Source organism: Lysobacter daejeonensis GH1-9 (assembly GCF_000768355.1).
Taxonomy (GTDB): Bacteria; Pseudomonadota; Gammaproteobacteria; order Xanthomonadales; family Xanthomonadaceae; genus Aerolutibacter; species Aerolutibacter daejeonensis.
In genome coordinates this window covers 1-56,255 of record NZ_AVPU01000010.1, presented here as the reverse complement: position 1 = coordinate 56,255, position 56,255 = coordinate 1, and the positions used below count along the sequence as shown (strand labels likewise).

Here is a 56,255-nt window from a genome sequence, read left to right as displayed (position 1 = left end):
GCTGGTCGATTCGATGGCCATGCACCTGCTGGCCAAGCCGCGCGAGTACGACGTGATCGTCACCGAGAACATGTTCGGCGACATCCTCACCGACGAGGCCTCGATGCTCGCCGGCTCGCTGGGCCTGCTGCCCTCCGCCTCGCTGGGCGAAGGTCGCGTTGGCCTGTACGAGCCGATCCACGGCTCCGCGCCGGACATCGCCGGCCGCGGCATCGCCAACCCGTACGCCACCATCCTCAGCGTCGCGATGCTGCTGCGCCACTCGCTCGGCCTGGAGGACGAGGCCAAGTGCGTGGAACTGGCCGTGTCCCGGGCACTGGACGACGGCCAGTTCACCGGCGACCTCGCCGGCGGCAGGCCCGCGATCGGCACCGATGCCGCGGCGGCGGCCGTGATCCGGCAGTTGCAGATTGAGTGCCACGCGGTGGTGATGCGCGATTGAGGGCCCGCGCGTAAGGTGCCCGGGCCTCGGTCCGGGCACCTTCGTGGTCGGCGCGACCAGTGTTGACCCGGCCGCGGTTTGCGCGTCAACCGCACCAGCGGCTACGGTGGCGCGATGAAAACTTCCTTACGCCACTTTGCCCTGCCGCTGGCGCTTGCACTGGCCGGTTGTGCCACCCCGCCGCCGCCCCACCCTCACAGCGCATCGATCGCAGCGCCATCCAGCACCCCAGCCGATGCCTTCCTGTCGAAGCTGCGGCCGTTGTGCGGAAAGGCCTTTGCCGGACGCATCGTGGCCGACACGCCCGCACCCACCGGTGCCGACCCGTTCGTCGGCAAACCGCTGGTCATGCATGTGCGCGAGTGCGGCGCGGATGAGATCCGCATCCCCTTCCACGTCGGCGAGGATCGCTCGCGCACCTGGGTGCTGACCCGCACCGCCGCCGGTCTGCGTCTGAAGCACGACCACCGCCACGCCGACGGCACTGCGGATGCCACCACGATGTACGGCGGTGACACCGCCAACGCCGGTAGCGCCGAGCGCCAGGAATTCCCGGTCGACAGCGAATCGCAGGCGCTGTTCACCCGCGAAGGCCGCGCCGTGTCCAACACCAACACCTGGGCGATGGAGGTGCACCCCGGCCACAGCTTCGTCTATGAACTGGCACGACCGGGCCGGCTGTTCCGCGTCGAGTTCGACCTGACCCGACCGATTGCGCCGCCACCCGCCCCCTGGGGCAGCGCGCACTGAGTGCGGACGAAGAAGGCGCCTCCTGGGCGCCTTCTTCATCTGGGCGGCGGCGCCGCCCTGCTAACCCACGTCCGCAATGGCCCCGCCCCCAAAGGAAGCAGTGCCGCGCCGACTCCAGCGCGAGGTTCAGGCCGCCGGCACCTTCACCCGGAACCACGCCGCGTACAGCGCCGGCAGGAACAACAACGTCAGCGCGGTGGCCACCAGCAGGCCACCCATGATCGCCACCGCCATCGGCCCGAAGAACGCGCTGCGCGACAGCGGGATCATCGCCAGGATCGCCGCCAGCGCAGTCAGCACGATCGGACGGAAGCGGCGCACCGTGGCCTCCACGATCGCCTGCCACGGCTCCGCCCCATCGGCGCGGTCGTGCTCGATCTGGTCGACCAGGATCACCGAGTTGCGCATGATCATGCCCGCCAGCGCGATCGTGCCCAGCATCGCCACGAAGCCGAACGGCACGCGGAACACCAGCAGGAACAACGTCACCCCGATCAACCCCAGCGGCGCCGTCAGCAGCACCATCACGCTGCGCGAGAAGCTGCGCAACTGCAGCATCAGCAGGGTGAACACCACGAACAGGAACAGCGGCATGCCGGCGTTGATCGAGTTCTGCCCGCGCGCCGAATCCTCCACCGTGCCGCCCACCTTAATTGAATAGCCGTACGGCAGCGTCGCGCGGATCGGGTCGAGCGTCGGCGAGATCTGCGCCGCCACCGTCGCCGGCTGCGTACCGTCGTAGATGTCCGCACGCACGGTCATCGTCGGCTCGCGGTCACGGTGCCAGATGATGCCTTCCTCGAAGCCGTACTCAAGCGTGGCAATCTGGCTCAATGGCACGGCGCGCCCATTGGCCGTCGGCACCGCCAGGCTGCCCAGCATCGACAGGCTCAGGCGCTCTTCCTCAGGACCGCGCAACAGCATCTCCACCAGCTCATTGCCTTCGCGGTAGGTGCTCACGTGCGAGCCAGACAGCGAACTCGACAGGAACTGCGACAATCCCGCCGAACTGATGCCCATCGCCCGGGCGCGCTCCTGGTCCACCTGCAGGCGCACCACCTTGCTCGGCTCGTCCCAGTCCAGGTTGACGTTGGCCACGTGCGGGTTCTCGCGCAGCTTCTCGCGCACCTGGTAGGCGATCGCGCGCACCCGCTCAACATGCTCGCCGGACACGCGGAACTGCACCGGGTAACCCACCGGCGGGCCGTTCTCCAGGCGGGTCACGCGCAGTTGCAACTCGGGGAACTGCGGAATCACCTCGTTGATCACCCAGCTACGGATCGCCTCGCGCGCCTCCACGCTCTCCGGCATCAGCACGAACTGCGCGAAGTTGGCCGCCGGCAACTGCTGGTCCAGCGGCAGGTAGAAGCGCGGCGAACCGGTGCCCACGTAGGCCACGTAGTTGGTCAAGTCCTTGCGCGTCTTCAGGATCGCCTCCAGCCGCTGCGCCTGAGCGGTGGTCGCCTTCAGCGAACTGCCCTCGGCCAGCTCCATGTCCAGCATCAGCTCCGGCCGCACCGAATCCGGGAAGAACTGCTGCGGCACGAACCGGAACAGCAGCACCGAGGCCACGAACGCGCCGGCCGTCACCGCCAGCACCGTCTTGCGGTAGCGCACGCACCACAGCACCCAGCCGCGGAAACGCTGGTAGAAACGGCTAGCGTACGGGTCGTGCGCATGCCCGTCGTGCACCGGCTTGGGCGCGATCAGGTCGTGGAACGCCGGGTGGCGGTCGGCCCACGCCAACCGCTTGCGGTGCCACCAGCCGGCGAGCGTGCCCGATGCCGGCGGCTGCGCCGCCTTCTGGAAATCCGGCAGCAGCTTGTCGCCCAGGTACGGGATAAACATCACCGCCGCCACCCACGACACCAGCAGCGCGATGGTCACCACTTCGAACAGCGAACGCGTGTACTCGCCGGTGCTCGACTGCGCGGTGGCAATCGGCAGGAAGCCCGCAGCGGTGATCAACGTGCCGGTCAGCATCGGGAACGCGGTGCTTTCCCATGCGAACGCCGCCGCCTTCAAGCGGCTGAAGCCCTGCTCCATCTTGATCGCCATCATCTCCACGGCAATGATCGCGTCGTCCACCAGCAGGCCCAGCGCCAGCACCAGCGCGCCCAGCGAGATCTTGTGCAGGCCCACGCCGAAGAAGTCCATGACCGCGAAAGTCATGGCCAGCACCAGCGGGATCGACAGCGCCACCACCAGGCCGGTGCGCAGGCCCAGCGAGAAGAAGCTGACCAGCAGCACGATGGCCACCGCTTCGCTCAACACCTTCACGAACTCGCCCACCGACTCCTTCACCGCCGCGGGCTGGTCCGCGACCTTGCGCAACTCCATGCCCGCCGGCAGCGTCTTCTGCAGCGCCGCGAATTCGGTCTCGAGGGTCTTGCCCAGTTTGAGGATGTCACCGCCTTCCTTCATCGACACGCCGATGCCGATCGCGTCCTCGCCCATGAAGCGCATGCGCGGCGCCGGCGGATCGGAGAAGCCGCGGCGCACCTCGGCCACGTCGCCAAGGCGGAACGTGCGGTCGCCCACCCGCACCGGGAAGGCACGGATCGCATCCACCGACTGGAACTTGCCGCCCACGCGCAACGCCACGCGCGTGCTGCCGGTCTCGAAGAACCCGGCCGGCACCATTGCGTTCTGCTGGTCCAGCGCGTCCTTGACCGCGCTTACCGGTACGCCCAGCGTGGCCAGCTTGGTGTTGGACAGCTCGATCCACACCTTCTCGTCCTGCACGCCGAACAGTTCGATCTTGCCCACGTCCGGCACCCGCTGCAGCGCCAGCTGCACGCGGTCGGCGTAGTCCTTCATCACCGCGTAATCGAAGCCCTTGCCGGTCAGCGCATAGATGTTGCCGAAGGTGTCGCCAAACTCGTCATTGAAGAACGGGCCCACCGCATCGGCCGGCAGCAGCGGCTTGAGGTCGCCGACCTTCTTGCGCACCTGGTACCACAGCGGACCGATCTCCTTGCTGCGCATCGAATCGCGCGCCATGAAGATCACCTGCGACTCACCGGGCCGCGAATACGAGCGGATGAACTCGTACTGCCCGGTTTCCATCAGCTTCTTCTCGATGCGTTCGGTGACCTGCTGCGCCACCTCCTCAGCGGTCGCGCCCGGCCACAGCGTGCGCACCACCATCACCTTGAAGGTGAAGGCCGGGTCCTCGCTGCGGCCCAGCTTGAGGTAGGACAGCGTGCCGGCGATCGCCATCACCAGCATCAGGTACACGACCAGGCTGCGATGGCGCAGCGCCCATTCGGACAGATTGAAGCGCATGGTCGCGTCCTCAGCGCTTCGCCGCGGCGGAGGCCGCGCCGTCGGCCGCAACCGGCGTCAGCACCGGACGGTTGTCGCGGTCCACCGGCACCACCTTCTGCCCCGCGCGCAACAGGTGGCCACCGGCGGTGACCACCCAGTCGTTGGCCGACAGGCCGCTGCGCACTGGCGCGCGCTCGTCGCCATACGGCCCGACCTGCACCGGCTGCAGCTTCAGCGTCGCGCTCTTCGCGTCCACCACGAACACCGCCGCCGCGCCGCCGGTTCGCTGCAGCGCCGACAGCGGCACGCTCAAGGTGCCGTTGCCGTTCTTGGGCAGGTACACGCGCGCACTCTGGCCCAGTTCCAGCGCGCCCTCCGGCGCCTCCACGCTCACCCGCGCGGCATAGGTGCGTGAGGCGGGGTCGGCGGCCGGTGCAATCTCGCGGAGCTTGCCCGGCCAGCGCTCACCCGGCTTGGACCACACTTCCACCAGCATCGGCAGGCCCGGCTTCACTTGCGCCACCGCGCCCTCGGGCACGGCAAACGCCACTTCGCGCACGCCATCGGCGGCCAACGAGAACACGGCCTGTCCCGCGCCGACCACCTGCCCGGCCTCGGCGTTGCGTGCGGCGATCACGCCATCACTCGGCGCACGCAGCTGCGTGTACCCGGCCTGGTTGCGCGCCACGTCGAGGTTGGCGCGCGCGGCGTTGACCTGCCCCTGGGCGGCGGTGGCGGCGGCATTGGCGGCATCCAGCGCGGAGCGGCTGACCAGTTGCTGTCCGGCCAACTGCGCGAGGCGCGCCTGGTCGGCACGCGTGCGGCCCAGTTCGGCCTGCGCGGCCGCGAGTTGCGCCTGCGCGGCGCGCGCCTGTGCCTGCAGGTCGCCCGCATCCAGCACCGCCAGCAACTGGCCGCGGCGCACGTGGTCGCCCACGTCCACGTGACGCTCGATCAGGTTGCCGCCCACCCGGAACGACAACGGGCTTTCCTCACGCGCACGCACCTCGCCGGCGAAGGCCGCCACCGCGTGGTCACTCTCGGTGGGGTGCGCCACCAGCACCGGACGGGGCGCCTCCTCGGGTGCGGCCTCCTTGCCACAGGCCGCCAGCAGGAGCGCGGCGGCCAGGGCCGGCGCTGCGGTTCGGAGGAAAGCGCCGTGGGGGGGGCGACTGCGCATCGGGGCCTCAGGCTGAATTAATGAACTTGCCGGTACTGTATAAATATCGAACTCGATAGTCTAGTATTCAGTCATGTCCCCAGAACGCATCCCCGCCACCGCCAAACCGTCGGGACCGGGCCGCCCCAAGGACCTGGGCAAACGCGCGGCCATCCTCACCGCGGCCACCCGCTTGTTCATCGAACAGGGCTTTGACGGCGTGAGCATGGACCAGATCGCCGCCGCGGCCGGCGTGTCCAAGCTGACCGTGTACAGCCACTTCGGCGACAAGGAGACCCTGTTCGTCGCCGTGGCCCGCGCCTACTGCGAGCAGCAGGTGCCGTCCTCGCTGTTCACCGCCGAGCCAGGGACTCCGGTGCGCGAGCGCCTGCTCGCCATCGCCCGGGCCTTCTACGCCATGGTCAGCAGCCCGGAGGCCGTGGCCGGGCACCGCTTCCTGTGCAGTCCGCAGATGTCGGGCAGCCCGCTGCCGCAGGTGTTCTGGGAAGGCGGGCCAATGCGCGTGCAGGGCGAATTCGCCGCGTTGCTGGACCGGCGCGTGGCCAGCGGCGAGTTGGACATCCCCGACACCCGCGTGGCCGCGTCGCAGTTCTTCACCCTTCTCAAGGGCGAGCCATACAACCAGCTGGTGTTTGGCTGTTGCAGCGTCGCGCCGGACGTGGAAGCCCACCTGCAGGCCTCGGTGGAGATGTTCCTGCGCGCCTACGCGCGCCCGCTCCCCGGCACGACCGCCTGACGCCCGGGATGACGGCCTCCCTGCGCACACGCCGCACGTTTCGGGGCCGGTCGCTGGCCACCGTCTCCACTGCAGCCCGCGTGGTGCCGACAGTCCCGGTGACTTCCGGCACTCAGTGCGCCCCCGTCCGGCCGGCGATCCTGTCATCCCCGGCCGACATGGCCGACACCCCAGCCACCTCCCGGTACAATTCGCGGTTCCACCCCCGCGAGACAGCACCATGACGATCGATTACGCCCACGCCCGTGAACTGATGGTCGAACAGCAGGTTCGGCCGTGGGACGTGCTGGATGCGCGGGTGCTGGAGGTGCTGGGGACGTTGCCGCGCGAGGACTTCATGCCGGACGCACAGCGCCAGCTGGCCTACGCCGACGTGCCGCTGCCGCTGGGCGAAGGCGAATTCGCGCTCAAGCCGGTGATCGTCGGCCGCGTGCTGCAGGCGCTGGCGCTGGATGGCAGCGAGGACGTGCTTGAGATCGGCACCGGCAACGGTTACCTGACTGCCTGCCTGGGCCGCCTGGCGCGCGACGTGGTCAGCGTCGAGCGCGATGCCGCGCGCGCCGCCAGCGCCGAGACCGCGCTCAAGGCCCAGGGCATCAACAACGCGCAGGTGGTCAATGCCGACGCGCTGGCGTGGGACACCCCGCGCAAGTTCAGCGTGGTCTGCATCACCGGCGCGGTCGACACCATCCCGCAGAAATTCATCCACTGGCTGGAGCCGGGCGGACGCATGTTCGTCGTGCGTGGCCGCTCGCCAGCCATGGAAGCCGTGTTGCTCCACAACGACGTCAACGGTCCGCGCATCCAATCGTTGTTCGAGACGGACCTCCCCTACCTTGCCGGCGCCGCGCCCGCGCCTGCCTTCGAGTTCTAAAAGGACCCCCGCATGATCCGTCGCCCGCTCGTACTCGCCATGGCTGCCGCCGTAGGCACCGCCACCCTGCTTCCGGCCACCGCCTCGGCGGAAGACCTGATGCAGACCTACGAGCTGGCACGCGCCGGCGACCCGCAGTTCGCCGCCGCCGAGTCCAACCGCCTGGCCACCCGCGAAGGCGCGGTGCAGGCGCGGGCGGCGATGCTGCCGCAGGTCAACGGCAGCGCCACGCTGCAGCGTTCGCGCAGCGAAGGACCGGCGACGCAGACCCAGTTCGACCCCGACACCGGCACCCAGATCCGCTTCAGCGGTGACAGCGAGTCGGAAACGACGTCGCGGCGGCTCGGCATCAACCTCGACCAGATGGTCTACGACCATTCGCGCTTCACCACGCTCAAGGGGCAGAAGGCGCTCAGCCGAGCCGGTGACTTCACGCTGACGGCCGAGGGCCACTCGCTGATCACCCGCACCTCGGCTGCGTACTTCAACGTGCTGGTTCAGCTGGAAACGCTGGCCGCCGCCGAGGCCGCGGAAACCGCGTTGAAGAAGCAGTTCGACTACGCGTCCAAGCGCCTGGAAGTTGGCCTGGCCCCGATCACCGACGTGCACGAGGCGCGAGCCCAGTTCGACAGCGCGCGCGCCAACACCATCCTGGCCCGCAATGCGGTCGAGGATGCGTACCAGGCCTTGTCGGAGATCACCGGCCAGCCGATCCGCACGCTGAAGGCGCTGCCCAACGACTTCCAGCCCAGCGCCCCCGAAGGCCGTGACATCAACGGCTGGGTTCAGGCCGCACTGGAGAACAACCCAGCGTTGGCAGCCACCCAAGCGCGCGTCGATGCGGCCAATGCCAGCGTTGACACGGCCCGCGCCGGCCACCTGCCCACGCTGTACGCCGGGGCCGGTTACAACGACAGCAAGAGCTGGGGCGAGAACACCTTCAGCGGCAGCTTCGGCGGCAACCAGTTCTCCTCCACCAATCCCATCGACAGCGAGAGCCGCGGCCCGTCCATCGGTCTGACCTTGTCGGTGCCGATCTTCTCCGGCGGCGCGACCCAGTCGCGCGTGCGCCAGGCGCTGGCCCAGCGCGACGCCGCGCAGGATGGTCTGGAGCAGCAGAAGCGTTCGCTGGAACGCAGCACCCGCAATGCCTACCAGACCGTCATCGCCGGCATCAGTGAAGTCGAGGCACGCCGCCTCGCGCTGGTCTCGGCACAGAGCGCGTATGACGCGTCGCAGGTCGGCCTGGAAGTGGGTACCCGTACCGTGCTGGACGTGCTCAACAACCAGCGCAACCTGTTCAATGCGCAGCTCGCCTTCGCGCAGGCCAAGTACAATTTCCTGCAGAGCCGCCTGACTCTGGAACAGGCCGCGGGCACCCTCGACGCCGAGGACCTGCAGGACATCAACCGCCTGCTCACGGTGGACGTGCAGGCGCCCGTCGCGCCCTGACCGTCACGTCGCGGCCTGCCCGCCGTCCAGACCCCTCGAACGGCCCGCCGCGTGCGGGCCGTTCGCGTTTCATGCCGCTGGCAGCGGCGGCAATGCCGGTTGCAGCAGGATCAGCGTCTGCGCCAGTGCGCCGCGGCCGCGCTCCACGAGGTGGCGCCCGGCGTCGGCCATGCGTTGACGCTCGGCACTGTCGGCCAGCAGGGCCGCAAGCGCCGCGCCCACCCCATCGGCATCCTGGCCCACGCGCAAGGCGCCGGCTTCGTCCAGCCGCCGCGAGATCTCGACGAAGTTGTGCAGATGCGGGCCGGTGACGATCGCCACGCCCGCCGCCGCCGGTTCCAGCAGGTTGTGCCCGCCAATCGCCTGCAGGCTACCGCCCACGAAGGCCACATCGGCACAGGCGTAGAAATGCTGCAATTCACCGAGCGTGTCGATCACGAACACGTCATCCTGCGCCCCGGGCCAGTGCGAGCGCGAGCGCGTCGCCACCTGCCAACCCAGCGCCCGCGCATTTTCCACCACCCCGCGGAACCGCTCGGGGTGTCGTGGCGCCCATAGCAGCAGCAGGTCTGGATGTCGCGCGCGAAGCTGCCGATGGATCGCCAGCACGGCGGCCTCCTCGTCGGAATGCGTGCTGGCGGCGATCCACACCGGGCGAACGCCGGCGGACCCACGGCATTCGCGCGCGAATGCGTCGAGCGTGTCCGGAATCGCCACGTCGAACTTCAGGTTGCCAACTTCGGTCACCTGCCCGCTGCGCGCGCCCAGCCGCACGAAACGGATCGCATCCGCCGCCGACTGTGCGGCCACGCGCGATACCGTGCGCAGTGCACGCCCCACCAGCGGCGCCAGCACGCGATAGCCCTTCAGCGAGCGCTCCGACAGGCGGGCGTTGAGGATGAAGGTGGGCACGCCATGGTCGCGGCAGCCGAACAGCAGGTTCGGCCACAGCTCGGTTTCCATGATCAGCGCCGCGCACGGGCGGTAATGCCGCAGGAAGCGACCCACCGCACCGGGCAGGTCGTAGGGCAGATAGACGTGCTCCACGTCGGCGCCCCACAACGCCTGCACCCGCTCGGACCCGGTGGGGGTGATGGTGGTGACCAGCAGGCGCAGGTCGGGGCGTCCGCGGCGCAGCGCATTCACCAGCGGCACCGCGGCGTTGACCTCGCCCACCGACACCGCATGCACCCACAGCGTGCGCGCGAACGGCGTCGCGCCCCGATAGAGGGCGTAGCGCTCCGGCCAGCGATGGAAATACGCCGGTTGCCGGAAGCCGCGCCACACCAGGTGATAGAGGGTGATCGGCACCAACACGTAGAGCGCGGCCGAATACAGGCCGCGCAGCAGGCGCTCGAGGGGGTCTGTCCGCATCGCGAAAGGATAGCGAAGCCGGCCCCGCCGTGGTGCGACACCGGCATCACCCGCATCGCGACGGTAGAATCGTCCGATGCCCACGCCGCCCGCGATGCCCTCGCCGCCCCTTGCGCCCCGCCACTGGCCGACCTGGCTGGGCATCGGCACGCTGGCCGCACTGGCGCGCATTCCGTGGCCGCTGCAGCGCGCCATCGGTCGTGGGATGGGCCACATGCTGCGCCTGGCCCTGCCTTCGCGACGCCGCATCGCCGAGCGCAACATCGCGCTGTGCTTCCCCGAACTCGACCAGGGCGCGCGCGATGCGCTGCTGCGTCGCCACTTCGCCGCGCTCGGCATCGGCGTGTTCGAGTTCGCGCGCGCGTGGTGGGGGTCGGTGGCGCCGTTGCGCCGCGGGCTGGTGGTGGAGGGCCTGGAGCACATCCAGCAGGCGCATGCCGCCGGCCGAGGCGTGATCGTCGTGTCGGGACACTTCACCACGCTGGAAGTGTGCGGCCGGCTGATGTGCGACTTCGTGCCACTCGCGGGCATGTACCGGCCGCATGCCGAGCCGGCAATGGAGTGGGCGGTCAAGCGTGGCCGCCTGCGCTATGCCGCGGCGATGTTCACCAAGTCGGAATTGCGGCCGGTGGTGAAGCACCTCAAGCAGGGTGGGTTGCTGTGGTACGCGCCCGACCAGGACCCCAGTCGCGGCGACGCGGTGTACGTGCCGTTCTTTGGCCGCCCCGCGCACAGCCTGACCTCTACGCACCAGCTGGCGCGCCTGTCCGGCGCGGCGGTGATCGCCTACGGCCACGAGCGCCGCGCCGATGGCGGCTACACCCTGCGGCTGTCGCCGGTGTTCGATGGGTTCCCGTCGAGCGATGCCACCGCCGACACCGCACGGGTGATGGCGGCGATCGAAGCGATGGCGCGGCGCGCGCCCGAGCAGTATCTGTGGATCCATCGCCGCTTCAAGCGCCAGCCGGACGGCCGCTCGCCTTACCAGTGAGACACGGGGATGGAAGAGCGCGACAACGTTCTGGTGATCAAGCTCGGGGCGCTGGGTGACATCGTGTTCGCCGACGGCGCGCTGCAGGACATCCGCGCGTGGCATCCGGGCGCGCACATCACGCTTCTGACCCGCCGAGGATCGGCCGCGCTGATGCAACGCTGCCCGTGGGTCGACGCGGTGATCGCGGACGACAATGCGCCGCGGTGGCGGCTGGATCGCATGCTTGAGCTTCGCCGGCGTCTGGCCGCGGGCAGCTTCAAGCATGTCTACGACCTGCAGAACTCACGACGCACGCGGTTCTACCGCCGCTGGATGTCGCCACCGGGCGCAACATGGTCCCAGGAGCCACCCGACACGCCAAAGGCACGGGCCGTGGCGACCCGCCACGCCGCGCAACTTGCCGCGGCCGGCGTCACCGCGGCCCATGCCGAGCGCCCCTCGCCGGGCTGGATCGCCGACGACGTCGGCCCCCTCCTGTGCGAAGTGGACATCCACGCGCCGTTCGTCGTGCTGCTGCCCGGCTCATCGGCAAGGAATCCCCACAAGCGCTGGCCGGACTACGCGCGCTGCTCCCAGTTGCTGTCCGCGCACGGGCTCAACGTGATCACCATTCCCGGCATTGATGAACCCGACCTGGGCGAAGGGTTTGCGGGCACGGTGTTGCGGACCCAAGGCAGGGTCCTGAACCTGCATGAACTTGCCGGCGTGCTTGAAGCCGCCTCCGTGGTGATCGGCAACGACAGCGGCCCCACGCATCTGGCGGCATGCCTGGGCACCCGCTGCGTGGTGTTGTTCGATAGTGGCAGCCCCGCGCGCCTCACCACCGGCGTCGAGACGCGCGATGCAATTTGCCTTACCGCCAGTCCACTAGCCTCGCTCCCGGCCGAAGCCGTCGTCGAAGCAGCGTTGCGTCAGTTGTCGCTGGCGACGACGGGAGCGTCCGCCGAGTTGGCCAGCAAACTACCGGCGTAAAGCGCCGCCAACAGCAACGTGAAACCGCCCCAGAAGGTGGAGTAGAACGCCAGGTGGGTGTTCAACGGGAATACCGTCACCCCCAACGCCAGCATTGCGGGGCGCGCCCGCTCGCGCGCGGCCGCGGGTGAGAATCGCCACGCCCGCCACGCCATTGCCGCGCCTGCCAACCACATCAGCAGGCCAAAAGCCCCCGTCTCGCTGAGAATCTCCAACACGATCTGGTGGGCGTGGAACGCGGGGCCCGTGCCCCATGCAGCCAGCTTGCCGCGGTCCGCATCGCACCCCGGGAATGCGTCACGGAATCCGCGCGCGCCAACCCCGTTGAACGGATGCTCGCGCGCCATGCACGCCGCCGCGGACCATATCCGGGCCCGGCCCGACAAGGCCTGGTCCACCCCGGCCTCATCCGCGCTCCACGCATGCGCGGTGCGCGCCATCCGCTCGCGCACGTGCGGCGAAGCGATGCCGAGTGCGACCAGCGCGACTGCACCAAATGCCAGGGTCAGTGCCAGCTTCTTCCAGCCCAGCAACCGCCAACCCGAGCACACCAGCACCAGCGCAAAGGTCAGCCAGGCGGCACGCGCGCCCGCAAGCATCACCACCAGGCCAACCAGCACGACCGAAACGACCCAGCCCGCCACGCCCAAGCGGCTGGCCGCTGCATACAGCAGGAAGGGCGACAGGCTGGCCACCACAACACCCAGCTTGAGGTTGCACGGGCCGAGCACGCCACTGAGGCGGTCCAACGCTGCCACCTCGGCGGCACTGCACATGCCATGCCCGCTGATCGCGTGCTTGATTGCATCGATGCCGAAGAACAAGGGACTGGTGCCCGTCATCGCCTGCAGCAGTGCGTCCATCACCCAGACGGCAAGGATGACCCCCAGTCCACCGAAGGTCACCCGTCGTCCGCGCTCGTTGGCCACGGCCGACGCCGCCAGCCACAGGAATGGGAGGTAGCGCAGGTCTTCAGCCGTCTGGGTAAAGGCGTGTGCGCGATCGACTGCATCAAACGCCGACACCAGCTCCGGCAGCCAGTAGGCGAAGAACAGTACGCTGGTCAGCGCCCACGCCTGATGGCTCAACAACTGGTCGCCGCCGCGGAAGCGTGACAGCAGCAGCTTGGCCATCGCCACCAGCGCACCCAGGGCCAGCACCGCCTCGGCATAGCCGGGGGCAGGCCACAGCGCCACATGCGCGAGGATCCAGGCCGGGGCCCAGCGCCAACCCTGCACCGGTTGCGGGGGCACGCTGGCGACCGGTACCCGGCCCGGGTCAGTGGACAAGTTCGGCGTAGACGGCAAGCGTGGCCTCCTGCATCGCAAGCAAGGTGTGCGGCATCGTAACGGGTGGCGAAGGCGGATGGGTGAGCAGGCGCTGCGCGGTGGCCCGCAGCGCATCGCGCTCGAACGGAGGCACTGCGCCTTCGGGCTGCAGCGTGCGCAGCAGCTCGCCCACGCCGCCGTGGGCCCAGCCCAGCACGGGCCGCCCCACGCCCAACGCCTCGACCACCGTGCGGCCAAACGCCTCCGGCTTGCGCGAAAGCTGTAGCACCAGCGCGCTGGCCGCATAGGCGCGGGCGATGGCATCGGTGGGCGGGGTGAAGGCCACGCGGTCGGCCACGCCCAAACCCGCCGCCTCGGCTTCCAGCTCGGCGATGTAGGCCTCACGGCCCGCTTCGCGCGCGCCGGGCAGCCACAGGCACGCCTCGCATCCGGCCGCCTTCAAGTCAGCCAGCAAGGTCAGTGCATCGCCGTGGCCCTTGAGACGGGTACCGCGTCCCGGCAGCAGCAGCACCGGAGCCTCTCCGCGCAGCGCAGGGTGCTGGGCACCCGCCCAGGCGCGGGCCTGGGCGTCCACTCCCGGCACGCGTGCAAACGCCCTCGGATCAATGCCGCGCGGAATCACCCGCAGGTGCCCGCGAGGAGTGTCGGGATAATGGCGCAGCACGTATTCGCGCACCGTGTCGGACACGCAGATCACGCGTTCGCCGCTCGCCATCACGGCGCTGTAGCGCGATGGCGAGTTGAGGCCATGCACGGTGGTGACCCAATGCGGTCGCGACTGGGCCGGCAGACCGCGCAACGCCAGCCAACCGATCCAAGCCGGCAAGCGCGATCGCGCATGCACGATGTCCACGCGTTCGCGCTGCAGCAGGGCGCGCAGGGTACGCACGTGGCGCAGGGTCAACAGGGATTTGCGGCCGATATCCAACGCCACATGCTCGGCACCACTGTCCCGCAGGCGCGGCACCAGCCGTCCACCCGCGGACACGACGATGGCGCGGTGGCCTGCCGCAACCAGCGCTTGGGCGATCTCAAGCGTGGAACGCTCCACCCCGCCGGACTCCAGCGCGGGCAGCAACTGCACGACGGTCAGGCGCGCGGACACGCGTCGTCGCGGCGTGCGGGCCGGGGCTCAGTCTTCCAGCACGTAGTGCGCGCCGCAGTACGGGCACTGGCACTCGCGCTCGGCTTCGATCGGCAGGTACACACGCGGGTGCGAGTTCCACAGTGCCATCGAGGGCAGCGGGCAGCTCAACGGCAGGTCGCTGCGGTGCACGACATAGCGCTGCTCGGCATTGGCCTGGGTGGGATGGGCGTTGGCTGCGGTCATGGCGGTAGGTGGAAGCAGTGCGGCTTGGAATCGCAGTTTACCAGTGGCCGACGCCGGGCGACCGCTGGAAAGGGCTCAGTGCGGCAGATCGAACAGCAACACGTCGGCGCGGCCGGTTCCGCGGCCGGTCAGTTGCAGGCGGCCGGCTTCGTCGGCAAAGCCCAGCGCGTCCCCGGCGGTCAGTGGGCGGCCATTGGCCTCGATCTCTCCGCTGACGACGTGCAGCCAGTACAGGCGGCCAGCATCGAGCGCGTAGTCCACGACTTCGTCCGCGGCCAACAGCGTGCCCAGCACGCGCGCGTCCTGACGGATCGGCAGGCCGCCCGCGCGTCCGTCCGCGGAGGCCAGCGTGGCCCAGGCGCCATGACGGTCGGCCGGCTCGAAGGCCTGCTGCGCATAGGTGGGCGCGGCATTCACCCGGTCGGGCTGGATCCAGATCTGCAGGAAATGCACCGGCGCGTCCTGCGACGCATTGAACTCACTGTGCTCCACGCCGTGGCCGGCGCTCATCCACTGCAGCTCGCCCGGCCTGATCACGCCACCGCCGCCGCTGCTGTCCTGGTGCGACAGACCGCCCTCGAGCACGTAGCTGAGGATTTCCATGTTGGCGTGACGGTGCGGCGGGAAGCCCGCGCCGGGGGCGACGCGGTCTTCGTTGATCACCCGCAGCGGGCCGAAGCCCATCCAGGCCTTGTCGTAGTAGTGGCCGAACGAGAACGTGTGCCGGCTCTCGAGCCAGCCCGTGCGCACGTGGCCGCGGGCCGAGGATGGGCGTTCGATGATCATCCGTGCAGTTTAGATGATCATTCGCGCGGCGGATTACTTGCGCTTGGCCTTGCCCTTGGCAGCCGGCGCGGCGGCTTCGACCTTCGGGCCCAGCGCCTCGGTGGTGATGCGGATGGTCACCGCGTCGCTGACGTTGGGGGCATACAGGCCGACGCCGAAATCGGTGCGCTTGATGGTGGTGGTGGCATCGAAGCCGGCGGCCAGCTTCTTCGCCATCGGCTGCTCGCCGATCTTGTTGATGGTCACGTCCAGCACCACCGGCTTGGTGGATTCCTTGATGGTCAGGTCGCCGAACACACGCAGCTTGCCGTCGCCGGCGGCCTCGACCTTGGTGCTCTTGAAGGTGATGGCCGGGTACTTGGCGGCGTCGAAGAAATCGGCGCTGCGCAGGTGCTCGTCGAACGCGCCGACGTGCGAGTTCAGGCCGGCCATCGGGATGGTGACGTTGACCGAGGACTGCCCGACGTTGTCGGCGTCATACACGATGGTGCCGTCGACCTGGCCGAAATGCGCGATCGGGTTGGAGAAGCCGAAGTGGCTCCAGCTGGCGGTCACGTCGGTGTGGTTGGGGTCCATCTTGTAGCTGACGGGCGCGGCGAAAGCGGCGGCGCTGGCGGCGAAGAGGGCGGTGGCAAGGACAAGGCGCTTGAACATGGGGGTGGGGCTCCGGGCGGGTGGTGGGATCGGGGGTGGGGGGATGATTCGACGGCTGGGGGCCTTGGTTCGCCATCCCCGGACCAAGTCAGGGGCAGCGGCACGGGCCAGCCGGGGCGGGGGCGATGGCGCGGTCGCGACGGGCAAAGCGCCACCGAGGGGGGTCAGAGGATCTGCGCGGCCTCGTCGAACGGCAGGCGCGGCGAACGCGGGAACAGCTTGGTCGCATCGCCATACCCGAGGTTGACCAGGAAGTTGGACTTGATCCGGGTGCCGGCGAAGAACGCCGCGTCGACCTTGGCGTTGTCGAAACCGGACATCGGGCCGCAGTCCAACCCCAGCGCGCGTGCGGCGAGGATCAGGTAGGCGCCCTGCAGGCTGCCATTGCGCAGGCAGATGGTCTCCAGCACCTCGTCGGGCTTGGTGTCGAACCAGCCCTTGGCGTCGGTGTGCGGGAACAGGTACGGCAGCTTCTCGAAGAAGGCCAGGTCGTAGCCGACGATCACAGTGACCGGCGCGGCTATGGTCTTGGCGTAGTTACCTTCATCCAGGGCCGGGCCGAGCTTGGCCTTGGCCTCGGCGGACTTCAGGAAGACGAAGCGCGCCGGCGAGGAGTTGGCGCTGGTCGGGCCCCACTTGGCCAGTTCGTACAGCTGGCGCAGGGTGTCGTCGCTCACTTCGCCGCCCAGCTCGTTGTGGGTGCGGGCGGTGGTGAACAGTTGCTCGAGCGACGCGGTGGGCAGGGTCCGGGACATCAGTAACTCCGTGGGTGCCGCGCCGGGTGACGCGACCGATGGCGGAAAGTGTAGAGTCTCGCGTGCAGCGATACAGTGACGCTTCTCGGAACGGATTGATGACAAACGTGCAACAACCAGGCCGTTTCGAGAGTCCCGGACGTGCGCGTGCCGCCATCTGGACACTGACTGATGGTGCCGCGGGCAATGTGCGTCAGGCCGAGGCCTTGGCCGCTGCGATGGGTGCCGGCACGGCCACGTGGACGCTGCAGGCCCGCACGCCTTGGCGCTGGATGGCCCCGTACCGACTGCCCGGCGCGCGCATGGCGTTCGGACCGGCCTTTGCCGCCGCGTTGGAACAACCGCCACCGTTGGTGATCGGCTGTGGCCGGCAGGCCGCGCTGGCGACCCGGTTGGCACGCGCGCACGGGGCACGGGCGGTGCAGATCCTCGATCCGCGCCTGCACCCGGCGCACTGGGACCTGGTAATCGCGCCCAGCCATGACCGCCTGCGCGGCGACAACGTGATCCCGGTGATCGGCAGCCTGCACCCGGTCGACGACCTGTGGCTCGCCGCCGCGCGCCGCGACTTCGCGCACCTGGGCACGCTGCCGGGCCCGCGCACCGCGGTACTGGTGGGCGGGGCGACCCACGGCGGCGGCTTCGACGTAGGCGATTTCGACCGTTGGCTGACCGCACTGGTGGCCTACGTCCGGGGCGAGGGCGGCAGCGTGCTGGCCAGCACCTCGCGGCGCACGCCAGCGGCGGCGGTCGCGCGCTTGCAGGCCCGGCTCGAAGGGGTGCCCGGCGTTCTGTGGACGGGGCCTCCCGCCGATGAACCACCCAACCCCTACCCCGGCCTGCTGGGCTGGGCCGACCGGATCGTGTGCACGGCGGACTCGGTGAACATGCTGTCGGAAGCCGCGGCGACCAACGTGCCGGTGTACGTCGCCGGCCGGGCGCAGGGACGGCCGCTGCGGTTCGTCGAACAGTTGCAGGCGCTGGGCCGGGTGCGACCGTTGACCACGCAACCCGAACCCTTCGCGGCCACCGCGCTGCGCGAGACCGCCCGGGTTGCCACCGAAGTGCGACAACGACTGGGTTGGCTCGCGTTGGACTGAGCGATGTCGACGCCGGGCCTCAGCCAGCGTCGAAGGCGAGCCCCTTGGCATGCACCGCGTCGCGCACCACCGTACGCGCGGCCTCCACGGCCTCGCCAAACGGCACCCGCCGCGGACGACGGTCCAACGTGCAATCCAGTCCCAGCCCCAGCAGGCTGGCATGCGCCGCCTGCAGGCGCGCGGCTTCGTTGGCGTCCAGCCGGCCACAGGCCTGCGCCGCGTCGATCAGTCCCGGCGTGTCCCGGGGCGCCAGCAACGGCGCACAGGCGCCGGCATGGGCCAGCACCGTGGCCTGCAACAGGAACTCCAGATCGACCAACGCCCCATCACCCTGCTTGAGGTCGAACAGCGCGGCATCGGTGCGGTCCAGCTCGGTACGCATGCGGCGGCGCATCGCGCCCACCTCCTCGGCCACCTTGGCGGGGTCGCGCGGGCGTGCCAGGGTCTCGGCGCGCACCGCTTCGAAGCGCGCCAGCAGTTCGGCCTCACCTGCCACGCCACGGGCGCGCACCAGCGCCTGATGCTCCCAGGTCCACGCGCGCTCGCGCTGGTAGTCGGTGTAGCTGGCCAAACTTGAGACCAGCAGGCCCTTGGCGCCGTCGGGGCGCAGGCGCACGTCGACATCGAACAGGCGGCCGGCAGCTGTCACGGCGCCGAGCAGCGCCACCACCTTCTGCGCGAGCCGCGCGAACCAACGCGCGGCGTCGAGCGGGCGCGCGCCGTCGGACTGCGCGTCGGCGGCAGCGTCATAGAGGAACACCAGGTCGAGGTCGGAACCGAAACCCAGTTCCTCGCCACCGAGGCTGCCGTAGCCGATCACCGCGAACTGCGCGCCGGGCACCACGCCGTGCGCGCCGCGCACCTCCTGCCGCGCCAGGTGCAGCACGCGCGCGACCACGCCATCGGCCAGCCAGGCCAGCTGGCGCGCACTCTGCACCGCGCCCTGGCGGCCATCGCGCTGCGCCAGCGCGATGCGGAAACTGAGCGCCTGGCGCACCTCGTTGAGCGCCTGCAGCGTCGCCTCGGTGTCGTCCTCGCCATCGACCGCGGCACAGGCCTCAAGCAGGGCCTCGCGGCCGGGCAACGGACCCGCCACCCGCGCGTCCAGCAATTCGTCCAGCAGCAGCGGGTGCGTGGCCAGGCGCTCGGCCAGCAGCGCGCTGCGCCCCACCACTTCGACCAGGCGCGCGAGGGCGGCGGGCTGTTCGTCCAGCAACGCGAGGTAGGCGCTGCGGCGCAACACGTTGTGCAGCAGGTCAAGCAGGCGACGCAGCGCCAGCATCGGCTGGGTGGCGGTGACGGCACCCTGCAGCAACGCGGGTAGCACGCGGTCCAGGCGCTGGCGCGGACCCGTCGACAGGGCGCGCACGCCCGGGCTGCGGGCGAAGTCGCGCAGCATGGCATCGGCGTTGCCCGCCTCGATGAAGCCGGCGTCGACCAGCGTCGCGGCATCGCCGCCATCGGGCAGCTGTTGCCAGTACGTCGCCAATGCGTCGGGGGCGGCGCTACGCCCGCGTGGCGACAGCAGCGCCGCGAACTCCTCGCTCACGCGCTGGCGATGGCCATCCAGTTCGCTCCGCAGTGCGTCCCAGTCGGCGTAGCCAAGGCCCGCAGCGACACGGGCACGATCCTCGGCATTGGTTGGCAGGGCGTGGGTCTGCGCATCGCGCAGCATCTGCAGCCGGTTCTCCAACCGGCGCAGGAACCGGTGCGCCTGCACCAGGGCCCGTCCTGCCTCCGGCGTCACGTGGTGCGCGGCCACCAGGGCGCGCAGCGCCGGATGCAACTGGCGGCCACGCAGCTCCGGCTCGCGCCCCGCGCGGATCAACTGCAGCGCCTGCACCAGGAATTCGATCTCGCGGATGCCGCCCGGCCCGCGCTTGATGTCGTCGGCCATCTCCTTGCGCGCAACCTCTGCGGCAATCGCGGCTTTCATCGAACGCAGGCCGTCGAGTGCACCGTAATCGAGATAGCGGCGATAGACGAAAGGCCGCAGCGTTTCGAGGAAGCGCTCACCGGCTTCCAAGTCACCGGCCACGGGGCGGGCCTTCTGCCACGCATACCGCTCCCAGTCGCGGCCTTCGCGCTGAAAGTACTGCTCCATCGCGCCAAACGACCAAGCCACGCGTCCGGCATTGCCGTAGGGCCGCAGGCGCAGGTCAACGCGGTGGCAGAAACCGTCCACGGTGACCTCGTCCAGCAGCTTGGCCAGCTGCTGGCCCAGCCGCGCGAAGTATTGCTCGGCCGGCAGCGGACGCGCGCCATCGGACTCGCCATCGCCCTCGTAGGCATACACGAGGTCGACGTCGGAACTGAAATTCAGCTCGCTGCCGCCCAGCTTGCCCAAGCCAAACACCACCAGCCGCTGCACGCGCCCCTCCGCATCGCGCACCACGCCGTGGCGGCTGGCGAACTCGGCCTCGAGTGCCGCAAGCGCCGCCTGCAGGCAGTCGTCGGCCAGCTGCGTGGTGCCGCGCAGGGTATCGGCGACGTCATCCAGGCCCAGCACGTCGCGCCATACCAGCCGGGCCGAGACCGCGGTGCGGTGGCGGCGCAGCAGCGCGGGCCAGTCGCCGCGTTGTTCCAACGGCAGCATCGGGACCGGCCAGTGCGCGCCGTCGTCGGCCAGCAGACGCTGCAGCAGCACGGGCTGCCGCGCCAGCGTATCGGTGAAGAAATCGCTGGCGTGCACCGCCTTGGCGACCGCCGCAGCGACCGTCGGCTCGTCGAGCCCCGCGGTCTCGCCGGGCGCAATAGCGCGCAGCCGTGCAAACGCGCGCTCCACGTGCGGCGCAGTGGAAGCAAGATCGGAGGTGTTTTCCCGGGGGGAGGAATCCATGGACAGATTCTGGCACGCCGCCTGCGGCACCCGATCAGCCGGCGAGGCAGGCCGTGGCGACTAACCGGCGGCGGCTCAGCGACGTCGCCTGCAGCCCCGGTTCGATGGAGCGGGCTGGCTGCCGCCCTCCTTGGCGGATCCTGACACCGTTCCGCGCGCAGAGACAGGCAATAAAAAAGCCCGCCCCGGTCGAACCGGTTGCGGGCCTGCTCCCTCCCCCACGTCGGGATGCGGGTCAATCGTGAAGGATTTGTTAGAGGGAATGCACGCTGCAGTGCAAAAGAGTACTGATGGGTACAGGAAGGCGTTTTCAAGCCCTACGTTGGGCGTACAGCCCCGCCCGAAACCCAAAGGCGATAATGGGTTTCCCCCGCCCATTCACGATCATGTCCGACGAACGCATTCGCGACGCGCGCCTGCTCGACCGCATCATGTCCGCCGACGCTGCAGCGGCCTTCATCGAACCCGGCACCACGGTGGCCATGAGCGGGTTCACCGGCTCGGGCTACCCGAAGGCCGTGCCGCTGGCGCTGGCGCAGCGCATCGAGCAACGGCATGCGCAAGGGGAGCCGTTCCAGATCCGTCTGCTCACCGGCGCGTCCACCGCACCGGAGCTGGATGGAGCGCTGGCCAAGGTCGACGGCCTGGCGCTGCGGCTGCCATTCCAGTCAGACCCGGACGCGCGCAAGCGTATCAACGACGGCACGCTGGAATATATCGACGCGCACCTGAGCCACGTGGCGCAGCATGCGTGGTTTGGTTTCTATGGCGAGATCGACACGGCGGTGATCGAAGTCTCGGCGATCCGCGAAGACGGCGCGTTGGTGCCTTCCACGTCGGTGGGCAACAACAAGACGTGGCTCGACCTGGCGAAGAAGGTGATCCTCGAGGTCAACGACTGGCAACCCGCCGGCGTCGAAGGCATGCACGATATCTACTACGGCACGGCGTTGCCGCCGCACCGCCGGCCGATCCCGTTGGTCCACCCCGACGACCGCATCGGCGAAACGGCGTTGCGCTGTGATCCGGCGAAGGTCGTGGCCGTGGTGCGCACCCACGGGCCGGACCGCAACAGCCCCTTCAATCCCGCCGACGAATGCAGCCGGCAGATCGCCGCACACCTGATCGAGTTCCTGCAGCACGAGGTCAAGGCCGGGCGACTGCCGCCAAACCTGCTGCCGCTGCAATCGGGCGTGGGCAACATCCCGAACGCGGTGTTGGCGGGCTTGGCCGCAAGCGGCTTCCGCGACCTAACCGCCTTCACCGAGGTAATCCAGGACGGCATGCTGGACCTGCTGCACGAGGGCATCCTCACCAGTGCCTCGTGCACCGGCTTCGCGCTCAGCCCCGAGGCCAACGAGCGGTTCAAACGCGACATCGACTTCTACCGCCAGCGCATCGTCATGCGCACGCAGGAGATCTCCAACCACCCCGAACTGGTGCGCCGCCTGGGCTGCATCGGCATGAACGGCATGGTTGAGGCCGACCTGTACGGCAACGTCAACTCCACGCACATCATGGGCACGCGCATCCAGAACGGTATTGGCGGCTCGGGCGACTTCGCGCGCAACGGCTTCCTGTCGATCTTCCTCAGCCCCAGCACGGCCAAGGGCGGCAGCATCTCCTCGATCGTGCCGATGGTCAGCCACGTGGACCACACCGAGCACGACGTTTCGATCATCGTCACCGAACAGGGCCTGGCCGACCTGCGCGGCCTGTCGCCCAAGCAGCGTGCGCGACAAATCATCGCCCACTGCGCGCATCCGGACTTCCGCGATGCCCTGCAGGACTACTTCGCCCGCGCCTGCCGCGACAGCTACGGCAAGCACACGCCGCACCTGCTGCCGGAGGCGTTGTCGTGGCACCAGCGTTGGCTGGACACGGGGACGATGCGGCCTTAGGTCCACGAGGCGACGGAGGCCAGCCAAACACAAAGAGCCCCGCGATCCAGCGGGGCTCCTGCGTTCGCACGGCCGGGTTTATCGGTCAGTCCACCACGGCGCGTGCCGCATTGACGCGACCCGCCCCGTAAGCGTCGTCGTTGCCTGGCTTGCCCAAATCATCGACCGAGGCGCGCAGGATGCGCTCCACGTCCGCGGGCGCCATTTCGCCGCCATGCTTGCCGATCACCAGCGCAGCCACTCCCGAGACGTGCGGCGCCGCCATGCTGGTGCCCGCCGCCCACGAGTACGAGGCGAAGACCTGTCCCCCGCTGATGGCGTAGCCACCCGCGGCGAACACCATGTCGAACACCCAGCACGGACGCAGCAGACCGGCTGCGATGCAGTTTTCGTTACCCGGGTAGGCGCTGTCGCCGCCGGGTGCGGCGAAGGCCACCACCGACTGTCCCCGGTTGGAATACGTCGCCAGGCCGTCCAGATCGGTGGCCAGTGGCGCGTTCGCCCAGCCGGAGGGCGCGGTGGCGGCCACCGCGAGCGCGCCGGGCACCTGTGCCGGGAAGGCGCGCAGGTTGGCGCGATAACAGCCGTCCACGTCGCAGACCTCGACACCGCTGTCGTGGTCCAGGTCGCGCCCATCGTTGCCCGCCGACACGACCGTCAGCGCGTTCTGCTTGCGCGCGTACTGCACGGCCCGCTTGGTGGCATTGATCAGTTCGGCCACGTCGTTGGCACCCGGCCCGTTGACCGGCAGCCCCCCGCGCACGCCCAGGCTCATGTTGATCACGTCCGCGCCCTGATCGGCCGCGTACACGATGCCCTGCACAATCCCGCCGAAACTGCCGCTGCCCGTGACCTCCGAGAGCACCTTGACGGCGATCACCTTGGCCTGTGGCGCGACGCCGATTGTCCCGATGCCATTGTCGGGCGATGCGATCGTGCCCGCGACGTGAGTGCCGTGGTTGAAGCCGTTGACGAACGCGCGGCACACCCCTTCGTTGGGAACGAACGAACGCGACTGCGCCAGCAGCAGGTTTGCGGCGATGTCCGGATGGCTGCAGGCGACGCCAGAATCCAAGACCGCGACCGTGGCACCGGCGCCTCGGTACCCAGCGTTCCAGGCCCCGGCCACGTCAATCGCGGCGCTGCCCCACTGCAGGTCGAAACGGGTGTCGTCGTCGCCGGATGCGGGCGGGTTGGCGATGTCGGGACCGACCACGTCGCTGGACTCGGGCACATCGAACTGGAGCGCGATGTCGGCCACCGCCGAGCGGATCCCCGGCACTCGCGAGGCGCGCACCGCAAAACCGGCATCGGCCGACTCCACGATGGCCACGCCAATCTGGGGCAGACGCGCGGTCACGCGCCCACCGGCCGCCTCCACCTTGTTGGCAAGCGACTTGTCGAACGACTGGGCATTGGCGGTAACGACGTACGTGGCTGCCTGGGCCGACGCGGCACCCAGGCAACCCAGCGCGAGCACGATGGCCCGGTTGAGCATGGTCATGTTGGTCCCCTATGGAAGACGTGATCCCTTGATGAAGCCGCTCGCGCCCCTCGCCTCACGACCGGACGAGGCACGGCGGCGTCAAAGAACCCCACGGGGAAACCGGCGGTACCCGGCCACGGGCGGGCCAGACACCGCACGCCACCCGCCCCACCAAAAAAACAGGCCCGCCGAAGCGGGCCTGTTCATTTCTCGCGGTGCGGCGGGACTTAGAAGTCCATGCCACCCATGCCGCCCATGCCACCGGCGCCCGGCATCGCCGGCTCGTCCTTCTTCGGCAGCTCGGCGACCATCGCTTCGGTCGTGATCATCAGACCGGCGATCGACGCGGCGTTCTGCAGCGCGGTGCGGGTGACCTTGGTCGGATCCAGGATGCCGGCTTCCAGCATGTCGACGTACTCGCCGTTTGCGGCGTTGTAGCCGAACGCACCGGTGCCCTCGATCACGCGGTTCAGCACCACCGACGGCTCTTCACCGGCGTTGGTGACGATCTCGCGCAGCGGGGCTTCCATCGCGCGCAAGGCGATCTGGATGCCGTGGTTCTGGTCTTCGTTGGCACCCTTCAGGCCGGTGATCGCGGCCTTGGCGCGCAGCAGCGCGACGCCGCCGCCCGGGACGATGCCTTCTTCCACGGCAGCGCGGGTGGCGTGCAGCGCGTCTTCAACGCGTGCCTTCTTTTCCTTCATCTCGATCTCGGTCGAAGCACCGACCTTGATCACGGCCACGCCGCCGGCCAGCTTGGCCACGCGCTCCTGCAGCTTCTCGCGGTCGTAGTCCGAGGAGGTCTCCTCGATCTGCGCCTTGATCTGCTTGATGCGCGACTCGATGCCGGCGGTGTCGCCCGCGCCGTCGATGATGGTGGTGTTCTCCTTCGAGACCTGCACCTTCTTGGCGCGGCCCAGGTCCTTGATCGTGGCCTTGTCCAGCTGCAGCCCCACTTCCTCGGAGATCACGGTGCCACCGGTCAGGATGGCCATGTCTTCCAGCATCGCCTTGCGACGGTCGCCGAAGCCCGGGGCCTTGACGGCGCAGACCTTGACGATGCCACGGATGGTGTTGACCACCAGGGTCGCCAGGGCTTCGCCCTCGACTTCCTCGGCGATGATCAGCAGCGGCTTGCCGGCCTTCGCGACGCCTTCCAGCACCGGCAGCAGGTCACGCACGTTGGAGATCTTCTTGTCGTGCAGCAGGATGAACGGATCGTCCAGCTCGGCCTGCATCGACTGCTGGTTGTTGATGAAGTACGGCGACAGGTAGCCGCGGTCGAACTGCATGCCCTCGACCACGTCCAGCTCGTTCTCCAGGCCCGAACCGTCTTCAACGGTGATCACGCCTTCCTTGCCGACCTTGTCCATCGCCTGGGCGATCAGGTCGCCGATGTTGGCGTCGGAGTTGGCCGAGATGGTGCCGACCTGGGCGATTTCCTTCGAGGTCGACGACGGCTTGCTGATCTTCTTCAGCTCGCCGACGGCGGCGACGACGGCCTGGTCGATGCCGCGCTTGAGGTCCATCGGGTTCATGCCGGCGGCGACCGCCTTCATGCCCTCGCGGATGAACGCCTGCGCCAGCACGGTGGCGGTGGTGGTGCCGTCACCGGCGTTGTCGGAGGTCTTGGAAGCGACTTCCTTGACCATCTGCGCGCCCATGTTCTCGAACTTGTCGGCCAGTTCGATTTCCTTGGCGACGCTCACGCCGTCCTTGGTGATGGTCGGCGCGCCGAAGCTCTTCTCGAGCACGACGTTGCGGCCCTTCGGGCCCAGGGTGGCCTTGACGGCATTGGCGAGCACGTTGACGCCGCGCACCATCTTGGCGCGTGCGTCCTCACCGAAACGAATTTCCTTGGCAGCCATTGCGGATTACCTCAGTAGATGTAAATGAGTTGAAGAAGGGGAAGTCGACGGGCGCGGCGCGGGATTGCCCGCGGATGCGGCGGCCGGTCGCGGACGCGAGGTCGCGCCCGGCACGGTCCGCGCCGCAGCGCGATCAGCCGAGGATCGCGAAGATGTCGTCTTCCTTGACCACCAGGTACTCGGTGCCGTCGAGCTTGACCTCGGTGCCGCTGTACTTGCCGAACAGCACCTTGTCGCCAACCTTGACCTTCGGCGCGCGCACGGTGCCGTTGTCCAGGACCTTGCCCTCGCCCACGGCGACGACTTCGCCCTTGATCGGCTTCTCGGTGGCGGAGTCCGGAATCACGATGCCGCCGGCGGACAGCTTTTCTTCTTCCATGCGCTTGAGGACCACGCGGTCATAGAGCGGCTTGATATTCGACATGACAACCTCGTAAGTGGTTGAAGTGGTGGGGAAAGATTGGGAATGTTAGCAGTCGTGCCGGCTGAGTGCCAAAATCCGGGACGACAGCGCCCGGCAGCACCGGGACCGCGCAGAGATGGGGCGGCGGCCGCGGGGTTTCAAGGCCCCTTGACCGAGGAAACCCTGGCACGGGAGCCGCCCACAAAAAGAAAGGGCGTGACCCCGAAGGTCCACGCCCTTTCCGGTACGGAGATGGCCATCCTCGGCTTGGCGCCGTCCCGCGCCCCCTCCCCAGACCAGACCCCATGTCGAACCGGCTTCCTGCCGGCATGCGTCAGTATTGATCACTTTGCGTCACGTCAACACCCCCCGCTTGGCCTGCCGAGGGCCACTCCGGGTGTCCATACTGCGACAGATGTCACTGCAAAGCGTGACCTGCTGGCACCCAATGGGCGTGCTGTATACCAAAAGCGCACGCCTTGCGTGTCTATTGATCACCGGGTTACTTTTGGTGACATTCAGCTGTCCACTCCTCCTTTTGGAGCCCGGTATGACTTCCCAGCAGCGCATCCGCCTTGCCCGGCGCCATGCCGGCCTGTCCCAATCCGCCCTGGGTGCGGCCGTGGGTGTGCAGCGCAGCGCGGTCAGCCACTGGGAAGCCAGCGACGGCAAGCACCCCAGCGTCAACCACCTGCGCGCCGTCGCGCTGGCCACCGGCGTGCAGTTCGAATGGCTCGCCACCGGTCGCGGCCTGATGCGCCAGTCGGCCGATGCGGAGCTGGACGCGATTGCCGCCGCCGACGCTCTGCTGCTGGACGACCCGATCGAGATCCGCCTGATCCGCGCCTTCCGCGAGACGCCCATGCGCGCCCGGCCACCGCTGGTGGAATTGGCCGAGCAGCTGGCCGGCATGCGCACCGGGCGCTACCGCCGGGGCGAGCGCCGCGAGGACGAACGCCTGCCCGGCGCCCTCGAATGACCGCGGCCGCCTCAGCGGGCCCAACCGGCAGCACCTGTTCACGCGGACCGCTAGAATCGCCCCATGCCCACATTGCTCGTGTTTTGCGCCTGCCCCGATGCCGTCACCGCCGACCGGCTGGCACGCGCAGTGGTCGAAGCACGCCTGGCGGCCTGCGTGAACGTGCTGCCGGGCATACGCTCCACCTACCGCTGGCACGAACGCGTGGAGCAGGCCGACGAGGTGCTGCTGTTGATCAAGACCGGCGCCGCGCGGCTGGATGCCCTGACCCGGCGTCTGCGCGAATTGCATCCCTATGAACTCCCCGAGGTGCTGGCGGTCGAAGCCAGCGCCGGCCTGCCCGAGTACCTGGACTGGGTGGCCCAACAGACCCGAGACCATGACTGAACCCGCAACCCTCCCGCGTCCCACGCGCCGCCTGCGGCCAGCCCTTGCCCTGTTCGCTGCCCTGCTGGCGGGACCCGCCACCGCGGTGACGCCGGACCAGCTGCCGCCGGTGGACGAGGTCTTCGTCCTCAGCGCGCAGGCCGCCGATGCCGGACAGATCAGCGTGCAGTGGAAGATCGCCGACGGCTATTACCTGTACCGGCACCGCACCGCCGTACAGGCCGACGGCGGCTTCACCGCCGGCGCGCTGCAGCTGCCCAAGGGCAAGGCGTACCGCGACGAGTTCTTCGGCGACGTCGAAACCTACCGCGGCCGGCTGGTGGCCATCCTGCCGGGCACGGCGAACGCCGACCGGACCACGCTGACAATCAAATACCAGGGCTGCGCCGACGCAGGCATTTGTTATCCACCACAGACGCGCCGCATCAGCGTGGCGCTGCCGGCCACCACGGCGGCCCCCGTGGTGGCCTTCGGCAATGCCGGCACGGGCGGAGCCACGCCAGGTGCCGGGCTGCTGGGCAAGACCGGGGGCGCCGACGCGCTGCCGCTGCCGCCAGAGCAGGCATACGGCTTCGAGGCGATTGCCGGCGACGGCAACACCCTGCTGCTGCGCTTCACCCCGGCGCGCGGCTACTACCTGTACCGCGACAAGACCCGACTGACCCTGGACGCGGCGGCCACCCGGGCTGGCCTGCGCCTGGGCGCACCACGTTGGCCGCAGGGCACCGCGCACGAAGACGAGTACTTCGGCCGCACCACGGTGTTCTTCAACCAGATCGACGTGCCGGTGCCGGTGCTCCGCACTCGCGCCGAGGCGACGGACCTGCGGCTGACCGCGACGTTCCAGGGCTGCCAGGACAACGGCATCTGCTACCCGCCGATGACCCGCACGGTGGTGGTGTCGTTGCCGCGCGGTACGGTGACGCCCGCGACGGCCGCCCAAGCCGTCGGCGCCGATGCGGCCGCCATCCCTGCGGGAAGCACTGCGTCCGGGCTCGCCGCGGCGACGGCCGCAGGCGCCATCGAATCGGCCGCCGCGACCGTGGACGCCACCAACACCGGGGCGACGGTCGCGACCGATCCCTCCACCAGTGCCACGCCGGCGGTTCCGGCAGCACCGGCTTCCGGCGCCCCCGTCGGCGCCGCCCCGCGCGGCGCGGACCTCACCCTGTGGTCCGCACTGGTGCTGGCCCTGCTCGGTGGCCTGATCCTCAACCTGATGCCCTGCGTGCTGCCGGTGCTGTCGCTGAAGGCGCTGTCGCTGGCCGGCAATGGTCAGGACCCGGCGCGCGCGCGCCGCCACGCGCTCTGGTACACGGCAGGCGTGATGCTCAGTTTCGCCGCGCTGGGCGCGATCGCGCTGGCGCTGCGCCATGCCGGCCTGGCCCTGGGCTGGGGCTTCCAGTTGCAGCAGCCGCTGGTGATCGCGGTGCTGGCCCTGGTGATGTTCGCGCTGGGCCTGAGCATGTCCGGGGTCTGGCACGTCGGCGGCCGCTGGACCGGCGCCGGCCATGCGCTGACCATGCAGAGCGGCCCATTGGGCGACTTCTTCACCGGCGTGCTGGCGGTGGTCGTGGCCACGCCCTGCACTGCACCGTTCATGGGCGCGGCGCTGGCGTGGGCCTTTACCGCGCCTTCGGGCACGGCCATCGCCGTGTTCCTGGCGCTGGGCCTGGGTCTGGCGCTGCCGTTCCTGCTGATCGGCTTCATTCCCGGACTGGCCCAACGCCTGCCGCGGCCGGGCGAGTGGATGGAGACCTTCAAGCAGGCCCTCGCCTTCCCGCTGTACCTCACCGCCGCGTGGCTGGCGTGGGTGCTGGCGCGCCAGCGCGGCGCGGACGCCGTGGGTTGGTGGCTGCTGGCGGCGGTGCTGCTGGCGTTCGCCGCCTGGGCGTGGACACGCTCGCGCCGCACCGGCCACCGCTGGGCGACTGCGGCTGCGCTGCTGGGCTTGCTGGCGCTGGCGTGGCCGCTGCACACCATCCAAGGCCTGCCCCGCCCCGCGACCCAGGCGGCTGCGCCAACCGGCCCGGCGGAAGGTGTCACCGCGGTGCCCTACGGTGAGCAGCGCCTGGCCGACCTGCGCGCGGCCAACCGCGTGGTATTCGTCAACGTCACCGCCGACTGGTGCGTGACCTGCAAGGTCAACGAGAAGACCGTGTTCAAGGGCGGTGGCTTCCGCCGTGCGATGGAGGCCGCCAACGCGGTCTACATGGTCGGCGACTGGACCGACGTCGACCCGACCCTGACCGCCTTCCTGCAGCGGTACAAGGCGGTGGGCGTGCCGCTGTACGTGGTGTTCCCGCGCGGCGGGGGCGAAGGCCGGGTGTTGCCGACCGTGCTGACCGAGGCCACGGTCGAAGCGGCGCTGCGCGAGGCCGCAGGCGGCCCACCGTGAAGTCGACGACAAAGATCGTGCTGGTGGCATTGGCCGCCGGCATCGCGGGGGTCACGGCCGGTGTGTGGATGAATGGCCCGGGACCGCTGTTGCGCTCGGAGGTGGGCCAGCGCGCCCTGCAAGCGGTGGTGGCGGCCAACGCCCCGGCCACGCCCGAGAACCTGCCCGTGGCCCGGCGCGGCGAGGCCATTCCCGCGATTTCATTGAAGACGTTGGCGGGCAACGTCGTCGAACTGCCGTCGGCCTACGCCGGCCACCCGATCCTGATCAACTTCTGGGCCAGCTGGTGCGGGCCGTGCATCCAGGAGATGCCCGAGCTGGACCGGTATGCCAAAGCGCAGGGTGCCAACGGCACGCAAGTGGTGGGCATCGCGCTGGACGACGCCGAGGCGGTACAGGCCTTCCTGCAGCGCACCCCGGTCGGCTATCCGATCCTGCTGGACACCGCCGGCCCGCGCGACAGCGGCGTGCAACTGGGCAATCCCAAGGGCGTCCTGCCTTATTCCGTGCTGGTCTCGGCCGACGGACGCCTGCTGAAGCAGCGCATCGGCCCCTTCGCCCACGGCGAAATCGAAGGCTGGTCAGCGCTTTAGAGCCCAAACTCAAACAACTGATTAAATCGCGACATCTTCTGCGAAATGGTGGCGAACTTCTGGACAGCCGCCAAGCCATCACGCACACTGCGGCCTTCCCGATGCCCGTATGGACGGCCATGGCGAAGCTGCTGGTACTCAACGGTCCCAACCTCAACCTGCTCGGCGACCGCGAGCCGGGCATCTACGGCCGCACCACGCTGGCGCAGATCGACGGCGCCCTGCGCGCCGGCACCGAGCGCGCCGGGCACCAGTACGACAGCCTGCAGTCCAACGCCGAGCACGTGCTGGTCGACCGGGTGCAGGCTGCCCGCCACGACGGCACGGCGCTGATCCTGATCAACCCGGCCGCCTTCACCCACACCAGCGTCGCCCTGCGCGACGCGCTGGCCGCGGTGGACATTCCGTTCATCGAGGTCCACCTGTCCAACCCGCATGCCCGCGAGCCATTCCGCCGCCACAGCTACTTCAGCGACCTCGCCCTGGGCGTGATCGCCGGGTTCGGCGAGAACAGCTACCGCTTCGCGCTCGACGCGGCACTGGCGTGGCTCGACAGCCACGCGGTCTCCAAGACCAAGCCTTCCTGACGCGGTCGCCGGCCGGCCCTCGGGCACCGGCGCCCCGACTTTTTCCTTTCGCATCCACGCCCCGCCTGCCGGGGCCCGACCTAGAGGCCCAACATGGACCTGCGCAAAATCAAGAAGCTGATCGACCTGCTGGAAGAATCCAACCTCGCTGAAATCGAGATCAAGGAAGGCGAGGAGTCGGTCCGCCTGGCCCGCACCCCGAAGGGCAGCATCGTCGCGGCCGCGCCGATGATGCACGCCGCCCCGGCACCCGCACCGGTCATGCCGATGCAGGGCCCGACCGAAGCCGCCAGCGGCGGCGCGCCCAAGCCGGCCACCGACCTGCCGGCCGGCCACGTCGTACGTGCGCCGATGGTGGGCACCTTCTACGCCAGCCCGTCGCCGGACAAGCCGGCGTTCGTCACCGTCGGCCAGACGGTCAAGGCCGGCGACACGCTGGCCATCATCGAAGCGATGAAGATGTTCAACCCGATCGAGGCCGACGTGTCCGGCACCGTGCTGAAGGTGATGGCCGAGAACGGCCAGCCGATCGAGTTCGACCAGCCGCTGTTCGTGATCGGCTGAGGCGCGACGCATGCTGGATAAAGTCGTCATCGCCAACCGCGGCGAGATCGCGCTGCGCATCCTGCGCGCGTGCCACGCCCTGGGCATCCGCACGGTCGCGGTGCATTCCACCGTGGACCGCAACCTCAAGCACGTCGCCATGGCCGACGAATCGGTGTGCATCGGCCCCGCCGCGTCCACCGACAGCTACCTCAACATGGCCTCGCTGATCGCCGCGGCCGAAGTCACCGACGCGCAGGCCATCCACCCCGGCTACGGCTTCCTGTCGGAGAACGCCGACTTCGCCGAGCGCGTGGAGGAGTCGGGCTTCATCTTCATCGGGCCGAAGGCCGACACCATCCGCCTGATGGGCGACAAGGTCGAGGCGATCAAGGCGATGAAGGCCGCCGGCGTGCCGTGCGTGCCCGGCAGCGGTGGCCCGCTGGGCGATGATGCCGCGACCAACATCAAGATCGCCCGCGAAATCGGTTACCCGGTCATCGTCAAGGCCGCCGGCGGCGGCGGCGGTCGCGGTATGCGCGTAGTGCACACCGAGGCCGCGCTGGCCAACGCCATCCAGACCACCAAGTCCGAGGCCAAGGCCGCTTTCGGCAATGACATGGTCTACATGGAGAAGTTCCTGGAGAACCCGCGCCACGTGGAGATCCAGGTACTGGCCGACGGCCAGGGCCACGCCATCCACCTGGGCGAACGCGACTGCTCGATGCAGCGCCGTCACCAGAAGGTGGTGGAAGAGGCGCCGGCCCCCGGCATCACCCCCGAACAACGTGCCGAGATCGGCCGCGTGTGTGTTGAGGCGTGCATCCGCATCGGCTATCGCGGCGCCGGCACGTTCGAGTTCCTGTACGAGGACGGCCGCTTCTACTTCATCGAGATGAACACCCGCATCCAGGTGGAGCACCCGGTCACCGAGATGGTCACCGGCATCGACCTGGTGCGCGAGCAGCTCAACATCGCCGCCGGACACAAGCTCAGCCTGAAGCAGGAAGACATCGTGCTCGAAGGCCACGCCATCGAGTGCCGCATCAACGCCGAGGACCCGGACACGTTCATGCCGTGCCCCGGCCTGATCCAGCACTTCCATGCACCCGGCGGCCCCGGCGTGCGCGTGGACAGCCACATCTACGAAGGCTACCGCGTGCCGCCGAACTACGACTCGATGATCGGCAAGCTGATCGTCCACGGGCCCGACCGCGAGACGGCAATCGCACGCATGCGCGTGGCGCTGAGCGAGATGGTGGTGGACGGCATCAAGACCAACATCCCGCTGCAGCAGCGCATCCTCGCCGACGTCGGCTTCCAGCAGGGTGGACAGAACATCCACTACCTGGAAAAGCGACTGAAGGAACAGAAGGAAAAGGCGATCTCGCTGGTTTGATCGCGCCGCGCGACACAGAAAGGCCGCTCACTGGTGGGCGGCCTTTTTGCGTTCAAGGCCGTGGGCCTGCATTGATGCGTCGCTCAAGCACTTCCGCACGTACGAGGGACGCCTGCGCACTTGAGGCCGCGCGCCATTCGACGGCCACCCCGAGGCGCGGGGGTAGAATTGGCGGGATTCCCCACGGCCCGCGCCCCATGCCTTTCCTCGAACTCAGCCTGCCCTGCACCGAAGCCCAGCAACCGCGCTACGAGCGCGCCCTGGAGGACGTCGGCGCGCTGGCGGTGACCCTCGCCGACGCGCATGCCGACGCGCCCGACGAGCAGGCCATCTTCGAGCCCGGCGTGGGCGAGCAGCCGCTATGGAACGAACTGGTGCTGACGGCGCTGTTCGAGGGCGACACCAACTCAACGCTGTTGCTGTATGCACTGTCCGCCGCCGATGAAGGCCTGGACTGGTCGCGCGCGACATTCCGCGAGGTGGAAGACCAGGACTGGGAACGCGCCTGGATGGACCAGTACGAGCCGCTGCACTTTGGCGAGCGTACGTGGATCGTGCCGTGGGACGCGGAGCTGCCGGAGGAAGCGCAGCAGCAGCTCGACGCCGCCGGTAACGACGCGGCACGCACCCCCGCCATCGTCCGCCTGGACCCGGGCCTGGCCTTCGGTTCGGGCACGCACCCCACCACCGCGCTGTGCCTGCAGTGGCTGGACGGACTGGCCAACGAGGGTGCGCTGCGCGATGCGCGCGTGCTCGACTTCGGTTGCGGCAGCGGCATCCTCGCGCTGGCCGCGCTCAAGCTGGGCGCGGCGCAGGCGGTGGGTGTGGACAACGATCCGCAGGCGCTCACGGCCACCCACGACAATGCCGAACGCAACGGGGTCGGCCCGCGCATGGCGGTGTACCTGCCGCAGGACGAGCCGGTGGCCACGTACCCCGTGGTGGTGGCCAACATCCTCGCCGTCGCGCTGATCGCACTGGTGGACACCCTGGCCGCGCGCGTCGCGCCGGGCGGCAGCATCGCCTTGTCGGGCATCCTCGCTGGGCAGGAGGACGAGGTGCTTGCCGCCTACGCGGCGCACTTCGACAACCTGAAGGTCGAACGCCTCGAAGACTGGATTCGCATCAGCGGCGTGCGCCGCGCTTGATCCCGCATGGGCCGGCGTTCGCGTCCGCCCATCCACGGACGCCATCCAATCTGCGACCCAGTCCCGGTTTCGCGATCGCCCGCACGCAGGGCGACTCCCGGCGGCCACGGTCGGTTGCGTAAACTCAGGCCATGTTCTTGCGTTGCCCCCACTGCGGCTTCCTCGTTGCCCTGATCACCGCGCGTGACGGGGCGGACCCGCGTTGCCCGCAGTGCCAGGGCTCACTGCGGATGGAGGCGGCCGGTCCATCGCCGGCAGGCGCCGTGCCCGCCGATGACGCGCTCGTGGACGCGCACGCTGGCGATGGCGCCCACCCGTCGATGACCGCCACGGACTCGGGCGGTGATGCCGATGCCGATGCCGATGCCGATGCCGATGCCAATGCCAATGCCAATGCCAATGGCGATGGCGATGGCGATGGCGATGGCGATGGCGATGGCGATGGCGATGGCGATGGCGACTGTGTCGTGGATGCGGATGCGCCTGCAGACACGCAGGTGGACGCGGGCGCGGAACGGATTGAAGACATCGCCGCGCCCGTCGGGCAGCAGGTGTCCGCAGCGCCCGAGGCCGTGCCCGCTGCCGCCGCCCGCACCGCCGCCCAGCCCCCTCGCCTGGTTACCGCCCCCCGATTCGCCCGCCGCACACTGTCGATGGTCGACACCGGTCCGCGTTGGCCAGGCGTTGCCGTCATCCTCGCGCTGATCCTGCTGCTGTCGTTGCAGTTGCTGCTGTCGCAGCGCGCCCAGTTGGCCGAGCAGCCCCGCTGGCGGCCCGCCCTGGAGCGCGTGTGCGGCCTCCTGGGCTGCTCGCTGCCCGCCTGGCGCGAGCCGGAGGCGTTCGCAATGGTCACGCGCAGCGTGCGCCCCAGCCCGGTGCACCCGGGGGTACTGGAGATCACCGCCACGTTCCGGAACGATGCCGCGCGCGAACAGGCCTGGCCGGTACTGCTGCTCAGCCTGTCGGACATCCACGGCCAGACCGTGGGGGCCCGCGCCTTCGCCCCGGCGGAATACCGCGACCAGCGGACCACCGGCGACACCCTGGCCCCGGGCCAGACCGTGACCGTCTTGCTGGATGTGGTGGAACCGGCGCCCGACACGGTCGCCTTCAGCTTCGATTTCCGCTGACGGTCGCAGGTCGCGGTGACGTCTGCGACGTGGCCGCGCTAGACTCCCACCTCCCGCCAGTCCCACATTGGCCGACAGCGGCGGGACGAGACTGTTCCACAGGGGATCCGCTTGAACGCTGCCGCCGACCGCTCAGAGGCCCGCATGGGCTCGCGCGTGCCATTGCGCGACCATGTCGCCACGTCCATCCGCCGCTACCTCGGCGACCTGGACGGCTGCGAGGACAGCGCCAACCTCTACGACATCGCGCTGCGCGAGCTGGAAATCCCGCTCTTCATCGAAGTGCTGCGCCACTGCGAAGGCAACCAGAGCCGCGCCGCCACCATGCTCGGCATCCACCGCGCGACGCTGCGCAAGAAGCTGCGCGACTACGGGCTGGCCTGAGCGACAGTCCCATCCACCACCGCGCGCCCGCTCAGGTCCACCAGTAGCGGATGAGGTGGAAGAACACCGGCGCCGCGAAGCACACCGAGTCCAGCCGGTCGAGCACGCCGCCGTGGCCCTCGATCATGTGTCCCCAGTCCTTGATGCCGCGATCGCGCTTGATCGCCGACATCACCAATCCGCCATAGAAGCCCATCAGGTTGGCCACCAGCGCCAGGCCCGCGGCCTGCCAGGGGCTGAAGGGCGTGATCCACCACAGCGCCGCGCCCAAGGCGGTGGCGGACGCGACCCCACCCACGAAGCCCTCCACGGTCTTCGACGGCGACAGCCGCGGCGCGATCAAGCGGCGGCCGGCGAGCTTGCCCCACACGTACTGCAGCACGTCGGACGACTGCACCACGATCACCAGGAACGCGATCAGCAGCAGGTTGCGCCCCTCGTAGCCCGCGATGCGCAGGTTCAGCAGCGCCGGCACGTGGGCGATGCAGAACACGCAGACCATCAGCCCCCATTGCACCTTCGCCGCACGCTCCAGGTAGCGCGTGGTGTCGCCGCCGACGGTCGCCAGGATCGGCAGCAGCAGGAACGCGTACACCGGGATCAGCAGCGCGTACAGGCCGTACCAGTCGATGTACACCAGCCAGTACTGCAACGGCAGCACCACGTAAAACGCCACCAGCAACGCGTAATAGTCGCTGCGGCGCGTCGGGGTCAGCGTGATGAATTCGCGCAGGGCGAACAGCGAGACCAGCGCGAAGAGGAGGATCACGCCTTCGCGCCCGATCCAGAACGAGGCGCCGACCAGGGCCGCCATGACCCACCAGGCACGGATGCGCGCGATGAGGTTGGCGATCACCGGGTTGGGACGGCCGCGGGTGCGCCAGCGCAGCAACTCGGCAATGACGGTGGCCAGCAGCAGCACGGCGAAGATGCCGCCAAAAAGCAGGGCCGGCTCGGACAGCGAGCGCAGCGTCGTGATCATGGCTTGTCTCCACTCGGCTCGATGGCCGCCGCGTCCGCCGACAGGGCAATCAGCGCATCGCGTGCTCGCGCGAGGAAGGCGGTCTTGTCCTCCTCAGGCTGCAATCGCAGCGGTGCGCCAAACGTGGCCGTGCACAGGAGTGGCAACGGCAACAGCTTGCCCTTGGGCATGACCCGCGCCAGGTTGTCGATCCACACGGGCACGAACTCCAGTTCGGGACGCTGGCGGGCCAGATGGAACAGCCCGCTCTTGAATGGCAGCACTCCGTCGCCCTGGTTGCGCGTCCCCTCGGGGAACAGGATCAGCGACGCGCCGGTGTCCACTACCGCGCTCAGGACATCCACCGGGTTCTCGCTGCGCTGCGCAGGGTCGCGTTCGATCAGCACGCCGTTGAACACCGCGCCGATCAGGTATCGGCGCAGCGCGTCGCGATTCCAGTAATCCGCCCCCGCCACCGGGCGCACCGTGGCCCGCAACGCGGGTGGCAGCGCCGACCAGATCAGCACGAAATCGCCGTGGCTGGCGTGGTTGCCGTAGTACACGCGGCCGTGGGCGGCCGGCGTGCAATGCCAGATCGCGCGGGCCCCGGTCAGCACGCGAATTGCGGCGCTCAGCACGCGCGCGACCGCTTGCGCACACAGGCTGGCCATCAGACTCCCCCGTGCGGACGTGCCGCAAGGCATGCCACGGCCAACAACGAGGCCTGCAGCACCAGCCACGCCGCCTGATATGCGACCAGCCGACGCATGCCTTGCCAGCGCTGGTGCCAGTCGCGCCCAGCGCGTGCGGGGGACATCAGGCCCAGCCCGATAAGGCTGGCATCGAGTCTGCGCGCGGCGGACAAAACATCGCCGTCATCCAACCGCTGCAGCAGTGACACATCGAAATCCACCCGCGCGGCGCAAAAACCCTGTGCCAATCCCGCGACGCCACTGGCCAGCAACAGCCATGGTGACAGTCCCGGCGTGGCGCCCACGCCGGCAGCAGCCAGCACCAGCCACAGGGCCGTCAACGCCATCATCGCGCCGGACAGTCCCTGCAGTCGCCGAGCCTGCCGCAACAGCAAGGCCATGACCTGCAGGTCGAAGGCAGTGACGTCGCCACGCGCGCTCATGCCACCGCCCCCTGCGGCTGCGCGCCGACACCATTGGCCAGCGACTCCAACGACGCGCGATGCGCACCGCTCAGCACCACGGCGGGCCGCACACGACGCACGACGCCGATCGCCTCGTCCACCGTCCGGACGCGCCGGCTGTGCAGCAGCCAGGCGGCCATGGAGGCGGCACTGCGCGAGTACCCGAGTGCACAGCAGACCAGCACCGCGCCCCGCCCACGTACGGCTTCGATGGCGCCGGCCACCTGCACCAGCTCCGGCGACGTCGGTGCGACCAGGTCCAACATCGGCCGGACCACATCGCCCGCGTGCGCATCCGGCAGCGACAGCTCGGCGCTCACGTCGACGACGTGCGCGAACGCTTGCCGCTCGCCCTTGGCGGGGACGCGTCCCAGCCACACGCCCGCCGCCACCTCAACCGGCTGCGGCGCACGCCGCGTCCACCAGCGCGAGTTCAACCAGGCCGCCAGCAGGTATGGCGCATACAGCCAGCGCGCCGCCACGCTCAGCCGGCCATCGGCCCGCTTCTGGAAGCCGTTGGCGCCCAGTAGCGCGTAATTCAACGCAACCAGCGCCAGCGACACTGCGGGCCACAGCAGCCACAGACCGAAGCCGCCCAGCGCGCGCGCCGCCAGCACGCACACCCCCGCGCCCAGCGCATACACCAGCGCCAATCGCCAGCGCACCGGGTCGGCGGTCCAGCGCGCCGTACGCCATGGCGCCGTGGCGCGTTCCGGCCACAGCCACACGCACAGCCACCCGGCCAGCAGCCCGGTGGGGATATCGATGAAGTGGTGCTGGAACGTGGTCAGCACCGACACGCCGATCAACGCGAACCACCCGTGCAGCAACCAGCGCCAGCGCTGGCTCACGTGGTGGGAAAAGCGCACCCAGAGGATCACCAGCAGCACGATGTGCAGCGACGGCGCCTGGTTGAACGGCTTGTCGAAGCCCAGCAGCACCTCGAACAGCCAGCCAAACACGCCGTCCGTCTGCGGCCGCTCGAAGGTGTAACGCAGCGGCCACAGCAGGAAGCACGCCACCGACAGCACCTGCGCGCCCAGCAACCGCAGCGCATGGGTGTCCAGCTCGCGGCGGTCGCGGCAAACCAGCAACGACAGGCCGTAGAACAGATCGATCGACCAGTAGGGCACGATCGTCCACGCGACGAACGGAATCGACATCTCCCAGCCGAACACGATGCTGGGCACGTCGGCGACCCGCGCCGCGACGGTGTTGGCAAACCCGTAGCTGAGGAAGAACAGCGGCCCCAGCAGCGCCAACCAAACCAGGCCCCGGCGCCAGGGGCGTGCCGCCATCACTGCACTCACGCGGCAACCCGCTGCGCCAGCGACACGGTGAAGATGCCCCACGGGTCGATCCGCTGTTCCAACTTGCGGAAGCCGGCGGCATGCACCAGCTCATCCAGTTCCTGCTGGGTCCGCCGGCGCATCACCCACGCCGCGCCGCCGCGATGGCTGGTCAACGCCCGCGCGATGAACTCGAGCTGCGGGTGCCACGGTTGCCCGGTGTAGACCAGGAAGCCGCCCACCGGCACCAGGGCCGCCAGTCCGTCCAGCGAACGCCGCACCGGCGCGTTGTCCGGAAACAGCTCGTACAAACCGGACACTACGGCAAGCGTCGCGGCCGGCGTGGTCGCCGCCAGTGTCGCCCCGTCGAACGCATCGCCCTGGTCGAAGCGGGCGATGGCCTCCGCGCCCAGCTCGCTGATGAGCGCACGGCCGCAGTCGACATTGAGCTGGCTGTAGTCGCGAAGACGGATGGAGTCGGCCTGCTCCGGCCCGCGCGCGAGCGCATCCAGCACATAACGGCCGTGACCCGCCGCGATGTCGATCGCATCGACCGGCAACGAGGCGGCGCGCAGGCGGCCCATCGCCTCGCGCAACACCGACTGCAGGTGCTCGCGGCGCACGCGGATGCCACGCCAGCCGATCGCATCCAGGTACTGGCGGTCGACGAAGCGCCCCACCGGCCCCAGCCCCTGCGCCTTATCGCGATACACATAGTCCAGGCTGCTGCCCGAATCGAAACCGGTTTCCACCCCAGTGCGGATGCCGGCCGAGAGTCGGCCGCCGACACGCAGCCCGGCGCGGGTGAAGCGCCAGCGCAGGTCATCCAGTGTGCCGGGCTCGGTCGGCCACGCCAGGCGCTCGGCCTCCTCGAACGTGGGACCGCGCTCGTGCGCGTCCAGCAGCGAGGGTCGGGTATAGGCGGATTCGAAGCGTTCGCGCACGAAGGAGCGGATGGCCTCCATTGCTGGCGCGCGGTCCTTCTCGCCCAAGGTGTCGTGGTAGAACCCGGGCAGCAACCGCCGGCGCTTCACGGTGGCGCCCAGACGCTCGTAGAAGCGGTCCTGCGGTGCGCGGTGCACCACGAAGTCCTTGCCCGAGACCAGCAGCAGGGTCGGTGCGGTGATGGCCTGCGCATCGGCGACAACGCGATCCGCCGCCTCGTACAGCCCCAGCAGCACGCGTACCGAAATCGGGCGGGTGATCAGCGGGTCGGCGGCGTAACTGGCGACGCGCGCGGCGTCATGCGTCAGCCACTGCGGGCGGACGTAGCTGTTGACGAAGAAGTTGCCGCGCACACGGCTCGCCAGCCGCAGCAGCTGGCGGGCGAATGGCACGTACAGCTTCACCTTGAAGGCCGGCGAGGCCAGCACCAGCGCGCGCAACCGTGGTGCGTAATCGTGCGCCCACGTGGCGGCCACCACCGCACCCACGCTCTGGGCCACGACCACCACGTCCTCGACGCCAATGCCGTGCACCTGAGCGATGTGCGCCATGAACCGATCCAGGTCGCGCACCAGCGACTCGAAACCCGGCGCATCACCGCGCGCGCCCGGCGAGCGCCCGTTGCCGCGTGCGTCCCAGGCAAAGAAGTCGAAGTCGTCCAGCCCCAACTCGTCCACCAGGTGCGCTATGCGACCGGAGTGCTCATGCCCCCTATGCAGCAGCACCACCGCCCGCCGCGGGCCTTGGGTCTCGGCAGGCTGCCAATGCCGATAGAACAACTCCGTGCCGTCAAAACTCGCAAACGCGCCTTCGTGTAGTTCCCTCACCACCACTCCTTAGTGTGCCCAACGGGTGTGTCCCGCGCTTACTCCAACCGACGTGCCCAACCTGCCCGCTGGCGCTGCAGCCCAGCGGCGGATGCCTCATCCCCTCGCGGCGCTGGCCGTGCTCAGGCCGGCACTCACCCGCCGCCACACCGTCAGCACGCACAGCGCGCTGCCAGCATGCAGCGCCCAGCCCACCGCGGGCGCGTGAGCCCAGCCGAAGGCCAGCAACACGCCCAGCACGCCGATCAGGAACGCGCGGTCGCTCTTGCCCATCGGCCCGTCGTAACGGCGCGCCACGCCCACCATCACGCCCAGCACGCCGGCGTATTCGGTCAGCACTGCCAGGCCGGCGAACAGCAGCACCGGGGCGGCGGCCATCCCCGGCACCGCCAGCAGGGCCAGGTACAGCGCCACGTCGGAGACGACGTCACACAATTCGTTGAGGTACGCGCCCAGGTGCGACTGCTGCCCGTGCTCGCGCGCCAGCATCCCGTCGATGGCATTGAGCGCCATGCGCACCAGCATCCACGCCGGCAGCAGCAGGAACAGCATCGGGCGTTCCGGCGCGCCCCACATCACCACGGCCATCGCCGCCAGCGAAAGGAGCGCGGCGGCCAAGGTCACCTGGTTGGCGGTGGCGCCGGCGGCGTGCAACCGGTGCACCAGCGGCCGCAGCAGGGTCTGGAACTGCGCTTTCAGCGCATAGATGGATGCCACGTCCTGTGCCCCTGGTCCTGTGGAGGGTGGCCGGTTCCCACGCCCGGCGTTGGCCCAAGCTTAACGGGATTGGCGGCAGCGTAGCAGGCGTACGCAAACGGGCGCAGAGGCCGGACAGTTGCGCTGGGAACCAGTGCGGGCAAGGGCTGCCCGTATAATGGCGGGCTTCCCACGCCACCCACCCCACCCCCATGACCACCGACCGTCTGCCCGTCCGCCGGGCACTGTTGTCCGTTTCCGACAAGACCGGCCTGATCGAGCTGGCCCAGGCGCTTGCCGCACGCGGCGTTGAACTGCTCTCCACCGGCGGCACCGCCAAGGCGATCCGCGACGCCGGCCTGCCGGTCAAGGACGTCAGCGACGTCACCGGCTTCCCGGAAATGATGGACGGCCGGGTCAAGACCCTGCACCCGATCGTGCACGGCGGCCTGCTGGGCCGCGCCGGCACCGACGACGCGGTGATGGCACAGCACGGCATCGAGAAGATCGACCTGCTGGTGCTGAACCTGTACCCGTTCGTGCGCGTGTCGATGGACCCCAACAGCACCTTCGACGACATCATCGAGAACATCGACATCGGTGGCCCGGCGATGCTGCGCAGCGCGGCGAAGAACTTCGCACGCGTGGCGGTGGCGACCGACCCGGCGCAGTACGCCGGCCTGGTCGAAGAGCTCAATGCCAACGACGGCACGCTGTCGGCCAAGACCCGCTTCGCGCTGTCGGTGGCCGCGTTCAACAACGTCGCCTTCTACGACGCGTGCATCAGCAACTACCTGTCCTCGCTCGACGAGAACGGCAAGCCGCAGCTGTTCCCGGCGCAGAACAACAGCAACTTCGTCAAGGTGATGGACCTGCGCTACGGCGAGAACCCGCACCAGCAGGGCGCGTTCTACCGCGACCTGTGGCCGGTGCCGGGCACGCTGGCCACCTTCACCCAGCTGCAGGGCAAGGAGCTGAGCTACAACAACCTCGCCGACGCCGACGCGGCGTGGGAGTGCGTGCGCCAGTTCGACCAGCCGGCCTGCGTGATCGTCAAGCACGCCAACCCGTGCGGCGTGGCCGAAGGTGCCAGCTGCGCCGACACGTACGAAGCCGCGTACGCCACCGACCCGACCAGCGCGTTCGGCGGCATCATCGCCTTCAACCGCACGCTGGACGCGGCCACCACCAAGGTCATCCTGGACCGCCAGTTCGTCGAGGTGCTGATCGCCCCGGATTACGAGCAGGGTGCGCTGGACTACTGCACCAAGAAGGCCAACGTGCGCGTGCTGAAGATCCCGCACGGCGACGGCAAGAACAACATCGACGTCAAGCGCGTCGGCTCGGGCCTGCTGATGCAGACCGCCGACATCCGCGAGGTGACGCGTGACGAGCTGAAGGTGGTGACCAAGGTCGCGCCGACCGAGGAGCAGCTGGGCGACCTGCTGTTCGCGTGGCGCGTGGCCAAGTTCGTGAAGTCCAACGCCATTGTCTACGCGAAGAACAAGCAGACCGTCGGCGTGGGCGCTGGGCAGATGAGCCGCGTGTACTCGGCGCGCATCGCCGGCATCAAGGCCACCGATGCGGGGCTGGTGGTGCCGGGGTCGGTGATGGCATCCGATGCATTCTTCCCGTTCCGCGACGGCATCGATGCGGCGGCGGAGGCGGGCATCAAGGCGGTGATCCAGCCGGGCGGGTCGATGCGCGATGCCGAGGTGATCGCCGCGGCGGACGAGCATGGCATCGCGATGGTGTTCACTGGGGTGCGGCACTTCAGGCACTGATGTTTGGCGGGCAATGGCTCCGGGTGGGGGCATTGCGGAAAAGCGCGCCATGGATGGCGCGCGGCGCGACTCCGCGCAGGACTGCGCGGACGGAGCGCTGCAGCAATACCCCCACCGCCAGCCTCCGTGCACAACCAACCCCCCGCCTGTCCGTCCGCTCCCGTAAAATTGCGTTGGATTCAACGTGGGCCCCAGACCGCCAGCCACCCCCGCTCCTGCGGGCAGCTGCGCATGCCCGCCCCCTCCCTCGCAGTTGAGAACCCCACCATGAAAGTCCTCGTCATCGGTTCCGGCGGCCGCGAGCACGCCCTGGCCTGGAAGCTGGCGCAGTCGCCGCGCGTGAGCGAAGTGCTGGTCGCGCCCGGCAACGCCGGCACCGCGCGCGAGCCCAAGTGCCGCAACGTAGCCGTCAACGCCACCGACATCGACGGGCTGCTGGCGCTGGTGGAGCGCGAAGGCGTGGCCGTCACCGTGGTCGGCCCCGAGGGCCCGCTGGTGGCCGGCGTGGTCGACCGCTTCCGCGCCGCCGGCCACCGCATCTTCGGACCGACGGCCGCCGCCGCACAGCTGGAGGGCAGCAAGGCCTTCGCCAAGGATTTCCTGGCGCGCCACGGCATCCCCACTGCGCACTACGCCGTGCACACGCACGTGGACGAGGCGCTGGAGTACGTGCGCGAAAAGGGCGCGCCCATCGTGATCAAGGCCGACGGCCTGGCCGCCGGCAAGGGCGTGATCGTGGCAATGACGCTGGAGGAGGCCGAGGCCGCCATCACCGACATGCTGGCCGACTACGCCTTCGGCGCCGCCGGCGCCCGCGTGGTGATCGAGGAGTTCCTCGACGGCGAGGAAGCCAGCTTCATCTCCATGGTGGACGGCACCACCGCGCTGCCCATGGCCACCAGCCAGGACCACAAGCGCGTGGGCGACGGCGACACCGGCCCCAACACCGGCGGGATGGGCGCGTACTCGCCCGCGCCGGTGGTCACGCCCGAGGTGCACGCCCGCGTGATGCGCGAGGTGGTCAACCCCACCGTGCAGGGCATGATCCAGGACGGCGTGCCGTTCACCGGCTTCCTGTACGCGGGGTTGATGATCGACAGCACCGGCGCGCCGAAGGTAATCGAGTACAACGTGCGCTTCGGCGACCCGGAAACCCAGCCGGTGATGATGCGCCTGCAGTCGGACCTGCTGGACCTGGTGGAGGCCGCCATCGACGGCCGCCTGGACGGCGTGCAGGCGCAGTGGGACCCGCGCCCCGCGCTGGGCGTGGTGATGGCGGCCGAGCACTACCCCGGCACGCCGCGCCTGGGCGACACCATCAGCACCTGGGACGTGCCCGAGGTGGAAGACACCAAGGTGTTCCACGCCGGCACCAAGCTGGACGGCGAAGACGTTGTGACGGCGGGCGGCCGCGTGCTGTGCGTGGTCGGCCTGGGCGACACCGTGGCCGAGGCGCAGCACAAGGCATACGAAGGGGTATCGGGCATTTCGTGGCACGGCGAGTTCCATCGCCATGACATCGGCTGGCGCGCCATCGCCCGCGAAGAACAGCCTGAGACGTGCTGATGCGGCTGTTCTGTTCGCTGCCCAGCCCCTTCGCCCGCAAGGTGCGGGCGCTCGCCGCCGAGAAGGGCATCGCGCTGGAACTGGTGGTGGTCGACGTGCTCGATCCCGCCAGCCCGGTCGCCGCGCTCAACCCGCTGCGCAAGGTGCCGTGCCTGGTCACCGATGACGGCGAGGCGTGGTACGACTCGCCGGTGATCTGCGAGTGGCTGGATGCGCTGCCGGGCCCGCGCCTGATTCCTGGCGAATTCGCCACGCGCATGGCGGTGAAGCGCATCGAGGCGCTGGCCGATGGCGTCATGGACGCCGGCGTGGCGATCCGCCTGGAGAGCATCTACGCCGGCCGCGCCGAGCACGAGCGCAGCGCGGGCTGGATGGACTGGCAGTGGCTGAAGGTGGAAGGCGGCGTGCGCGAGCTGGAGCGCCAGCTGGGCGAGCGCGCATGGTTCGTGGGCGATGGCCTGACCCTGGCAGATATCAGCGTGGCCTGCGCACTGGAATGGCTGGATTTCCGCCTGCCCGACCGCGCGTGGCGACCGTTGGCGCCGCGCCTGTCGGCATGGCTGGACACCGCGGCGTCGCGCCCGGCCTTGGCCTCAACCGGGCCCGCGCAGGCGGCCTGAGCGTCCACGGACGCCCCATCGCGCCCGCCTCGCGCCGCCCCCGGGTGCCGCGCCCCTCAGTCCTTGGGGAACGCGGCCATGTCCATCCACATCGCTTCCCACACGTGGCCGTCCGGGTCGGCGAGGTTGCGGTTGTACATGAAGCCCAGGTCCTGCTTCGGGTTGATGTCGGCCGCGCCACCGTGGGTGGCCGCCGCCTCGTTCATCGCATCCACCGCGTCGCGGCTGTCCAGCGAGATCGCCAGCAGCACCTCGCTGGAGGTCTTGGGCGGGATCGGGCGGCTGGTGAACGTGCGCCACTTGTCGTGGGTCAGCAGCATCACGTTGATCGTCTCACTCCAGACCATGCACGCGGCGGTGTCGTCGGTGAACTGGGGGTTGTTGGTGAAGCCCAGCGCCTCGTAGAACGCCATCGAAGCGGCGAGGTCGGCGACGGGGAGGTTGACGAAGATCATGCGGGTCATCACGGGGTCCTTGATTGGGGTTCTGCCTGTACGACGAACCACCGATGCGGAAATCGACACGGGCCGATGAAGGGGTTGGCCACTGACCGGGCGGCGCGAAACGGACCGGCCGCCCCGTGCGCTACGGCAGCAACTGGATGCCGAACGGCCGCAACGCCAGCGCGAACAGGCCGAAGCACGCCACGGTGATGGCCACGCTGGCCACCATCGTGGGCCAGAAGCCGATGCGCCCCAGCAGGAACGGGAACGCGAGGAACATCGGCAGCGTGGGCACCACGTACCAGAACGTGTACCAGGCATGGTTGGCGATCTTGGTCTGTGGCTGCTTCTCGACATAAAGCCAGATCAGCGCGAGCACGGTGACCAGCGGCAGCGCGGCGACGAAGCCGCCGAGCTTGTCGCTGCGCTTGGCGGCTTCGGAGACGGCGACCACGATGGCGGCGGTGAGGAGGTATTTGGTGATTAGCCAGGCCATGGGTGACTTCCTTGGGGCGGCGGCTTTCCCGCAATGATGGCGTAGCCAATGTGATCGCACATTGACGTTGGCGCGGCCCCTCACTTGCCCGGAAGCATGCCGGCCAACGTCTGCATCCAACCCAACCGAAGCAGCAGGACCAGGGCCGCGACGTTGAGCAGCACGGTCAGCCAGAACGTCGATTGGAACGGCACCTTGACGGTCTTGTGTCGGAATTGCTGTTGCGCGATCAGCGCCCCCGGCCAGCCCCCCAACAGGTCGAGCAGGTGCAGCGTGCTCTCGGGTACCCGACTCTCGCTCGCCCCAGCGGCGTCCTTGTCCCGCCAGTACACCAAGTAAGTCACGAAGCTTACGGTCCAATAGGCCAACGCCACGCTGACGGGCAGCCGGCCCACGACGGCGGCCGCGGTGATGCACAGCAGAACCAGCATGCCCAGCGCCAGTCGTGGAATGCGGCGCAACGGTGACGACGCCGACCGCCTGCGCGGCGCGGCGGTCGCGATTCGCTGCCCCGCAAAGCGGACACGGGAGGCATTGATCCTGCCCGCCGCGTCCTTCGATACCTCGAACGAGATCAAATCACCGTCCACCGGTCGGCGCGATCCGAACTGGAACGCCTTCACGTGGACGAAGGCGCGCGGGCCGCCGTCGTGGGGCGTGACAAAGCCGTAGCCCTTGCCATCGTTCCAGTCGGTGATGCGACCTGCCTGCCGAACTTCCATGGAGTCCCCGTGCGCCGTTGCCTTCGCAAATGATGCCGCCACGGACGGCACGCAGGGGAATCCAGCCGGCCCGAAAAATTCTCCCTCGGTTGCCTGCCATCGACGTGGCTGGGTGGTCACGTAGCGGGACCGTTGGTGCCAACGCCGACCGAGCGCTTGCCGGCCCGGGCTGCGGCGTTACACGACCGGTCCGGCCATCGCCCCTCCCACCCCACCCCCATCTGCTAGGCTCCCGCCAAACCCCGGGGGCCGCATGACGCAGGACGAGTCGAAGCACCAGTCGCACACCGCGCCGACGGAACGGCGCCACAATCAGTTCGAGCTGCTCCGCCAGCGCCGCTTCCTGCCGTTCTTCCTGGTGCAGGCGCTGGGCGCCTTCAACGACAACGTCTACCGCCAGGCCATCATCGGCCTGCTGTTCTGGCTGGGCGTGTCGCCGGAGCAGCGCACGCTGTACACCAACCTGGCGCCGGCGCTGTTCATCCTGCCGTACTTCCTGTTCTCGGCCACCGCCGGGCAGATCGCCGAGAAGCTGGAGAAGTCGCGCCTGATCCGCATCACCACGGCGATGGAGATCGGGATCATGTCGCTGGCTGCGGTCGGCTTCCTGACCCAGAACATGACGGTGCTGCTGGTGGCGCTGTTCGCCACCGGCGTGCAGTCCACGCTGTTCGGGCCGGTGAAGTACTCGCTGATGCCGTCGGTGCTCAAGCCCGAGGAACTCACCGGCGGCAACGGTCTGGTGGAGATGGGCACGTCCATCTCCATCCTCACCGGCATGATCGCCGGTGGCCTGATCTTCAAGCTGGCCGGCGACCACGGCCCCGTCGTCGCCGCCACCGCGATCATCGCGCTGGCCATCACCGGCAACCTCATCAGTCGCCTGATCCCACGCGCGGAAGCCGGCGCACCGGACCTGAAGATCCACCTCAACCCCATCCCCGAATCCCTCGCGGTGCTGCGCCTGGCCAAGAAGCAGCTGGCGGTGCGCAACGCGGTGCTGGGCGTGTCGTGGTTCTGGTTCGTCGGCACCATGCTGACCGCGCAGCTGCCCACCTACGCCGAGGTCAACCTCGGCGGCGCGGAGACGCTGTACCTGTTCGTGCTGGCGCTGTTCTCCGTCGGCACCGGCCTGGGCTCGCTGCTGTGCGAGAAGTTGTCGGCGCGCACCGTCGAAATCGGCCTGGTGCCGCTGGGTGCGTTCGGCATGAGCGCGTTCCTGTTCGACCTGTACTTCGCGCGCACCGGGGCGCCGCCGGCCACCGGTTTGAGCGTCGCGGCCTTCCTGCAGCAGCCGGGCAGCTGGCGCATCGTGCTCGACCTGACCGGCGTGGGTCTGTTCACCGGCTTCTTCGTGGTGCCGCTGTTCGCGCTGATCCAGAGCCGCACCCCGCGCGGCGAGATCGCCCGCGTGATCGCCGGCCTCAACATCCAGAACTCCGGCTTCGTGGTGCTGGCCGCCGTGCTGGGGGTGGTGCTGCAGATGGCGGCGCTGAACGTGTTTGGCCTGCGCATCCCACTGCCCGACTGGAGCATCCCGCAGTTGTTCCTGGCCTTGGCCGTGGCCAACACGCTGGTGGCGCTGTGGATCTTCACCATCGTGCCCGAGTTCCTGATGCGGTTCCTGAGCTGGGTGCTGGTGCGCACGCTGTACCGCCTGCGCGTGCGCGGCATCGAGGCCCACGTGCCCGACGAAGGCCCGGCGCTGATCGTGTGCAACCACGTCAGCTACATGGACGCACTGATCCTGGCGGCCAGCATCCCGCGGCCGGTGCGCTTCGTCATGTACTACAAGATCTTCAACATCCCGGTGATGCGCTGGATCTTCCGCACCGCGAAGGCCATCCCCATCGCCGGCGCGCGCGAGAACCCGGAGATCATGCAGCGCGCCTTCGACGAGATCGACGCGGCATTGGCCGACGGGCAGATCGTCGGCATCTTCCCCGAGGGCGCGCTGACCAAGGACGGCGAGATAGCGGCGTTCAAGTCCGGCGTGGAGCGGATCCTCGAGCGCCGCCCGGTGCCGGTGGTGCCGATGGCCCTGCGCGGTATGTGGACCAGCATGTGGAGCCGCCGCGACACGCGCCTGGGCCGCATGCGCGTGCCACGCCGCTTCCGCGCACACGTGGACGTGATCGCCGATCCGCCGTTCGATCCCGCCTCCGCTTCGGCCGAAGTGCTCGAGGCCAAGGTGCGCGAGTTGCGCGGCTCAGCCGCCTGACTCTAACGACACTGCCTTCGGGTGGGGACGTTGCCCTCGGTGGGCATTGCTACTCGGCTCCGTCGGCGCATCCTGCGCCGAGTCGCCGCCGCGCGCCATCCATGGCCCGCTCTCCGCAATACCCACCGAGGACAACGTCCTTTGACGGCGTTCGAGTATTCGGCTCGACAACACGCGCCCGACTGGCGCTGAGCCGCATGGTCTTGGCTGGTGCTCTTTAAACCCGCCCACCACGATGGTTGAGGAGGCGGGGCGTGGGGGCTATTGCGGAAAAGCGCGCCATGGATGGCGCGCGGCGCGACTCGCGGCAGGATGCCGCGACGGAGCGCTGGAGCAATGGCCCCCACGCCCCGCCTCCGTCCCTTAGCGCCAAGATATGCGCCAAAACACCCGAGAAAAAACGGGGCTAGCTAACCCACCCCGCGATAACAAACAGAGCGAGCACCGCCAACCACACCAACAGGCACCGCCACACCAGGCTCATCGCATCGCGCAATTCCGGCAGATCCGTTGCCACCGCCATGTAACGCGCCGGCACCACGCCGTTCTCGTCGGCGTAGTCACTGGCCTCCTCGACCAGTTCAGAGCGCACGCTCGCCCGCGCCACCGCGCTGAGGAAGCGGTTGTCCAGCGACGCCGACGCCCCGCCTGCCTCACGCCACGCCGCCAGCACCGTGTCGAAGTTACCCACCAGCGCCAGCGCCAGCGTCATCAGCTGCGCCACCGGCCAATCCAGCACGGCCAGCAATCGACGCGCACCTTCGCTGGTCGTCGACGGCAGTTGCGTGGCCGCCTCGCCTTCCACCGCCAGCACCGCCAGGCGGTACAGCAGCGCGCCCACCGGGCCCAGCAGCAGGAACCACAACAGCACGCCAAACCAGCGCCGCAGCGCATTGCGGAACACCGCCTCGACCAGTGAGCCGCCGTCCATCAACGGTTCCTGTCCGGCCGGCCACAAGCGCGCCGCGGCTTCGCGCCGCGCCACCGGGTCGGACGCCGCGGTGATCGCATCCACATCCACGTCGAGATCGCGCGGGCCCCACGCGTACACCAGCACCGCCACCGCGAACAGCAGGCCCACCAGGCCCAGCAGCGGCAGGTCCAAGGCCAGCTGGAACAGTCCCACCACCAGCAGCGGCGGCACCATCGCGATGGCGATGCCGAAGCGGCCGCGCCACGCGCTGCCTTCGCCAAACCGCACCGACAGCCAGCGCAGCCAGTCGGTGAACCAGTCGTACTGCCGCAGCGCCGCCACGAACGGTTGCGCCAGGTGCCCCAGCAGCAGGGCAATGATCACGGCGATCAGGGTGACGGACATGGCGTCTCCTTTTGGTCCGAGGGACCTTGTACCGATTCTAGCCCCTGATCACGACTACAACCGTGCTGCGGGCACGGGTGGCGCTGCGCCAGCCGGACATCGGGCACGGCCGCGCATGCCGTCGCCCCAGCGCTTCAACCCGCGAGTCGCGAATCAACCCACGCGTCGATCAGCCAACGCGCGATCGAGATGCGCGGCGACAACAGCAAACCCTGGCCCGGGTCGTCATGCCGGCGCTGCTGCGCCGCACGCACTTCGTCCAGGGTGAACCAGCGCGCGTCTTCCAGTTCGTCGTTCACGCGCGGCTCGTCCGGCTCCGCGTGCGCGGTGAAGCCCAGCATCAGTGCCGACGGGAACGGCCACGGCTGCGACGCGGCATAGCGGCAGGCGTGCACGCGCACGCCGGTTTCCTCGGCCACTTCGCGCACCACGGTCTGCTCCAGCGATTCGCCCGGCTCGACGAAGCCGGCGATGACCGAATAGCGACGCGCTGGCCAGCCGGCCTGCCGGCCCAGCAGCAGGCGCTCACCATCGCTGACGGCGACGATCACCGCAGGGTCGGTGCGCGGGTAGTGCTCAGTGTTGCATTGCGTGCAGCGGCCCAGCCAGCCCGCGCGCGAGCGGCTGACTTCGCCGCCACACACGCCGCAATACCGGTGCCGCGAACGCCAGTGCTGCAGCGCGCGCGCCTCGGCAAACACCGCGGCCTCGCGCAGCGACCACATCGCGGCGGCACCGCGCAGGTCGATGCGCGAAGGCGCTTCCCACGCGGTCAGCGCGGCATCCAGCGAGAACCACGCCACGCCATCGGCATCCAGCCCGAGGAACGCCGCCGCGCCCACACCACCGGGGCCGCCGGTGATCTCGGCACCGGTGGGCAGCAAGGGGCCATGATCGGCATCGGCAAGGGCATTGCCTTGCTCGTCCAGCACGATCACGCGGGCAGCCGGCCACAGCGCGGCCAGCGCTTCGGCGTCATCCCGCAGATGGTCGGCGCGGTCCAATGGCGCCGGTGGCACGTGGCCGCCCGGATCCCCGGCACCGATGAAGGCGAAAGGCGTGCCCGCTACGCTCACGTCGAGAACGACGAACCGCAGCCGCAGGTGGTCTTGGCGTTGGGGTTGCGGATCACGAACTGCGCGCCGTGCAGGCTCTCGGTGTAATCCACTTCGGCGCCCATCAGGTACTGCAGGCTCAGCGGGTCCACCAGCAGGGTCATGCCGTCGGTCAGCACCGCCAGGTCGTCCTCGGCCTGCGTCTCGTCGAACTCGAAGCCGTACTGGAAGCCCGAGCAGCCGCCGCCCTGGATGTACACGCGCAGCTTCAGATCGGGATTGCCCTCTTCGGCCACCAACTCGCGCACCTTGGCGGCGGCGGCGGTGGTGAACTGCAGCGGACGCTCCAGCGACTGGTAATCCGGCGCGTGGAGGGACTCGGGGGAGATGATGTCCATGCGCTCATGGTGGGGGGCCGGCACGGCGCATTCAAGCCGTGCGTGCGGAATGCGGCGTTGCAGGTGCGCTGAATCGCCCCGCATGCACCGCAAAAATCAGGGGCTCGCCGTCGCGCCCCCGCTGTCCCGCGTGGCATCGGCCCAGGTGAACGACTCGGTGACCGAGCCGCCCGAGCGTGGTTGCAGCCGCACTTCCACCCGCACGGGAGTGAAACCGGCGGGCAGGAACACGTCGCCTTCCACCTGCTCGAAATACTTGAACGAATACGCCACACCGGGCGCCTGCGGTTGCCGGCGCAGGTCCGCCCACGCCAGCTTGCGCAGTTTGCCGGCCTGCGTGCCTTCCACCGCCAGGGTCAGCTGCCCGGCGCTGACCCCGCCGCGGTTGAGGTTCTGGGTCAAGGTGGTGGCGAAGTGCCACGCATCGGCGCCCTGCGCCTGCAGGCGCAGGGCGTGCACGCTCAGACCGCGGCGTTGCCCGGTGGCGCCCACCAGCCGCTCATAGAAGGCCACGTCGGCACGCAGGCCGGCGATCTCTTCCTCGCGCTCGGCGAGGGCGCCCTGCAGGTCGCGGTTGGCGTCACGGCTGATCTGGTCGGAGCGCTTGAGCGTGGCGACCTGCTGCTCCTGCTCCTCGATGTAGGCCTTGGCCACGGCCAGTTGGCGCTCGGTGGCGGCCAGGCGGCCGCGGGTGTCGCCGCTGGAGGGCGCGAACACGCGCCATGCGCCCCAAGCGCCAAACAGCAGGGCGACGGCGACCAGCGCCGCCAGCAGGTAGGGCCCGCGGCGACCGCGCGCGGCGGGCATCGAACCGCCAGGCAGGCTGGCGGGCGGTGGGGTGGCTTCCATGACCGCTCCCGGAAAACCGGAGGAGCGATCAGCCTACTACGGCGGCGGCCTCCTGCCGCGCCTCGTCGAGGGTGGCCTCGGCGTGGATCAAGCGGCCAGTCAGCAATGCACCGGCGGCCATCTCGACCACCTTGTAGTGCACGTTGCCCTTCACCCGGGCCTTGGCGGCCAGCTCCACGCGTTCCTCGGCGTGGACGTCGCCCTCCAGGGTGCCGTTGAGCACGACGACCGGGGCACGGATCTCGCCGACAATGCTGCCGTTCTCAGCCAGGGTCAGCATGGCCGGCTTGCCTTCCTCGGCAATCACCTTGCCAACGATGCGGCCTTCCACGTACAGCCCGCCGCTGAACTGCAGGTCGCCGCGGATGGTCATCTGCGGGCCGATCAGGGTGTCGACCTGGCCCTCCGGCACGGAGGCCGACTTGCTCTTGAACTTCATTCAGGTGGTTCCGGTAGTGGAGATGTCGTTCCAGCCAAAGCTCTGGTCCAGCGCCACGCCGCCGCCACGCACGTCCACGCGCACGCGTTGCGGGGTGAAGCCGGGCGGCAGGCTCACGCTGCCCTTGAGCCGCTGGAAATAGCGGAAGGAAAAGGCCTGGGGCGGGCGCCCCGGCGACAGGTCCGACCAGGCCAGGGTGGCCGGCCGCCCGCCGCGCATGCCTTCGATGCGCAGTTGCAGTTGCCCCTGGGTGACGCCGCCGCGGTTGAGGCTCTGGGTCAGCACCACTTCGTACTGCCAGCTGCCCGGGGCCTCGGGGTCGAAGGCCACGGAATGCACGTTGAGCGGCTGCGGCTTGGCGCCGGGGCCGATCATGCGCTCGTAGAAGGCCAGGTCGGCGCGCAACTGGGCGATCTGCTCATCGCGCTGGGCCAGCGCGTCCTGCACTTCCTTGTTGGCGGCGCGGCTGATCTGGTCGGAACGGGAGAGGGTGGCTTCGCGCTGGCGCAGTTCGTCCAGTTCGCTCTGTACATGGCCCAAGCGGCCGCGGGCTTCCTCAAGGGCGGCGCTGATCACCGGCAGGCGCGGGGCCGCGGTGGACGAGGCCCACCACCAGACACCGGCCAACGAGGCCAACCAGACGACAGCCAGCCCCGCCCACACCCAGCCGCGGCGACGGGTGCGCTGCTGGGTGACCACGAAACGCGGCGGTGGTGGCTTGTTGACCATGGAATCCCCGTGAGCGCCAACAGGACACAGGCGCTCCTATACTGCGGCGGACAGTCTAGCGGGAACCCGACATGACCGATGCGCACCTGTTCGCAATTGGCGTAGTGCTGGCCTGGCTGGCGGGCATTCGCGTGTACCTGACCGTGTTCGGGGTCGGGTTGGCCGGCTTCTTCGGCTGGCTGGACCTGCCGCAGGCATTGGCCGTGGCCGCCTCGCCGTGGGTGATCGGGGTCTCGGGGGCGCTGGCGGTGGCCGAGTTCTTCGCCGACAAGATCCCCGGCGTGGATTCGGGCTGGGACCTGCTGCATACCCTGCTGCGGGTGCCCGCGGGGGCGTTCCTGGCCGCGGCCACGCTGGGCGGCGACACCGGTGAGCTGGGCGCGGGTGCGTTGGCCACCGGCGCCGGGGTGGCCTTGACCAGCCACCTGCTGAAGGCGAGCTCGCGCGCGCTGCTCAACACCTCGCCCGAGCCGGTGAGCAACTGGACCGCCTCGGTGACCGAGGACGTCGCGGTGGTCGGCGGGTTGGGCTTGGTGTTTGCCTACCCGTGGGTGGCGCTGTCGATCGTGGTAGCCATCACCGTCACCTTTGCGCTGGTGCTGTGGTGGGTGTGGCGCAAGCTGTTCCGGCGGGAGCCGCGTGTGCCGGCGGGCTGAGCACAAACAAGAACGCCACCTCGCGGTGGCGTTCTGCATGGCGCGGCGGGCGGCTGCGGTCAGCTTTCCATCTTCATCGACAGGTAGTTCTGGTCGCCCACGCGGTCCATCAGCGACAGCTGGGTCTCGATCCAGTCGATGTGCTCTTCCTCGGAGTCGAGGATGTCGGCGAACAGCTTGCGGCTGACGTAGTCGCTGACCGTCTCGCAGTACTTGATGGCTTCGCGCAGCAGCGGCACGGCCTCCAGCTCAAGCGCGAGGTCGCAGCTGAGCACTTCGCGCGGGCTCTCGCCGATCTTCAGCTTGCCCAGCGCCTGGAAGTTGGGCAGGCCATCCAGGAACAGGATGCGGTCCGACAGCTTGTCGGCGTGCTTCATCTCGTCGATGGACTCGTGGTACTCGTGGTCGGCGAGTTCCTTCAGGCCCCAGTTCTTCAGCATCTTGGCGTGCAGGAAGTACTGGTTGATGGCGGTCAGCTCGTTGAAGAGCGCCTTGTTGAGGTATTCGATGACCTTGGCGTCACCCTTCATCGGTGTGCTCCGTTTGCGTGGCAAGGCGCACTTTAGCCCGTTGCGCGCCACGAAGGACGGAACGCGAATCGCGTGCAGGCGCGGACGCGAATCAGTGGCGTTTGAGACGGGTGGGTGGCGGCAAGTCACCACCACGACGGCTGGCGGGGGCCGCCTTTAGCCCTGCCAATGGCGGGCCGTGTCGAGCCGTCAGGCGGCTTCGCGGAGCATCGGCAAGGGCAGTTCCAGCCGGACGTGGGCCTCTTCGAGGATGGCGGTAGCCATCTCGATGCAGCTGCCGCAGGTGGCGCCGGCGCCCGTACGCATGGTCAGTTCGGACATCGTGCGGCAGCCCGCTTCGGCGGCCTGGCGGATGGCGTGGTCGGTGACCCCATTGCAGATGCAGACGTACACGGCGGCGTTCGGGTGGCAGGCAACCGGATTGGCTGCATGCGCAGGGGAACACGAATGAGAATGATTGTCAATTATTGGAAGCTGAACCGGTGCTCCCGCCCCGGCCCGGCGTGCCGCCAGACTGCGGCCGCGGACGCGGGCGCGAGCGGACGGGGGGGC

52 protein-coding genes and 2 pseudogenes (1 of these 54 running past the window's edge) are annotated in these 56,255 nt (G+C 69.2%); 24 read left to right on the top strand and 30 right to left on the bottom strand.

From position 1 onward, the window contains the following. Positions 1–442, top strand: partial view of a 3-isopropylmalate dehydrogenase gene (gene leuB / locus N800_RS07520; RefSeq protein ID WP_036136626.1) — the end only. Its footprint begins 647 nt before the window's first position; only the last 442 of its 1,089 coding nucleotides appear in the window; the start codon falls outside the window, past its left edge; its stop codon occupies positions 440–442. A 114-nt stretch (positions 443–556) separates the two neighbouring features. Then, positions 557–1,192, top strand: a complete 636-nt coding sequence (locus N800_RS07515) for a hypothetical protein (protein ID WP_052108032.1) — start codon at positions 557–559, stop codon at positions 1,190–1,192. 126 nt (positions 1,193–1,318) lie between these two features. Here the strand turns inward: N800_RS07515 and N800_RS07510 are convergent, their stop codons facing one another. Together N800_RS07510 and N800_RS07505 are read right to left on the bottom strand one after the other, a co-directional pair. Further along, positions 1,319–4,480: an efflux RND transporter permease subunit gene (locus tag N800_RS07510; protein WP_036136624.1), complete on the bottom strand. Its 3,162-nt coding sequence runs from the start codon at positions 4,478–4,480 to the stop codon at positions 1,319–1,321. 10 nt (positions 4,481–4,490) lie between these two features. Next, entirely contained in the window at positions 4,491–5,642 is a 1,152-nt protein-coding gene (locus tag N800_RS07505; RefSeq protein ID WP_052108012.1) for an efflux RND transporter periplasmic adaptor subunit, read from the bottom strand. A 73-nt stretch (positions 5,643–5,715) separates the two neighbouring features. On the opposite strand from N800_RS07505, the gene N800_RS07500 reads away from it, so the two are divergent. From N800_RS07500 to N800_RS07490, 3 genes are all read left to right on the top strand, one after another. Beyond that, positions 5,716–6,378 (top strand): TetR/AcrR family transcriptional regulator, encoded by a 663-nt coding sequence (locus N800_RS07500; RefSeq protein ID WP_036136623.1) that lies wholly within the window; start codon positions 5,716–5,718, stop codon positions 6,376–6,378. A 220-nt stretch (positions 6,379–6,598) separates the two neighbouring features. Then, positions 6,599–7,252: a protein-L-isoaspartate O-methyltransferase family protein gene (locus N800_RS07495; protein WP_036136622.1), complete on the top strand. Its 654-nt coding sequence runs from the start codon at positions 6,599–6,601 to the stop codon at positions 7,250–7,252. A gap of 12 nt (positions 7,253–7,264) precedes the next feature. Then, complete coding sequence (locus tag N800_RS07490; RefSeq protein ID WP_036136620.1) at positions 7,265–8,704, top strand: TolC family outer membrane protein; 1,440 nt, start codon at positions 7,265–7,267, stop codon at positions 8,702–8,704. A 69-nt stretch (positions 8,705–8,773) separates the two neighbouring features. Here the strand turns inward: N800_RS07490 and waaA are convergent, their stop codons facing one another. Then, the gene (waaA, locus tag N800_RS07485; RefSeq protein ID WP_036136617.1) at positions 8,774–10,078 is read right to left on the bottom strand and encodes a lipid IV(A) 3-deoxy-D-manno-octulosonic acid transferase; all 1,305 of its coding nucleotides are present in this window, start codon (positions 10,076–10,078) and stop codon (positions 8,774–8,776) included. Positions 10,079–10,154: 76 nt separating this feature from the next. On the opposite strand from waaA, the gene lpxL reads away from it, so the two are divergent. Continuing rightward, positions 10,155–11,069, top strand: coding sequence for an LpxL/LpxP family Kdo(2)-lipid IV(A) lauroyl/palmitoleoyl acyltransferase (gene lpxL, locus N800_RS07480; protein ID WP_052108011.1), 915 nt, complete (start codon positions 10,155–10,157; stop codon positions 11,067–11,069). A 9-nt stretch (positions 11,070–11,078) separates the two neighbouring features. Further along, positions 11,079–12,044, top strand: coding sequence for a glycosyltransferase family 9 protein (locus N800_RS07475; protein WP_052108010.1), 966 nt, complete (start codon positions 11,079–11,081; stop codon positions 12,042–12,044). Here N800_RS07475 and N800_RS07470 read toward each other — a convergent pair. The 6 genes from N800_RS07470 to N800_RS07445 form a co-directional block, all read right to left on the bottom strand. Beyond that, the gene (locus N800_RS07470) at positions 11,984–13,297 is read right to left on the bottom strand and encodes an O-antigen ligase family protein (protein WP_036136691.1); all 1,314 of its coding nucleotides are present in this window, start codon (positions 13,295–13,297) and stop codon (positions 11,984–11,986) included. The two genes, N800_RS07475 and N800_RS07470, sit on opposite strands and share 61 nt — an antisense overlap. 25 nt (positions 13,298–13,322) lie before the next feature. Beyond that, complete coding sequence (locus N800_RS07465) at positions 13,323–14,438, bottom strand: glycosyltransferase (RefSeq protein ID WP_036136615.1); 1,116 nt, start codon at positions 14,436–14,438, stop codon at positions 13,323–13,325. A 27-nt stretch (positions 14,439–14,465) separates the two neighbouring features. Continuing rightward, a complete protein-coding gene (locus N800_RS07460; protein WP_036136612.1) occupies positions 14,466–14,663 on the bottom strand; it encodes a zinc-finger domain-containing protein in 198 nt (65 codons plus the stop codon). A gap of 75 nt (positions 14,664–14,738) precedes the next feature. Continuing rightward, entirely contained in the window at positions 14,739–15,449 is a 711-nt protein-coding gene (locus tag N800_RS07455) for a pirin family protein (RefSeq protein ID WP_036136609.1), read from the bottom strand. A 33-nt stretch (positions 15,450–15,482) separates the two neighbouring features. Beyond that, positions 15,483–16,103 (bottom strand): YceI family protein, encoded by a 621-nt coding sequence (locus tag N800_RS07450; RefSeq protein WP_036136607.1) that lies wholly within the window; start codon positions 16,101–16,103, stop codon positions 15,483–15,485. Positions 16,104–16,267: 164 nt separating this feature from the next. Further along, a complete protein-coding gene (locus N800_RS07445; protein WP_036136605.1) occupies positions 16,268–16,858 on the bottom strand; it encodes a malonic semialdehyde reductase in 591 nt (196 codons plus the stop codon). 98 nt (positions 16,859–16,956) lie between these two features. Between N800_RS07445 and N800_RS07440 the strand changes: the two genes are divergently transcribed. After that, complete coding sequence (locus tag N800_RS07440; RefSeq protein WP_052108009.1) at positions 16,957–17,958, top strand: mitochondrial fission ELM1 family protein; 1,002 nt, start codon at positions 16,957–16,959, stop codon at positions 17,956–17,958. Positions 17,959–17,977: 19 nt separating this feature from the next. On the opposite strand, the gene glnE is transcribed toward N800_RS07440, so the two are convergent. Continuing rightward, complete coding sequence (gene glnE / locus N800_RS07435) at positions 17,978–20,797, bottom strand: bifunctional [glutamate--ammonia ligase]-adenylyl-L-tyrosine phosphorylase/[glutamate--ammonia-ligase] adenylyltransferase (protein ID WP_036136603.1); 2,820 nt, start codon at positions 20,795–20,797, stop codon at positions 17,978–17,980. Positions 20,798–21,183: 386 nt separating this feature from the next. Here glnE and scpC point away from each other — a divergent pair, with 386 nt between their 5' ends. Continuing rightward, positions 21,184–22,698 (top strand): succinyl-CoA:acetate CoA-transferase ScpC, encoded by a 1,515-nt coding sequence (scpC, locus tag N800_RS07430; protein ID WP_036136600.1) that lies wholly within the window; start codon positions 21,184–21,186, stop codon positions 22,696–22,698. A gap of 85 nt (positions 22,699–22,783) precedes the next feature. On the opposite strand, the gene N800_RS07425 is transcribed toward scpC, so the two are convergent. The 3 genes from N800_RS07425 to groES form a co-directional block, all read right to left on the bottom strand. Further along, positions 22,784–24,202, bottom strand: coding sequence for a S8 family serine peptidase (locus N800_RS07425; RefSeq protein WP_052108008.1), 1,419 nt, complete (start codon positions 24,200–24,202; stop codon positions 22,784–22,786). 209 nt (positions 24,203–24,411) lie between these two features. After that, complete coding sequence (gene groL / locus N800_RS07420; protein WP_036136596.1) at positions 24,412–26,052, bottom strand: chaperonin GroEL; 1,641 nt, start codon at positions 26,050–26,052, stop codon at positions 24,412–24,414. A 133-nt stretch (positions 26,053–26,185) separates the two neighbouring features. Then, on the bottom strand, positions 26,186–26,476 hold the full coding sequence (gene groES / locus N800_RS07415) for a co-chaperone GroES (RefSeq protein WP_036136594.1): 291 nt from the start codon (positions 26,474–26,476) through the stop codon (positions 26,186–26,188). Positions 26,477–27,005: 529 nt separating this feature from the next. Between groES and N800_RS15295 the strand changes: the two genes are divergently transcribed. The 10 genes from N800_RS15295 to fis all read left to right on the top strand — a co-directional run bounded on the left by N800_RS15295 (position 27,006) and on the right by fis (position 36,003). After that, positions 27,006–27,434 carry a helix-turn-helix transcriptional regulator gene (locus tag N800_RS15295; protein WP_052108007.1) on the top strand — a complete coding sequence of 143 codons (429 nt, stop codon included), beginning with the start codon at positions 27,006–27,008 and terminating at the stop codon, positions 27,432–27,434. A gap of 63 nt (positions 27,435–27,497) precedes the next feature. Then, positions 27,498–27,821 (top strand): divalent-cation tolerance protein CutA, encoded by a 324-nt coding sequence (cutA, locus tag N800_RS07405; protein ID WP_036136591.1) that lies wholly within the window; start codon positions 27,498–27,500, stop codon positions 27,819–27,821. Next, positions 27,814–30,219, top strand: coding sequence for a protein-disulfide reductase DsbD family protein (locus N800_RS07400; RefSeq protein ID WP_084087330.1), 2,406 nt, complete (start codon positions 27,814–27,816; stop codon positions 30,217–30,219). Before cutA ends, N800_RS07400 begins: the two co-directional genes overlap by 8 nt. Beyond that, entirely contained in the window at positions 30,216–30,812 is a 597-nt protein-coding gene (locus N800_RS07395) for a TlpA family protein disulfide reductase (RefSeq protein WP_232227567.1), read from the top strand. The genes N800_RS07400 and N800_RS07395 overlap by 4 nt, the downstream gene beginning before the upstream one ends. Before the next feature lie 119 nt (positions 30,813–30,931). Beyond that, entirely contained in the window at positions 30,932–31,399 is a 468-nt protein-coding gene (aroQ, locus tag N800_RS07390) for a type II 3-dehydroquinate dehydratase (RefSeq protein WP_036136588.1), read from the top strand. A gap of 93 nt (positions 31,400–31,492) precedes the next feature. Continuing rightward, positions 31,493–31,963: an acetyl-CoA carboxylase biotin carboxyl carrier protein gene (gene accB / locus N800_RS07385; protein ID WP_036136586.1), complete on the top strand. Its 471-nt coding sequence runs from the start codon at positions 31,493–31,495 to the stop codon at positions 31,961–31,963. Positions 31,964–31,973: 10 nt separating this feature from the next. Further along, positions 31,974–33,341, top strand: coding sequence for an acetyl-CoA carboxylase biotin carboxylase subunit (gene accC, locus N800_RS07380; RefSeq protein ID WP_036136583.1), 1,368 nt, complete (start codon positions 31,974–31,976; stop codon positions 33,339–33,341). 197 nt (positions 33,342–33,538) lie between these two features. Beyond that, a complete protein-coding gene (gene prmA / locus N800_RS07375; protein WP_036136582.1) occupies positions 33,539–34,489 on the top strand; it encodes a 50S ribosomal protein L11 methyltransferase in 951 nt (316 codons plus the stop codon). A 263-nt stretch (positions 34,490–34,752) separates the two neighbouring features. After that, positions 34,753–35,619: a DUF3426 domain-containing protein gene (locus N800_RS15860; protein WP_198032493.1), complete on the top strand. Its 867-nt coding sequence runs from the start codon at positions 34,753–34,755 to the stop codon at positions 35,617–35,619. A gap of 111 nt (positions 35,620–35,730) precedes the next feature. Then, complete coding sequence (fis, locus tag N800_RS07365; RefSeq protein WP_036136579.1) at positions 35,731–36,003, top strand: DNA-binding transcriptional regulator Fis; 273 nt, start codon at positions 35,731–35,733, stop codon at positions 36,001–36,003. A gap of 31 nt (positions 36,004–36,034) precedes the next feature. Here the strand turns inward: fis and N800_RS07360 are convergent. The 6 genes and pseudogenes from N800_RS07360 to N800_RS07335 all read right to left on the bottom strand — a co-directional run. Continuing rightward, positions 36,035–36,946, bottom strand: a pseudogene (locus N800_RS07360) (phosphatidate cytidylyltransferase); the annotation flags it as partial. A 35-nt stretch (positions 36,947–36,981) separates the two neighbouring features. Next, positions 36,982–37,635, bottom strand: a complete 654-nt coding sequence (locus N800_RS07355) for a lysophospholipid acyltransferase family protein (protein ID WP_425476502.1) — start codon at positions 37,633–37,635, stop codon at positions 36,982–36,984. Continuing rightward, complete coding sequence (locus N800_RS07350) at positions 37,635–38,099, bottom strand: hypothetical protein (RefSeq protein ID WP_036136576.1); 465 nt, start codon at positions 38,097–38,099, stop codon at positions 37,635–37,637. Before N800_RS07350 ends, N800_RS07355 begins: the two co-directional genes overlap by 1 nt. Continuing rightward, positions 38,096–39,418, bottom strand: a complete 1,323-nt coding sequence (locus N800_RS07345) for a phosphatase PAP2/dual specificity phosphatase family protein (protein WP_036136573.1) — start codon at positions 39,416–39,418, stop codon at positions 38,096–38,098. The genes N800_RS07350 and N800_RS07345 overlap by 4 nt, the downstream gene beginning before the upstream one ends. An 8-nt stretch (positions 39,419–39,426) precedes the next feature. Beyond that, a complete protein-coding gene (locus tag N800_RS07340; RefSeq protein ID WP_036136677.1) occupies positions 39,427–41,181 on the bottom strand; it encodes a bifunctional alpha/beta hydrolase/class I SAM-dependent methyltransferase in 1,755 nt (584 codons plus the stop codon). 96 nt (positions 41,182–41,277) lie between these two features. Further along, the gene (locus N800_RS07335; RefSeq protein ID WP_036136570.1) at positions 41,278–41,898 is read right to left on the bottom strand and encodes a CDP-alcohol phosphatidyltransferase family protein; all 621 of its coding nucleotides are present in this window, start codon (positions 41,896–41,898) and stop codon (positions 41,278–41,280) included. Positions 41,899–42,089: 191 nt separating this feature from the next. On the opposite strand from N800_RS07335, the gene purH reads away from it, so the two are divergent. The 3 genes from purH to N800_RS07320 all read left to right on the top strand — a co-directional run bounded on the left by purH (position 42,090) and on the right by N800_RS07320 (position 45,847). After that, positions 42,090–43,661: a bifunctional phosphoribosylaminoimidazolecarboxamide formyltransferase/IMP cyclohydrolase gene (purH, locus tag N800_RS07330; RefSeq protein ID WP_036136567.1), complete on the top strand. Its 1,572-nt coding sequence runs from the start codon at positions 42,090–42,092 to the stop codon at positions 43,659–43,661. Between the two features lie 267 nt (positions 43,662–43,928). Further along, entirely contained in the window at positions 43,929–45,227 is a 1,299-nt protein-coding gene (gene purD / locus N800_RS07325) for a phosphoribosylamine--glycine ligase (protein ID WP_036136565.1), read from the top strand. Next, the gene (locus tag N800_RS07320; RefSeq protein ID WP_036136563.1) at positions 45,227–45,847 is read left to right on the top strand and encodes a glutathione S-transferase N-terminal domain-containing protein; all 621 of its coding nucleotides are present in this window, start codon (positions 45,227–45,229) and stop codon (positions 45,845–45,847) included. Before purD ends, N800_RS07320 begins: the two co-directional genes overlap by 1 nt. 56 nt (positions 45,848–45,903) lie before the next feature. On the opposite strand, the gene N800_RS07315 is transcribed toward N800_RS07320, so the two are convergent. The 3 genes from N800_RS07315 to N800_RS07305 form a co-directional block, all read right to left on the bottom strand. After that, positions 45,904–46,311 carry a VOC family protein gene (locus N800_RS07315; protein WP_036136561.1) on the bottom strand — a complete coding sequence of 136 codons (408 nt, stop codon included), beginning with the start codon at positions 46,309–46,311 and terminating at the stop codon, positions 45,904–45,906. Positions 46,312–46,432: 121 nt separating this feature from the next. Beyond that, positions 46,433–46,786 carry a DUF3147 family protein gene (locus tag N800_RS07310; RefSeq protein ID WP_036136560.1) on the bottom strand — a complete coding sequence of 118 codons (354 nt, stop codon included), beginning with the start codon at positions 46,784–46,786 and terminating at the stop codon, positions 46,433–46,435. A gap of 80 nt (positions 46,787–46,866) precedes the next feature. Continuing rightward, positions 46,867–47,508 (bottom strand): DUF1294 domain-containing protein, encoded by a 642-nt coding sequence (locus N800_RS07305; protein ID WP_036136558.1) that lies wholly within the window; start codon positions 47,506–47,508, stop codon positions 46,867–46,869. Positions 47,509–47,761: 253 nt separating this feature from the next. On the opposite strand from N800_RS07305, the gene N800_RS07300 reads away from it, so the two are divergent. Next, the gene (locus N800_RS07300) at positions 47,762–49,729 is read left to right on the top strand and encodes an MFS transporter (RefSeq protein ID WP_052108005.1); all 1,968 of its coding nucleotides are present in this window, start codon (positions 47,762–47,764) and stop codon (positions 49,727–49,729) included. A gap of 406 nt (positions 49,730–50,135) precedes the next feature. On the opposite strand, the gene N800_RS07295 is transcribed toward N800_RS07300, so the two are convergent. The 6 genes and pseudogenes from N800_RS07295 to N800_RS07270 form a co-directional block, all read right to left on the bottom strand. After that, entirely contained in the window at positions 50,136–51,047 is a 912-nt protein-coding gene (locus N800_RS07295) for a membrane protein (protein ID WP_036136556.1), read from the bottom strand. A 134-nt stretch (positions 51,048–51,181) separates the two neighbouring features. Then, entirely contained in the window at positions 51,182–52,093 is a 912-nt protein-coding gene (gene nudC / locus N800_RS07290) for an NAD(+) diphosphatase (protein ID WP_052108027.1), read from the bottom strand. A gap of 26 nt (positions 52,094–52,119) precedes the next feature. After that, positions 52,120–52,500, bottom strand: coding sequence for an iron-sulfur cluster insertion protein ErpA (gene erpA / locus N800_RS07285; RefSeq protein WP_036136554.1), 381 nt, complete (start codon positions 52,498–52,500; stop codon positions 52,120–52,122). Between the two features lie 96 nt (positions 52,501–52,596). Then, complete coding sequence (locus N800_RS07280) at positions 52,597–53,349, bottom strand: DUF6776 family protein (protein WP_052108004.1); 753 nt, start codon at positions 53,347–53,349, stop codon at positions 52,597–52,599. 79 nt (positions 53,350–53,428) lie between these two features. Next, a pseudogene (locus N800_RS07275) lies at positions 53,429–53,788 on the bottom strand (bactofilin family protein); the annotation flags it as partial. Further along, positions 53,789–54,517: a DUF6776 family protein gene (locus N800_RS07270; protein ID WP_036136550.1), complete on the bottom strand. Its 729-nt coding sequence runs from the start codon at positions 54,515–54,517 to the stop codon at positions 53,789–53,791. It abuts the pseudogene before it with no gap. A 71-nt stretch (positions 54,518–54,588) separates the two neighbouring features. Between N800_RS07270 and N800_RS07265 the strand changes: the two genes are divergently transcribed. Continuing rightward, positions 54,589–55,173: a DUF4126 domain-containing protein gene (locus N800_RS07265; protein WP_036136548.1), complete on the top strand. Its 585-nt coding sequence runs from the start codon at positions 54,589–54,591 to the stop codon at positions 55,171–55,173. A 59-nt stretch (positions 55,174–55,232) separates the two neighbouring features. On the opposite strand, the gene bfr is transcribed toward N800_RS07265, so the two are convergent. Both bfr and N800_RS07255 read right to left on the bottom strand, forming a co-directional pair. Beyond that, entirely contained in the window at positions 55,233–55,703 is a 471-nt protein-coding gene (bfr, locus tag N800_RS07260; RefSeq protein WP_036136546.1) for a bacterioferritin, read from the bottom strand. 189 nt (positions 55,704–55,892) lie between these two features. Further along, positions 55,893–56,096 carry a bacterioferritin-associated ferredoxin gene (locus N800_RS07255; protein WP_036136544.1) on the bottom strand — a complete coding sequence of 68 codons (204 nt, stop codon included), beginning with the start codon at positions 56,094–56,096 and terminating at the stop codon, positions 55,893–55,895. Between the last annotated feature and the right edge of the window lie 159 nt (positions 56,097–56,255).

What these genes read in the sequence shown, in the direction of transcription:
- N800_RS07515 (WP_052108032.1), top strand. Translation starts at nt 557, where the DNA reads ATGAAAACTTCCTTACGCCACTTTGCCCTGCCGCTGGCGCTTGCACTG.
- N800_RS07510 (WP_036136624.1), bottom strand. Translation starts at nt 4,480, where the DNA reads ATGCGCTTCAATCTGTCCGAATGGGCGCTGCGCCATCGCAGCCTGGTC.
- N800_RS07505 (WP_052108012.1), bottom strand. Translation starts at nt 5,642, where the DNA reads ATGCGCAGTCGCCCCCCCCACGGCGCTTTCCTCCGAACCGCAGCGCCG.
- N800_RS07500 (WP_036136623.1), top strand. Translation starts at nt 5,716, where the DNA reads ATGTCCCCAGAACGCATCCCCGCCACCGCCAAACCGTCGGGACCGGGC.
- N800_RS07495 (WP_036136622.1), top strand. Translation starts at nt 6,599, where the DNA reads ATGACGATCGATTACGCCCACGCCCGTGAACTGATGGTCGAACAGCAG.
- N800_RS07490 (WP_036136620.1), top strand. Translation starts at nt 7,265, where the DNA reads ATGATCCGTCGCCCGCTCGTACTCGCCATGGCTGCCGCCGTAGGCACC.
- waaA (WP_036136617.1), bottom strand. Translation starts at nt 10,078, where the DNA reads ATGCGGACAGACCCCCTCGAGCGCCTGCTGCGCGGCCTGTATTCGGCC.
- lpxL (WP_052108011.1), top strand. Translation starts at nt 10,155, where the DNA reads ATGCCCACGCCGCCCGCGATGCCCTCGCCGCCCCTTGCGCCCCGCCAC.
- N800_RS07475 (WP_052108010.1), top strand. Translation starts at nt 11,079, where the DNA reads ATGGAAGAGCGCGACAACGTTCTGGTGATCAAGCTCGGGGCGCTGGGT.
- N800_RS07460 (WP_036136612.1), bottom strand. Translation starts at nt 14,663, where the DNA reads ATGACCGCAGCCAACGCCCATCCCACCCAGGCCAATGCCGAGCAGCGC.
- N800_RS07455 (WP_036136609.1), bottom strand. Translation starts at nt 15,449, where the DNA reads ATGATCATCGAACGCCCATCCTCGGCCCGCGGCCACGTGCGCACGGGC.
- N800_RS07450 (WP_036136607.1), bottom strand. Translation starts at nt 16,103, where the DNA reads ATGTTCAAGCGCCTTGTCCTTGCCACCGCCCTCTTCGCCGCCAGCGCC.
- N800_RS07445 (WP_036136605.1), bottom strand. Translation starts at nt 16,858, where the DNA reads ATGTCCCGGACCCTGCCCACCGCGTCGCTCGAGCAACTGTTCACCACC.
- N800_RS07440 (WP_052108009.1), top strand. Translation starts at nt 16,957, where the DNA reads ATGACAAACGTGCAACAACCAGGCCGTTTCGAGAGTCCCGGACGTGCG.
- glnE (WP_036136603.1), bottom strand. Translation starts at nt 20,797, where the DNA reads ATGGATTCCTCCCCCCGGGAAAACACCTCCGATCTTGCTTCCACTGCG.
- scpC (WP_036136600.1), top strand. Translation starts at nt 21,184, where the DNA reads ATGTCCGACGAACGCATTCGCGACGCGCGCCTGCTCGACCGCATCATG.
- N800_RS07425 (WP_052108008.1), bottom strand. Translation starts at nt 24,202, where the DNA reads ATGACCATGCTCAACCGGGCCATCGTGCTCGCGCTGGGTTGCCTGGGT.
- groL (WP_036136596.1), bottom strand. Translation starts at nt 26,052, where the DNA reads ATGGCTGCCAAGGAAATTCGTTTCGGTGAGGACGCACGCGCCAAGATG.
- groES (WP_036136594.1), bottom strand. Translation starts at nt 26,476, where the DNA reads ATGTCGAATATCAAGCCGCTCTATGACCGCGTGGTCCTCAAGCGCATG.
- N800_RS15295 (WP_052108007.1), top strand. Translation starts at nt 27,006, where the DNA reads ATGACTTCCCAGCAGCGCATCCGCCTTGCCCGGCGCCATGCCGGCCTG.
- cutA (WP_036136591.1), top strand. Translation starts at nt 27,498, where the DNA reads ATGCCCACATTGCTCGTGTTTTGCGCCTGCCCCGATGCCGTCACCGCC.
- N800_RS07400 (WP_084087330.1), top strand. Translation starts at nt 27,814, where the DNA reads ATGACTGAACCCGCAACCCTCCCGCGTCCCACGCGCCGCCTGCGGCCA.
- aroQ (WP_036136588.1), top strand. Translation starts at nt 30,932, where the DNA reads ATGGCGAAGCTGCTGGTACTCAACGGTCCCAACCTCAACCTGCTCGGC.
- accB (WP_036136586.1), top strand. Translation starts at nt 31,493, where the DNA reads ATGGACCTGCGCAAAATCAAGAAGCTGATCGACCTGCTGGAAGAATCC.
- accC (WP_036136583.1), top strand. Translation starts at nt 31,974, where the DNA reads ATGCTGGATAAAGTCGTCATCGCCAACCGCGGCGAGATCGCGCTGCGC.
- prmA (WP_036136582.1), top strand. Translation starts at nt 33,539, where the DNA reads ATGCCTTTCCTCGAACTCAGCCTGCCCTGCACCGAAGCCCAGCAACCG.
- N800_RS07355 (WP_425476502.1), bottom strand. Translation starts at nt 37,635, where the DNA reads ATGGCCAGCCTGTGTGCGCAAGCGGTCGCGCGCGTGCTGAGCGCCGCA.
- N800_RS07350 (WP_036136576.1), bottom strand. Translation starts at nt 38,099, where the DNA reads ATGAGCGCGCGTGGCGACGTCACTGCCTTCGACCTGCAGGTCATGGCC.
- N800_RS07345 (WP_036136573.1), bottom strand. Translation starts at nt 39,418, where the DNA reads ATGGCGGCACGCCCCTGGCGCCGGGGCCTGGTTTGGTTGGCGCTGCTG.
- purH (WP_036136567.1), top strand. Translation starts at nt 42,090, where the DNA reads ATGACCACCGACCGTCTGCCCGTCCGCCGGGCACTGTTGTCCGTTTCC.
- purD (WP_036136565.1), top strand. Translation starts at nt 43,929, where the DNA reads ATGAAAGTCCTCGTCATCGGTTCCGGCGGCCGCGAGCACGCCCTGGCC.
- N800_RS07320 (WP_036136563.1), top strand. Translation starts at nt 45,227, where the DNA reads ATGCGGCTGTTCTGTTCGCTGCCCAGCCCCTTCGCCCGCAAGGTGCGG.
- N800_RS07315 (WP_036136561.1), bottom strand. Translation starts at nt 46,311, where the DNA reads ATGACCCGCATGATCTTCGTCAACCTCCCCGTCGCCGACCTCGCCGCT.
- N800_RS07310 (WP_036136560.1), bottom strand. Translation starts at nt 46,786, where the DNA reads ATGGCCTGGCTAATCACCAAATACCTCCTCACCGCCGCCATCGTGGTC.
- N800_RS07305 (WP_036136558.1), bottom strand. Translation starts at nt 47,508, where the DNA reads ATGGAAGTTCGGCAGGCAGGTCGCATCACCGACTGGAACGATGGCAAG.
- N800_RS07300 (WP_052108005.1), top strand. Translation starts at nt 47,762, where the DNA reads ATGACGCAGGACGAGTCGAAGCACCAGTCGCACACCGCGCCGACGGAA.
- N800_RS07295 (WP_036136556.1), bottom strand. Translation starts at nt 51,047, where the DNA reads ATGTCCGTCACCCTGATCGCCGTGATCATTGCCCTGCTGCTGGGGCAC.
- erpA (WP_036136554.1), bottom strand. Translation starts at nt 52,500, where the DNA reads ATGGACATCATCTCCCCCGAGTCCCTCCACGCGCCGGATTACCAGTCG.
- N800_RS07280 (WP_052108004.1), bottom strand. Translation starts at nt 53,349, where the DNA reads ATGGAAGCCACCCCACCGCCCGCCAGCCTGCCTGGCGGTTCGATGCCC.
- N800_RS07270 (WP_036136550.1), bottom strand. Translation starts at nt 54,517, where the DNA reads ATGGTCAACAAGCCACCACCGCCGCGTTTCGTGGTCACCCAGCAGCGC.
- N800_RS07265 (WP_036136548.1), top strand. Translation starts at nt 54,589, where the DNA reads ATGACCGATGCGCACCTGTTCGCAATTGGCGTAGTGCTGGCCTGGCTG.
- bfr (WP_036136546.1), bottom strand. Translation starts at nt 55,703, where the DNA reads ATGAAGGGTGACGCCAAGGTCATCGAATACCTCAACAAGGCGCTCTTC.